44 protein-coding genes, 1 tRNA gene and 1 pseudogene (1 of these 46 only partly in view) are annotated in these 57671 nt (G+C 42.3%); 16 read left to right on the plus strand and 30 right to left on the minus strand.

Annotated features, from left to right (window positions below; genetic code table 11):
• The 13 genes from QVC79_RS10940 to QVC79_RS11000 form a co-directional block, all read left to right on the plus strand.
• On the plus strand, positions 1 to 85 hold the final stretch of the coding sequence (locus tag QVC79_RS10940; RefSeq protein ID WP_087419279.1) for a transglycosylase domain-containing protein. It extends 2249 nt beyond the left edge of the window; 85 of the gene's 2334 nt are visible here — the last part of the coding sequence; its start codon lies beyond the left edge, outside the window; it ends in the stop codon at positions 83 to 85.
• Between the two features lie 197 nt (positions 86 to 282).
• Positions 283 to 1647, plus strand: a complete 1365-nt coding sequence (gene radA, locus QVC79_RS10945) for a DNA repair protein RadA (RefSeq protein WP_270594640.1) — start codon at positions 283 to 285, stop codon at positions 1645 to 1647.
• Positions 1648 to 1737: 90 nt separating this feature from the next.
• Positions 1738 to 2868: an AAA family ATPase gene (locus tag QVC79_RS10950; RefSeq protein WP_270594639.1), complete on the plus strand. Its 1131-nt coding sequence runs from the start codon at positions 1738 to 1740 to the stop codon at positions 2866 to 2868.
• Positions 2869 to 3010: 142 nt separating this feature from the next.
• Positions 3011 to 3556 (plus strand): sigma-70 family RNA polymerase sigma factor, encoded by a 546-nt coding sequence (locus QVC79_RS10955; protein WP_270594638.1) that lies wholly within the window; start codon positions 3011 to 3013, stop codon positions 3554 to 3556.
• An 81-nt stretch (positions 3557 to 3637) separates the two neighbouring features.
• Complete coding sequence (locus tag QVC79_RS10960; protein WP_270594637.1) at positions 3638 to 4810, plus strand: FecR family protein; 1173 nt, start codon at positions 3638 to 3640, stop codon at positions 4808 to 4810.
• Between the two features lie 149 nt (positions 4811 to 4959).
• Complete coding sequence (locus QVC79_RS10965; RefSeq protein ID WP_270594636.1) at positions 4960 to 8325, plus strand: SusC/RagA family TonB-linked outer membrane protein; 3366 nt, start codon at positions 4960 to 4962, stop codon at positions 8323 to 8325.
• A 21-nt stretch (positions 8326 to 8346) separates the two neighbouring features.
• Positions 8347 to 9765 carry a RagB/SusD family nutrient uptake outer membrane protein gene (locus QVC79_RS10970; RefSeq protein WP_270594635.1) on the plus strand — a complete coding sequence of 473 codons (1419 nt, stop codon included), beginning with the start codon at positions 8347 to 8349 and terminating at the stop codon, positions 9763 to 9765.
• A 10-nt stretch (positions 9766 to 9775) separates the two neighbouring features.
• A complete protein-coding gene (locus QVC79_RS10975) occupies positions 9776 to 10489 on the plus strand; it encodes a DUF4843 domain-containing protein (protein WP_270594634.1) in 714 nt (237 codons plus the stop codon).
• Between the two features lie 14 nt (positions 10490 to 10503).
• A complete protein-coding gene (locus tag QVC79_RS10980; RefSeq protein ID WP_270594633.1) occupies positions 10504 to 11949 on the plus strand; it encodes a PKD-like family lipoprotein in 1446 nt (481 codons plus the stop codon).
• The gene (locus QVC79_RS10985; RefSeq protein ID WP_270594631.1) at positions 11933 to 13309 is read left to right on the plus strand and encodes a TlpA family protein disulfide reductase; all 1377 of its coding nucleotides are present in this window, start codon (positions 11933 to 11935) and stop codon (positions 13307 to 13309) included. Before QVC79_RS10980 ends, QVC79_RS10985 begins: the two co-directional genes overlap by 17 nt.
• Before the next feature lie 8 nt (positions 13310 to 13317).
• Positions 13318 to 14682 carry a TlpA disulfide reductase family protein gene (locus QVC79_RS10990; protein ID WP_270594629.1) on the plus strand — a complete coding sequence of 455 codons (1365 nt, stop codon included), beginning with the start codon at positions 13318 to 13320 and terminating at the stop codon, positions 14680 to 14682.
• 665 nt (positions 14683 to 15347) lie between these two features.
• A complete protein-coding gene (locus QVC79_RS10995) occupies positions 15348 to 15830 on the plus strand; it encodes a hypothetical protein (protein ID WP_270594628.1) in 483 nt (160 codons plus the stop codon).
• Between the two features lie 301 nt (positions 15831 to 16131).
• Positions 16132 to 16362, plus strand: a complete 231-nt coding sequence (locus QVC79_RS11000; RefSeq protein WP_124316683.1) for an RNA polymerase sigma factor — start codon at positions 16132 to 16134, stop codon at positions 16360 to 16362.
• A 44-nt stretch (positions 16363 to 16406) separates the two neighbouring features.
• On the opposite strand, the gene QVC79_RS11005 is transcribed toward QVC79_RS11000, so the two are convergent.
• Complete coding sequence (locus QVC79_RS11005; RefSeq protein WP_270594625.1) at positions 16407 to 19637, minus strand: glycoside hydrolase family 2 TIM barrel-domain containing protein; 3231 nt, start codon at positions 19635 to 19637, stop codon at positions 16407 to 16409.
• Positions 19638 to 19817: 180 nt separating this feature from the next.
• On the opposite strand from QVC79_RS11005, the gene QVC79_RS11010 reads away from it, so the two are divergent.
• Positions 19818 to 20756: a DMT family transporter gene (locus QVC79_RS11010; RefSeq protein ID WP_118302897.1), complete on the plus strand. Its 939-nt coding sequence runs from the start codon at positions 19818 to 19820 to the stop codon at positions 20754 to 20756.
• 50 nt (positions 20757 to 20806) lie between these two features.
• Here the strand turns inward: QVC79_RS11010 and QVC79_RS11015 are convergent, their stop codons facing one another.
• From QVC79_RS11015 to QVC79_RS11030, 4 genes are read right to left on the minus strand one after another with little or no spacing between them, the layout of a single operon-like run.
• Positions 20807 to 21646 carry a TlpA family protein disulfide reductase gene (locus tag QVC79_RS11015; protein ID WP_270594623.1) on the minus strand — a complete coding sequence of 280 codons (840 nt, stop codon included), beginning with the start codon at positions 21644 to 21646 and terminating at the stop codon, positions 20807 to 20809.
• A gap of 17 nt (positions 21647 to 21663) precedes the next feature.
• Positions 21664 to 22605 (minus strand): hypothetical protein, encoded by a 942-nt coding sequence (locus QVC79_RS11020; protein ID WP_270594620.1) that lies wholly within the window; start codon positions 22603 to 22605, stop codon positions 21664 to 21666.
• Positions 22606 to 22616: 11 nt separating this feature from the next.
• On the minus strand, positions 22617 to 24026 hold the full coding sequence (locus QVC79_RS11025; protein WP_270594619.1) for a RagB/SusD family nutrient uptake outer membrane protein: 1410 nt from the start codon (positions 24024 to 24026) through the stop codon (positions 22617 to 22619).
• Between the two features lie 7 nt (positions 24027 to 24033).
• The gene (locus QVC79_RS11030; RefSeq protein WP_287642480.1) at positions 24034 to 27111 is read right to left on the minus strand and encodes a SusC/RagA family TonB-linked outer membrane protein; all 3078 of its coding nucleotides are present in this window, start codon (positions 27109 to 27111) and stop codon (positions 24034 to 24036) included.
• A gap of 674 nt (positions 27112 to 27785) precedes the next feature.
• Between QVC79_RS11030 and QVC79_RS11035 the strand changes: the two genes are divergently transcribed.
• The gene (locus tag QVC79_RS11035; protein WP_270594617.1) at positions 27786 to 28187 is read left to right on the plus strand and encodes a helix-turn-helix domain-containing protein; all 402 of its coding nucleotides are present in this window, start codon (positions 27786 to 27788) and stop codon (positions 28185 to 28187) included.
• A 513-nt stretch (positions 28188 to 28700) separates the two neighbouring features.
• On the opposite strand, the gene QVC79_RS11040 is transcribed toward QVC79_RS11035, so the two are convergent.
• The 22 genes and pseudogenes from QVC79_RS11040 to QVC79_RS11140 all read right to left on the minus strand — a co-directional run bounded on the left by QVC79_RS11040 (position 28701) and on the right by QVC79_RS11140 (position 53065).
• The gene (locus tag QVC79_RS11040) at positions 28701 to 29003 is read right to left on the minus strand and encodes a nucleotidyltransferase family protein (RefSeq protein ID WP_270594615.1); all 303 of its coding nucleotides are present in this window, start codon (positions 29001 to 29003) and stop codon (positions 28701 to 28703) included.
• Between the two features lie 85 nt (positions 29004 to 29088).
• A tRNA-Lys gene (locus QVC79_RS11045) sits at positions 29089 to 29161 on the minus strand.
• A 73-nt stretch (positions 29162 to 29234) separates the two neighbouring features.
• A pseudogene (locus QVC79_RS17780) lies at positions 29235 to 29315 on the minus strand (YebC/PmpR family DNA-binding transcriptional regulator); the annotation flags it as partial.
• Positions 29316 to 29871: 556 nt separating this feature from the next.
• Positions 29872 to 32586 carry a leucine-rich repeat protein gene (locus QVC79_RS11050; protein ID WP_270594613.1) on the minus strand — a complete coding sequence of 905 codons (2715 nt, stop codon included), beginning with the start codon at positions 32584 to 32586 and terminating at the stop codon, positions 29872 to 29874.
• Positions 32587 to 32649: 63 nt separating this feature from the next.
• Positions 32650 to 32931 carry a hypothetical protein gene (locus QVC79_RS11055; protein ID WP_270594612.1) on the minus strand — a complete coding sequence of 94 codons (282 nt, stop codon included), beginning with the start codon at positions 32929 to 32931 and terminating at the stop codon, positions 32650 to 32652.
• Positions 32932 to 33577: 646 nt separating this feature from the next.
• The gene (locus tag QVC79_RS11060) at positions 33578 to 33997 is read right to left on the minus strand and encodes a JAB domain-containing protein (RefSeq protein ID WP_287642481.1); all 420 of its coding nucleotides are present in this window, start codon (positions 33995 to 33997) and stop codon (positions 33578 to 33580) included.
• A 507-nt stretch (positions 33998 to 34504) separates the two neighbouring features.
• The gene (locus QVC79_RS11065; RefSeq protein WP_270594610.1) at positions 34505 to 34702 is read right to left on the minus strand and encodes a hypothetical protein; all 198 of its coding nucleotides are present in this window, start codon (positions 34700 to 34702) and stop codon (positions 34505 to 34507) included.
• 306 nt (positions 34703 to 35008) lie between these two features.
• Positions 35009 to 36883: a DEAD/DEAH box helicase family protein gene (locus QVC79_RS11070; RefSeq protein WP_270594609.1), complete on the minus strand. Its 1875-nt coding sequence runs from the start codon at positions 36881 to 36883 to the stop codon at positions 35009 to 35011.
• A 567-nt stretch (positions 36884 to 37450) separates the two neighbouring features.
• The gene (locus tag QVC79_RS11075) at positions 37451 to 38725 is read right to left on the minus strand and encodes a hypothetical protein (RefSeq protein ID WP_270594608.1); all 1275 of its coding nucleotides are present in this window, start codon (positions 38723 to 38725) and stop codon (positions 37451 to 37453) included.
• A 226-nt stretch (positions 38726 to 38951) separates the two neighbouring features.
• Entirely contained in the window at positions 38952 to 39989 is a 1038-nt protein-coding gene (locus tag QVC79_RS11080; protein WP_270594607.1) for a BAR domain-containing protein, read from the minus strand.
• 81 nt (positions 39990 to 40070) lie between these two features.
• The gene (locus QVC79_RS11085; protein ID WP_270594605.1) at positions 40071 to 41276 is read right to left on the minus strand and encodes a site-specific integrase; all 1206 of its coding nucleotides are present in this window, start codon (positions 41274 to 41276) and stop codon (positions 40071 to 40073) included.
• Positions 41277 to 41524: 248 nt separating this feature from the next.
• Positions 41525 to 42241, minus strand: coding sequence for a YebC/PmpR family DNA-binding transcriptional regulator (locus QVC79_RS11090; protein WP_087419310.1), 717 nt, complete (start codon positions 42239 to 42241; stop codon positions 41525 to 41527).
• A 99-nt stretch (positions 42242 to 42340) separates the two neighbouring features.
• Positions 42341 to 43603, minus strand: coding sequence for a FimB/Mfa2 family fimbrial subunit (locus QVC79_RS11095; RefSeq protein WP_270594604.1), 1263 nt, complete (start codon positions 43601 to 43603; stop codon positions 42341 to 42343).
• A 63-nt stretch (positions 43604 to 43666) separates the two neighbouring features.
• The gene (locus QVC79_RS11100; protein ID WP_270594603.1) at positions 43667 to 44581 is read right to left on the minus strand and encodes a glutaminase; all 915 of its coding nucleotides are present in this window, start codon (positions 44579 to 44581) and stop codon (positions 43667 to 43669) included.
• A 57-nt stretch (positions 44582 to 44638) separates the two neighbouring features.
• On the minus strand, positions 44639 to 45664 hold the full coding sequence (locus QVC79_RS11105) for an AMP-binding protein (RefSeq protein WP_270594602.1): 1026 nt from the start codon (positions 45662 to 45664) through the stop codon (positions 44639 to 44641).
• A gap of 5 nt (positions 45665 to 45669) precedes the next feature.
• A complete protein-coding gene (locus QVC79_RS11110) occupies positions 45670 to 46728 on the minus strand; it encodes an o-succinylbenzoate synthase (protein ID WP_270594600.1) in 1059 nt (352 codons plus the stop codon).
• A gap of 22 nt (positions 46729 to 46750) precedes the next feature.
• On the minus strand, positions 46751 to 47572 hold the full coding sequence (gene menB / locus QVC79_RS11115) for a 1,4-dihydroxy-2-naphthoyl-CoA synthase (protein WP_087419323.1): 822 nt from the start codon (positions 47570 to 47572) through the stop codon (positions 46751 to 46753).
• Positions 47573 to 47814: 242 nt separating this feature from the next.
• Entirely contained in the window at positions 47815 to 48225 is a 411-nt protein-coding gene (locus tag QVC79_RS11120) for a DUF2752 domain-containing protein (RefSeq protein WP_270594599.1), read from the minus strand.
• Between the two features lie 11 nt (positions 48226 to 48236).
• Positions 48237 to 48728, minus strand: coding sequence for a CD225/dispanin family protein (locus QVC79_RS11125; RefSeq protein WP_124317261.1), 492 nt, complete (start codon positions 48726 to 48728; stop codon positions 48237 to 48239).
• An 11-nt stretch (positions 48729 to 48739) separates the two neighbouring features.
• Positions 48740 to 49831, minus strand: coding sequence for a WG repeat-containing protein (locus QVC79_RS11130; RefSeq protein ID WP_270594597.1), 1092 nt, complete (start codon positions 49829 to 49831; stop codon positions 48740 to 48742).
• 410 nt (positions 49832 to 50241) lie between these two features.
• Entirely contained in the window at positions 50242 to 51942 is a 1701-nt protein-coding gene (gene menD, locus QVC79_RS11135) for a 2-succinyl-5-enolpyruvyl-6-hydroxy-3-cyclohexene-1-carboxylic-acid synthase (protein ID WP_270594596.1), read from the minus strand.
• A complete protein-coding gene (locus QVC79_RS11140; RefSeq protein ID WP_270594595.1) occupies positions 51923 to 53065 on the minus strand; it encodes an isochorismate synthase in 1143 nt (380 codons plus the stop codon). The genes menD and QVC79_RS11140 overlap by 20 nt, the downstream gene beginning before the upstream one ends.
• Positions 53066 to 53207: 142 nt before the next feature.
• Between QVC79_RS11140 and QVC79_RS11145 the strand changes: the two genes are divergently transcribed.
• The gene (locus tag QVC79_RS11145; protein ID WP_270594750.1) at positions 53208 to 54572 is read left to right on the plus strand and encodes an MFS transporter; all 1365 of its coding nucleotides are present in this window, start codon (positions 53208 to 53210) and stop codon (positions 54570 to 54572) included.
• A 3-nt stretch (positions 54573 to 54575) separates the two neighbouring features.
• Here QVC79_RS11145 and QVC79_RS11150 read toward each other — a convergent pair whose 3' ends face one another.
• The 3 genes from QVC79_RS11150 to QVC79_RS11160 form a co-directional block, all read right to left on the minus strand.
• On the minus strand, positions 54576 to 55193 hold the full coding sequence (locus QVC79_RS11150; RefSeq protein WP_270594594.1) for a trimeric intracellular cation channel family protein: 618 nt from the start codon (positions 55191 to 55193) through the stop codon (positions 54576 to 54578).
• Between the two features lie 102 nt (positions 55194 to 55295).
• Positions 55296 to 56132: an ATP-binding protein gene (locus QVC79_RS11155; RefSeq protein WP_270594593.1), complete on the minus strand. Its 837-nt coding sequence runs from the start codon at positions 56130 to 56132 to the stop codon at positions 55296 to 55298.
• Between the two features lie 295 nt (positions 56133 to 56427).
• Positions 56428 to 57591: a MalY/PatB family protein gene (locus QVC79_RS11160; RefSeq protein ID WP_270594592.1), complete on the minus strand. Its 1164-nt coding sequence runs from the start codon at positions 57589 to 57591 to the stop codon at positions 56428 to 56430.
• Positions 57592 to 57671 lie beyond the last annotated feature (80 nt).

The following is a 57671-nucleotide window of genomic DNA, read 5'->3' on the forward strand; positions in this document are numbered from 1 at the left end:
TGGGGTGAACCATGTGCTTGATTGTGGGGATGCGGATCGAGAGGGAATGACGGATTACGATTCTTCAGATGAAATCTTTGATTAATTGAAAATTCATTTTGTTGATGATCTGATTTATAGAAAGTATTGTAAGAATAACGAGATTGAAAAAGTTTTATTTGAGAACTACCCCACCGATTCCCCCTTACACAGGGGGAGAGTTGATTACCAAGTGGTTTCCCCTATTGGGAGAGGAGAGGTTATTATTTAGATGGTTTATTTCAATCTTCAATTTTCAATTGTATGGCTAAGTCAAAAACAGTATTTGTTTGTCAGAATTGTGGTGCTAAGGAATCTAAATGGGTTGGGAAATGCTCTACTTGCGGGGAGTGGAATAGTTTTGTGGAAGAGGTGGAAGTTTCTACCAAAGGAAACCGGGTGGCTTCTATCGTGGGGGCGAGTTCTTCACGGCCTTTGAAGTTGTCGGAGGTGAAGGCGAATGCTGATGAGCGTATGGATACCGGAGATGGAGAACTGAACCGGGTGTTGGGAGGTGGAATCGTACCGGGTTCTATGATTCTACTGGGAGGAGAACCGGGTATCGGTAAATCGACGTTGGTACTGCAATTTGCCTTACATAATCGATGTGGGAAAGTTCTGTATGTCTCCGGGGAGGAGAGCGTGTCGCAGATCAAGATGCGGGCGCAACGATTGGGGGCGGAGAATGACGATTGCCTGTTCCTTTCGGGGAACTCGTTGGAAACGGTATTGGAACATTCCCGTGCGCTTGAACCGAAATTATTGATTATTGACTCTATACAAACGCTGGCAACAGAGAGTGTGGATGCCATTCCGGGGAGTTTATCGCAAATCCGGGAATGTACTAACGTGTTGCTGCGTTACTCGAAAGAAAATACGATTACGACTATTTTGATCGGGCATATCACGAAAGACGGTCAGTTGGCCGGTCCGAAGATTCTGGAACATATGGTGGATACTGTCCTGCAATTTGAGGGTGATCAGCAACATATGTACCGTATTTTGCGCTCTATGAAGAACCGTTTTGGTTCGACTTCCGAAATCGGAATCTACGAGATGTTACAATCCGGTTTGCGACAGGTGGCTAATCCTTCCGAGTTGTTACTATCCAATCATGACCAAGATTTGAGTGGAGTCGCTGTTTCTGCCACCATGGAAGGCGTTAGAACGATTTTATTGGAAGTGCAGGCTTTGGTTAGCACGGCAGCTTACGGGACGCCCCAGAGGTCTGCAACGGGCTTTGATACGCGACGATTGAATATGTTGCTTGCCGTGTTGGAAAAACGGGTGGGTTTCCGGTTGGCAGCGAAGGATGTGTTCTTGAATATTGCCGGAGGAATACGGGTGAGTGACCCGGCTTTGGATTTAGGGGTCGTGATGGCGGTTCTTTCTTCAAATATAGATGCTCCGATACCCACGAATACCGTATTTGCCGGAGAAGTTGGCTTGTCGGGAGAGATTCGTGCCGTGAGTCGTATAGAACAACGAATACTGGAGGCTGAAAAACTCGGATTCCAACAAATATTTGTTCCGGCGGGAAATAAGAAAGCGCTGACAAAAGTTCCCGCACATATAAAAGTGAGATTTGTTTCCCGGGTGGGAGATATTTGTCGGGAGTTATTTAGCTAAATCGTTTATCCATATTATATTTTATGAACTGACTATTTTGTAACTTACAAAATAATCAGTTATATTTGTTCTAGAATAAAACGAATAAATATGGAAACGCCTTTTGTTTTTGGGAAAATAGCTACGGATCAGAATTTCACGGATCGGCGAGTGGAAACAGAACGTTTGTTGCAGAATTTCAGAAGTCTGACAAATACGATTATTATTTCTCCTCGTCGTTGGGGAAAATCATCGCTAGTAACGCATGCTGCCAAACAACTCCTAGCGTCTGAAGGAGATGTGAAATTATGCATGATTGACCTTTTTAACGTGAGGGAAGAAGAGGAGTTTTATACGTTATTGGCGAAAAAAGTTTTAACATCTGTATCTTCCAAGTGGGAAGAAATAGCGATGAATGCCAAAAACTTCCTTGCCCGCTTGATCCCCCGGATTTCTTTTACGGCTGATGTGGAAAGTGAGCTGTCTTTTGGAATTGGGTTGGAGGAATTGAAACGTAATCCGGATGATATTCTGGACTTGGCAGAGGTTTTGGCTGTATCTAAAAATATTCGTTTAATTATTTGTATTGATGAATTTCAGAACGTGGCTAATTTCGGGGATTCTTTGGCGTTTCAAAAGAAGTTGAGGGCCCATTGGCAGCGACACACACACGTTGCTTATTGCTTGTTTGGTAGCAAGCGACACATGTTGATGGATGTTTTTGCGAATGTTTCAATGCCTTTTTATAAGTTTGGAGACTTAATGTTTCTTCAAAAAATAGAAACGGAAGAGTGGGTCCCGTTTATCCGACAAAAATTCCAAACGACTAATAAGGTTATCGAACGGGATGAAATTCAGTTATTGGTGGGATTGGTCGATAAGCACCCGTATTATGTGCAGCAATTGGCTCAACAGGTGTGGCTTAGGACAGAGAAGTTAGTCGTGCCATCTGTTGTTAAGGAAGCGTATAATGGGTTGATTGACCAGTTGAGCCTACTTTTTCTGAATAGCATGGAAACGTTTAGTAATGCCCAGCTCGGTTTTTTGAAGGCATTAATAGCGGGAGAAAGGCAATTAAGTTCAAAACAAACATTGCAGGCTTATCGGATCGGTACTTCCGGAAATGTAGTTAGAATAAAGCAAGCTCTTATGGAACGGGAAGTGATTGATGTGAGAGGAAATGAAATCACATTTCAAGATCCCTTGTTCGAGGCGTGGTTGAAACGGGATTGGTTTAAGTGAAAATGATAGAACTGATTATTTTGTAAGTTACAAAATAGTCAGCCGTTAAATATTACTCCGATTATTATTCTTGTTTTCTCTTTGTAGAAGTGATGTAAGAAATCAAAGATTTTGTGTAAGTTTACACGGTAAAACTTGACAAGTGAATTGGAATACCCAAATATTAATTGATTTTCAACAAGGAAAGTTAGATTTGTTATACCGGAATGTTTATCCGGGATTGATCTTGTATGCCATCAAGTATTTGGGGGAGGAAAGCGAATTTCTGGCAGAGGATTGTGTGCAAAATGCCATTTTTAGTGCTTGGGAAAGAAGAAATAAATTCGATTCCGTGTACACGTTCAAGGCTTTTCTTTACATGGCGATCAAAAATGACATCATTAGTATTCACCGGAAAAATTCAGCCCGGGAGCGGTATGTCCGGGAGTTGGAGGATGCATCTTGTTTTGCCAATTCGGTGATTGATCAAGAGGCTCAGACATTGCTGTATAGCGCTATCGAGGAGTTACCGGAGAAGGCGAGGATTGTTTTTGAAATGAGTTTTATAGAAGGGCTAAAGAATGTGGAGATTGCGGAAAAATTAGGTTTATCTGATAGTTCCGTAAAAAAATACAAAGCGACGGCCTTGGATTTCTTGCGTAAAAAACTAGAACCTTCTTTGTTTTTATTTTTATTTTCAGGGTTATAGAAATTATTCTGAAAAAACTTCAATTTTCTATTGCCCCTTTTAAGGGGAGTTGCGTTATAGGGGGGATTTAAAAATGACCGCATGATGACGCATGAGAATGAAAAATGGTTTCGAATAGCCGGATTACTTGTCCGACAGCGAGTAGGACAGCTTTCTGAAGAAGAACTTCGGGAGCTGGAGGGATGGAGAGAAGTTTCTCCGGAAAATAAGCTGTTGTACGATCGCTGGCAAGATGGAGTATTCCTAGAAGTTGGTTTTAAAAACTACCAAAGAATCGGTCATCGGAAGGCATTACTGGATATGGAGAAGCGAGTGCAGCTCCAACGTAAGAAAGAGGTAAGATTACGGGTTTTACGTTGGGGAGCAGTGGCGGCAGTATTTGTAGTGGCCGTGTTCAGTAGCTTATATTTGTTCGAGAGGGAAACAGAAGAACCTGTAAAGGAACAGGTGGCAATCGTTTTGATGAAACCACAACGTCCCGTGTTAAGGTTAGATGATGGGACTACAATGTTGTTGGATAGTTTGAAGGGGGATTTTGAAGAGGCTGGAATTTTAGTAAAGAAGACCGGAGAATCAACATTGTCTTACTCGGCAGAGAATTTGCCACAGCAAGCGCAATTGGCCTATAATACGATTGAAGTTCCCAAGGGGGCCGAGTTTGACTTGATTTTGTCCGATGGAACCCGAGTTTGGCTGAATGCCGATTCTAAATTGAAATATCCGGTTACTTTTGGAAATGATAAACGAGAGGTGGAATTAGAGGGAGAGGGGTATTTTAAAGTGACGAAGGATGAGAGAAAGCCTTTCCGTGTTGTCGTGAAAAAACAGACTGTGGAAGTGTTAGGAACGGAGTTTAACGTGGATGCCTATCCGGGAGAGAAGAACATTTATACCACTTTGGTCAGTGGGAAAGTGAAGGTGGATGCCGACGGTCAGACCGTGATTCTTGATCCGGGAATGCAATCCGTGGTGAATGATGAAAAGATGTACACCCGGAAGGTAAACGTGGCGGAGGTCATAAGCTGGCGAAACGGGATGTTCGTGTTGGAGAATCATACCTTGGAGGAGATTATGTCGAAACTGGCTCGTTGGTACGATTTTACGGTTTTCTATCAGAATGCGTCTTTAAAGGAGGCTACGTTTAAGGGTAAAATTCCTCGTTATGCTTCTTTCGAGTCGGTTTTGGATATATTGGAGAAAACGGGTGAAGTGAAGTTTAACGTGAAAAATCAATCTGTTACTGTTTATCAATAAATAAAAAAGGGGAATTTGGTCGATTCCCCCTTTACCAAACATCTGTTGGTCGCAGATGAATGTTTAATGTAATACTTTACAAATGTATGAAAAAAAAGAGTATGACGTGTAGTCTTCTTGGGAGAAGATTGCGAAAAATTCTGTTAGTTATGACATTGAAAGTTCTTATTTTGCTTGTCACGTTTGGTTCTGTTAGTGCCATGGGTTACTCGCAAGAACAAAAAATGGATGTGGTATTCCATGACGAGATGCTTGAAAACGTGCTGGAATATTTAAAGGCGAACACGGATTACGAGTTCGTGTATCGTAGAGAAAGTTTGGGAAATCTCAAAGTGAAGAGTGTTGAATTGAAAGATGCGACATTGAAACAGGTTTTGGATCAAGTGTTACGTCAGAATGGTTTTGATTACGAGATTGTCGATAAAATCGTGATTGTCCGTAAGCTTGCCTTGAATCAACAAAAAAAGGAAATCAAGATTACCGGTCGGGTGACGGATGAGAAAGGGGAAGCTTTACCGGGGGTAACCGTGATTGTGAAAGGAACTCAACTGGGAACGGCTACCGGCATGGATGGAAAATATTCATTGACATTACCCGAGGGAAAAGAAAATCATATTTTGGTTTTCACCATGGTCGGTATGGAGACGAAAGAGGTGGTGGTGGGCAAACAGACTGGAATTAACGTTGTAATGAAGGATGTCGTGAGTGAGTTGGATGACGTGATTGTAACGGGATATTATACTCAGGCAAAAAATAGTTTTACCGGGGCTGCCCGTACGATCACGGCGGAGGAATTGCAACAGGGTGGAAATCAGAATATCCTGAGTGCTTTGCAAAATATTGATCCATCGTTTGTGAAGTTAGCGAATAACCAGATGGGTTCGAATCCGAATGCCATTCCGGATTTCCAGATCCGGGGAGCCGGGAGTATTAGCGGGGTTCGGGACGAGTATTCCGGGAATCCCAATATGCCGGTATTTATTGTTGACGGGTTTGAAACTACCGCGGAGAAAGTGTTTGATATGGATCCTTATCGGGTGGCCACGATCACGTTATTGAAAGATGCCGCGGCCACGGCTATCTACGGTTCTCGGGCCTCGAACGGGGTGGTGGTTATCACGACGGTGGCTCCTGCCGGTGGGAAGATGTCGGTAAGTTATAATGGGGATATGACTTTTTATGCGGCTGATCTGACGGACTATAATTTGTGTAATGCCGAAGAGAAACTGAACTTGGAAGTATTGTCAGGAATGTATGATATTTCCAAACGACTTCATTATACTCAGGATAAATTCTCCGATAAGGTGTACATGGATGAGGCTTATAATCAGCGTTTAGCTAATGTCCGGGAAGGTGTAAATACCTATTGGTTGGACAAACCGTTGAATAACGTGACGCTTGCTCATAAACACTCTTTGCGATTGGATGGGGGAAACGATTATATCCGTTATGCGATGGAGGTGAATTATAATAATACTCCCGGTGTGATGAAGGAGTCCGGGCGTGAACGTATCGGGTTGGGGATGGAATTACAATATATCTATAAAGGATTGACTTTTAGGAATCAGTTGAATTATTCCCGGGTAAAGGCAAAGAACTCTCCTTATGGAAGTTTCAGTGAATACACGAAAATGAATCCTTACGTGAAATACAAGGATGAAGAGGGTAATTTGATTTACACGGTGGATCAGGATGATCGTTGGCATCCGACAGTTCGAAGTTTGTTTATTTATAACCCTTTGTATAACGCGACTTTAAACGTGACGGACGAGTCCGGGTATAATGATTTGACGAATTTGTTCGGGATCGATTGGTATATTTTGGAAGGATTACGTTTGAAGGGCAGTTTCTCTTTTACGCTTCAAAATACATTCGAGGATGTGTTTAAACCTGCCAAGCATACTGATTTTGCGGAATATACCGGGGATGATTTTGATCGTCGGGGATCCTACACGGCTTCGAGGGGAGATAATTTCAGTTATGATGCCAGTGTCGTTTTGAGCTATTTCTGGCGGCATCAGAAACATGTGATTAATTCAAATCTGGGATGGAATGTGCAGCAAAACCAGACAAAATCATTTACCGTGAGGACGGAAGGTTTTCCGAATGAGAATTTGGACTACATCAGTTTTGCCACTCAATACGAGAAATCGGGTTCTCCGGAGGGGGATGAATATACCTCTCGTTTGGTCGGTTTTCTCGGGAATTTGAATTATAGTTATGACGAGCGTTTCTTGGTGGATCTTTCTTTCCGTGAGGATGCCTCTTCCCAGTTTGGTTCGGATAACCGTTGGGCTCCTTTTTGGTCAGCAGGTTTGGGATGGAATTTGCATCATGAGAAATTTCTGAAGAATGTGAATTGGCTGCAACAATTAAAGATCAGGGGTTCGTACGGGTTGACCGGAAGTCAGAATTATGACCCGTATCAGGCGATAACAACTTACGGGTACCTGACTGGGGAACGTTATCACTACGCCGTGGGGGCGATCGTGATGGCGATGGGAAACCGGGATCTTTCATGGCAACGTACGTTACAACAGAATTATGGTGTGGATTTGACCCTGTGGGGCGATCGGATTGATTTGTCCGCAGATTATTATATCAAGACTTCCAAAGATGTGTTAACGGCCGTAACCTTGCCACCGTCTTTAGGCTTTTCTTCTTACATGGATAATTTGGGAGAAGTGGAAAACCGGGGATGGGAGTTAAACCTGAAGGTGGCTATTTTGAAAAATCAGAAAAACTCTCTTTATTGGAGCGTGAACGGGTCTGCGATTCATAACAAGAATAAATTGTTGAAGATCTCAAATGCCTTGCGGGCTTACAACGAGACACAGGATGAGTTGACAGCAACGGGAGAACAGAAGGATGGCGTGAATCGCCCGAGGGTTCGTTACATGGAAGGAGCTTCCATGAATTCTATCTGGGTGAACCAATCGTTGGGAATCGATCCGGCTACCGGTAATGAAATATTTAAAGCCCGGAATGGCGACATCGTGTCGGAATGGTCAACAGCCAATTATGTCATTGGCGGGTGTACGGATTCGGATGTGGAAGGGACTTTCGGTACAAATTTTACGTGGAAAGGCCTGTCGTTGAACATGACTTTCCGGTATCGAATTGGGGGGCAAATGTATAATCAAACGTTAGTGGATAAGGTGCAGGACGTGGATTTGCGTTATAACGTGGATCGCCGGGCTTTCGAAGAACGTTGGCAAAAACCGGGTGATAAGGTACGTTTCGCGGCATTCTCGGAGACTTATGACGGGATGAATGTCGGCTATGTCACCCGTCCTACATCCCGTTTTGTTGAGGATTATAATTATTTGGAACTGGCGACTTTGAATGTGGCATACGAATTTGGCGTGGCCCGTTTGAAACGATTGGGAATTAAGCGCTTGAAAGCGATGTTTTATATGAATGACGTGTTCCATGCTTCCTCTGTAAAACAGGAAAGGGGAATAGACTATCCTTTTGCCCGTAATTTCAGTATCGGTTTGCAAGTCAGGTTTTAACAAAATGAAAAAATGGATGTTATGAAGAAGATATTTAGATATGCTGCATTACTAGTGTTGTTATTTTGCATGGGATGTAGCGATTGGCTGGATGTACGTCCTAAATCTCAAGTGAAGGAAGATGATCTTTTCACGTCGGAGTCGGGATTCCGGGATGCGTTGATTGGTATATATGCCTTGATGGGACGTACGGATACTTATGGAGGGAACTCCACGATGGGATTCTTGGACATATTGTCACAGACCTATTCATCGGTCGTGTACGATTATAATAAAGCGCTGGTATATGATTATCAAGATGAAACTATAAAAAAAGTGGTGGACACACTTTGGAGTTCTAATTACTACGCGATTGCGAATTGTAATTATCTATTACAAAACATCTCTAAACACGGTGGTGTTTTGAGTGAAAAGGTCCGTCCCTTGGTTGAGGGAGAGGCTTTGGCATTACGGGCTTTCTTGCATTTTGACCTTTTGCGGGGATTCGCACCTTCTTATAAGATGGGAGCGAACGATCCGGGGATTCCTTACGTGAAAGAGGCGACTAATCAGGTCGTGACGCGATCAACCGTTGCTGCGACGTTGGATTTGATTCTAGGAGATTTAAAGAAAGCGCAAGAGTTATTGCGTCCGGTGGATCCGATCGGCCCGTCGTTTGGAGAGTACGAAGAGGAGGACGAGTACTCGGCGGATGATTATGTCACGGATGACGGGTTCTGGTTGTATCGTAAATCCCGTTTCAACTATTATGGGGTGACGGCTTTGATGGCCCGGGTGTACTTGTACAAGGAGGACATGACGAACGCTTTGGCGTGTGCCGAAGAGGTGATCCATTCGGGACGTTTTGCCTGTGTCACGGATAAGATTTTACAGGACGAACCCTCTAAATATACTTTTGTTGAGAGTGTAGGACGGCATGAGTATATCACCTCCCTTTACGTTTACGATTTGAAAAAAGGGCGTTCAGACTTGTATTTTAAAGATTTGGCAACTTATGCCTGTGTTGTCGGGGAAGAACGAAAATTGGGAATCTTTGGAGGAACGGGATTGGATCTTGATGTACGGAGTAAGCGATTGTTCGATATTCCTTCGGGTTCCAAAACAGAGTACGTGATCAAGTATATCACGGGTAACCGGATTCCTTTGTTGAAATTGTCGGAAATGTACTTGATCGCGGCAGAGGCTTCCGGGGATATACGTTTTCTTGAAACATTACGCGGTTTCCGGGGATATGCGGGAAATCCTTTACCGGCTGATGCCAATTTATTGGAAGAACTCCGGAAAGAATACCAGAAAGAATTTATCGCGGAGGGGCAGCTCTTTTATTTCTATAAACGGCAAAACATGACAACAATTCCTTTCACGGCACAAATGATGAACCGGGCAACATATGTATTCCCGATGCCGGATAATGAATTGGAATTTGGTAATATTCAATAAAATGGATACTATGAAAAAGATATATTATATAATTCTAGGATTATTGGTCGGGTTGGTTGCTTGTCAAGAGAATGATAAAACAGATTTCGATAGTAACGGGGCTGTTTATTTTCAGGTAAACCAAGGTTCATGGAGTGACACGAGGGATAGTATTGTGTACTCTTTTGCGGGGAAAGACGGTGATTCGCAGACGTTGAACGTACAGGTCAACCTGATGGGGGGGGCCGTGAATTACGAACGTCATGTTCGGGTGGTTGTTAATTCGGGAAAGACGACGGCTCAAGAAGGGATACATTATGCGGCGTTGGAGGAAGAGTATATTCTTCCGGCGGAGGCTTTTAGTATGAATATACCCGTCGTCTTGTATAATAAAGATCCTCGTTTGGAGGAAGAGGCTTTTCAGTTAGTTCTGGACTTGGAACCTTCGGATGATTTGGAACTGGGGCTTACAGCCCGTACAACGGTACGGGTGATTATTTCCAATATCCTGACACGTCCTTATTACTGGGAAGATATGTATATGGATTACATTTTCGGACCTTATTCTAGGGTAAAACATGAATATTGCATCCGGGAGCTGGGGATGGATTTTCCACAGACTCTTGACGAGTATGGAAATAATTACGAGGCTTGGCAGGCTTACGGAAAATATATGGATAACTTTTTCTATGAAAATTATCCGATTTTAGACGAGAATGGCCTTGCTATCGAACCTTGGTTGTAAAATTAACATGTAAAATGATGAAAAAGATTCAACTGATTATATGGAGTATTCTAGTACTTTGCGTGGGTGCTTGTACGGAAGATAAAGGGGATTATGATTATACCCCGTTGAATGATTTAGTTGTTCAAGGGATAGAGAAAGACTATACCGTGGAACAATTCTCATCCTTGAAAATCCCGGTGACAATAACCGCGAAAGATGGATTTTCGGAGGATCGTTACGAGTATTTGTGGTATATCTGGCGAGTAAATAATGCCGCGGACCCGGATACGCTTTCTTTCAAAAAGGATTTGGATATTGAAGTCGAATCTGTTACTGGGGAGTACTCGATGAGATACATTGTAACAGACAAGGAAACCGGAGTTTTCTATTCCACGCGAACGGATCTGACGATTGTCAATTCCTATTCCAAGGGATTGATGGCATTGAGCGAGGTGGAAGGTAATGCTAACGTGACATTTATCAATGTTGTGAATACGGTCACGGAAGATGCTTACGAGAAAGTGAACGGGGAAATAGCCGGAAGGTCTCCCCGGGGAATTTTTTACACGGGCGAGGGTGAATTTACCAAAGGATTGGTTGTCATATCAACAGGTGATGGATCAAAGGCGATAGAGCCTACGGATTTTTCTTACATGATGGACTTCTCCGAGATGTTTTATTTCGCCCCGGATCCATGCGTGATGGAGTGTCTGTGTAAAAATATGTATGGGTTCGACGAATATGTCATTATAAATGGAAGAGTATATAATCGTTATCTTTCTTTTGTTGAGGATATGTTTGTTAAATATGATCCGCAGGTAAAGGGAGATTATGAGGCGGCACCATTTTCCATCTACGAGTCGAATGATCCTTTTTTCTATGATCAAAAAGGTAAGCGATTTATATACAATAATTACGGGGCAATGATTTCCGTGGAACCGGCGTCAGGTGTTTTCAATCCGGCAGAGATGGAGGCCACGATGGTTTATGGGGCAGCTTTCGAGGATAACGTGCGGGCGGTGATGGAGGATGCTGACGGGCGTCGTTTCGTGATCGCGGCCCAAAAGAGAGTGGAATACGATGATGAGTCTTATGATTCTTATATTCGGGTTATTCCGATTCGGAAGGTCGATTTGAACCAGACCGGTATTGCGGAGGCTACTTGTTTTGCCGTTTCCTCTAAAGATGTTGATTTCCTTTATTATGGTTATCAGGATAAAGTGGTATGCGTGAGTACTGTAACCGGAAACGTGCTGGCTACTTACGACGGGTTTGAGGATGGATGCACGATAGATTATATCGAGTTCGACCGTTCCGAAAACCCGGATCGTTTGTACGTGGGTGTGAGTGACGGTTCCGGGAAAGCGAAATCCGGTTCTATTTATTATTTAAAGATGAATAGTAACGGGAGTTTGGAAGAGGAAAACCACTTTAGTAACGTGTGTGGTAAAGTTGTCGATTTTGAATATAAGAAATAAGATGAATCGTTTGTATATTCTAGTGATATTGATCGTTTGTATGGCTTGTCAATCAAGCTATCAAACGACGTTAAAAGGCGTGATCAAGAATTATGATGGCGCTTTGGTTAGAATCGCTGTTCAGGGAAGCTTGAAACGAGACACGCTGAAAGTGAACGAAAAAGGGGAATTTCAGTATATTCCCGTTGTTCCTCAAAAGGGGGAGGTGTACGAGTTGTTCGTGAAGGGTTATCGTCCGGGAGTTCCGTTATTTTTGTCGGGAGGTGATCAGGTGAATGTTGAGATAACTTTGTTGCCGGAACAAGTGGTGGAGTGCGTTTTTTCCGGTGACAGGGAAAGGGAGAACGAGTATTTGGCCGCTTTGTATGCGATTGAAGATTCACGGGAATGGTATTCTCCGGAGGTAACAACTCTTGCGTTCAAGGATTTCAAATTAAGAACAGACGAAAAAGAAAAGCAATTACAAGCTTTAGGGAGCCGGATTAAAGATCAGGATGTGCGGGAGCGTTTGGTTCGGCAGGCTTATCTCTGTTTTCAGGTCCGTCGGGTTTCATGGTATTGCTCCGGTTCACGGGAGAATGTGGATGATCCGGATTTTCCTACGTTCGTGGCGACAATTAATCTTAACGATTCGTTGACTTGTAGCGAGGAACTTTTAGAGTACGTGATCGGTTGGCATTTAAGTCAGGATACAAGCCGGGACTGGAGCGATTACCCGAGGAAAAGCCTAGAGCTGGTTGGGCGATTGATAACTGACCGGGCGATGAAAAATTACCACCTGACTTCCATGTTCCGAAAATACTTGAATCAATCCGTGGCGTTAAGTTTACAAGAGGCCTATGAGCTATATAATACCTTGTGTACGGACGAAAATTTGAAGAGGGGAGTTGGTGAAGAATATAAAGAATATGTCCGTGTGAATGGAAATTTGATGAAAGGGAGCGTGGCTCCGGATTTTGAAATGACGGGAGTGACCGGGGAAAAGTGCAGGTTATCAGATTTTAAGGGGAAAGTTCTTTTGGTTGACGTCTGGGCCACGTGGTGCGCTCCTTGTCGTGAAGAGTTGCCTTATATGGCGAAATTGAAGGAGTATTTTAAAAAGGACAACCGGATTGAGATTATCAGCGTGGCGGTGGATAATAACACGAATACTTGGAAAAAGTTTTTAGAGAAGGAGAAACCGACTTGGAAACAATACATCGTGGATAAAAAGACCAATGATTTTCTGGAAAAAGAGTATCGGATTGTCGGGATCCCCCATTTTATGCTGTTAGATCAGGAGGGACGTTTTATTGCTTATTCGTTTGTTCGTCCTTCTGAACCGGAGTGTGTTGAATTATTAGAAAAACATTTAAATTGAATATGATGATGAAAAATTTATTTATGATATTATGCTCCTTCTTCCTGTTCGTGGGAGTTAGCGGGGTGGCAAAAGGTATGAACGACGGTCAAATTCGGGGAAAAATCAAGGATTTTACCGGGGGTGACGTGATGGTAATTTATTACGTGGGGCAGGAAATGAAAGTGGACACGCTTCAAGTAAGCGATGCGGGAGTATTTGTCTATGACGTGAAAATTGATGAGCCGTCCCGGGCTTTTCTGGTATTTGAAAATTATGGTTGTTCGGTGGATCTTTTCCTTGAGAGCGGAATGGACGCGGACCTTGACATTTCTTTCCATACCGAAAAATATGAGGAAAGTGATATTTATGTTCCGGATGTTACCTACACGGGAGATAATGCCGATTGCTATCATTTCATGAGAGATAGTGATGGTTGGGAATATGAATCATGGCCTTTTGAACGTTTGGATACCATGAGTTTTGCCGATTATCGAGAAGGTTACCTAGAAAACGTCGATCAAGTTAAGTCCGACTTGATGAAAGTGAAAAGTCCGGCTTTTAAAAGGGTGATGGTGGACATGATTGACCAATCAATACCCGCGAATTTATTCCGTCATGCTTGGTCAAAACCCCGGGAAGACGCTGATTTTGTTCGTTGGGTAGAGGCATTCGACCGGAATGATCCGGATAATATGGAGATGGCCGAGAGATATGTTCGCTGGTATCTTCAACGTCATCCGGCAGGAAAAGAACAAAATAGAGTTGTGTATCATTTGAATGCCTTGACTCAAATATTCACGAATCAGGAAATCATTAATGACATGGCCAATAGTCTTGTTGATTATTATTTAAAACAAGCTCCAAAAGATATGACCGAGGTGTTCGAGGTTTATAAACGGGTTTCCACTGACACGGTAGATCACTCCGAGATGCAGAAAGTGTATGATCACTATATAAACATGATGCCCGGTGCGCCGGCTATTGATTTTGAGATGACAGATGTTAATGGGAAAAAATGTCATTTGTCCGATTTTAAGGGGAAAGCTGTTTATATTGACGTGTGGGCTACTTGGTGCGGACCATGTTGCATGGAAATTCCTTATATGGAGAAATTGGTGAAACATTATGCCAAGAATAAGAAGATTGAATTTCTGAGTATCTCGTTGGACGAGAATCAAAAGAAATGGAAAAAGAAACTGGCAGCAGATAAACCGGAATGGAAACAATTTATTTGCCCGGATAATTTCCAATCGACCCTATGTCAAGAGTATGATATTGATGGAATTCCCCGTTTCTTATTCTTCGATAAGAAAGGAAGAATTATTTCCTTGGAAGCTCCAAGACCCTCTTCTTCCAAGATTATAGAGTATATTAATCAGCATATTAAATAATAGGTGATGTATCCCTTATCCCCGGCAAAAGCCGGGGATATAGTGGCCCGAAATATTATTCTTGAGCATGAATAGGCTCGTTATTGGCCCGGTTGACGGGATATTCGAGTATGTTATTTTTGTTTTCTATCTGTTAAAATGGTGGCGATAATCGGGCGAGCATCTAGGTCCCAGTCGGGATTCGCCTTCGGCGAGTTACAGGTTAGCAAGTGACAGGTTTCATCAACTTTTATCTTTTAGTTTTCCTAAGGATGGAAGAGGGTACTTCCGGGATACTCTTGGATCACTTCCGGTTCATTCTCGGTCTTTGGTTGCTTGTGAGCGAGAGTGTAACGAAGGTGTACCGAGAGTGAACCGAAGGTGATCCCTATCTTCTACGGTTCTTCCCCGGTATTTCCCTAGGAATTGCATTTTGACAGATCTCGTTATTCGTGTCTGAAACATCAAGATTTCCAAGCTAAATGTATGTATTTGGACGGGGGAGGAGGCGCTACATTGAAACATTGGAGCGTGTTCTCACGGCGGTTTTCTCTCTCGTGTAATGCTATACTCGTATTATTCAGGGATATAAATCTGTTCTTATATCGAACTCACGTTAATATAAATTGATATTCAAGTAAAATATTCATACTTTTGCTTGTAGAAGTTTAAACACGAGAATAATCATGAGTACGAGAGCAAGTATTGTATTAAAGTTGAAAGACGAAGATATTGGTAAAAAGATGAAATTTGAACCTTCACGTCTACCACTTGGAATTACTTGTGATATGGCTGGGGTGGATAAAGTAGAGTGGGTTGAATTGTCTAAAAGGTACATTATGATCTATCATAATTACGATAGTTATCCATCGGGAATGGGCGTGTATTTGTATTATATCTATAATGATTACGATAAGATTATAAATCTATTATTAGGTGGTAATGTATCTTCTATTCTTGGAACGATGCTGATGCAATATATTTGTTATCCGGATGGCGTTTGGGCTGATGAAAAACCAATAGTGTATGATGAAATGCCAGAAAAGGAGGAAGATTACATTTACTTGTTTGAAAATGGAATTTGGTATCTTAAAATTAACAGGTACCCAGAATGGGTAGATTTGGAAATGGTTTTGAGAGCGGAAAGAGATAAATTGTTGAACGAGTGATTCTTTTTTCAGACTCATTTGAAAATACTTTTGAGTCAATTGATGCCTTGATTGGTTATGCAGGTCGTGTAGAAAACAAAAGAAATTGTGCTGGAAATATGTGCGGAGGTCTCTTTGTGGGTAGAGAACTTAAGGCCTTGCGCAGGAATAAATCCTGTTTAATTTTTTCAACTTGTTCCTGTTTTAGGGCTAACTTTACATTCTTTATCAGTCTATAAACTTTATCCACTATATAGGGTTTTGTTTGTTGGAAAGAATGTTTTATATTTGTCCGTGATCATTTGGACGAAAGGGTTTTAATTTGGTACGGGAAGATATTTATCAAGAGTTGTATTTAGCTATTACGGAATTACCTGAAGATTGCAGGGAGATATTTTGGTTATACTTTCAAGGTAGGAATAACAAGGAAATTGCAGAAATTCTTTCTCTTCCGGAAAAAGACGTGCGAGCTTGTAAAAGGGAGGCTATTTATAGATTAAAGAGTCGCCTAGGTGGTTTATTTTTCTGGTTGCAGATCATGAGAATCGTGTGAGATGAATGAAGTCGTACCGATGAAAGTACGACTTCATTTATTTTCTAAGGTAAGTACTGATAACTTAGTTTCTCGCTGATTTCCATATTATTTTTGATCGGTAGAATGGTGAAACTCCAGTGGTAATCTTTGTTTGTCGGGAGCTTGTATTTGGGGTAAGGTTGAGAACCCCAGCTATCGTCCCCGGCAACACCCATCATACGGTGATCCAAGCATACTTCCACGAAATTGCGGGGGAAAATGTCATTGACGTGCGTTTGTTTGGGTTTCCGGTTTTTCGCCATGAGCGGGTCATGGGATTCTCCTTGCGTGAAGTTTTGCCATTGGTACGGGCGATTGGATTCTTCCCCGTCGAAATCTTCAATCCGGTTGCGGGAAACGTTAAACTCCATGAAGTTCGAGTCGGCAATAAACAGGAGGCCCTTCCCGGTTTTATCCGTGAGTGCCAGCCAGCGGGTTTCTGTCTTGTGGCCGTTTTCTTGTGGCCGTACGTATGGAACGTATTGTTGCTCGGCCGTACTTTTGTAATGGCCGATAAGCGTTCCGTTATTCCGGTCACAATAGTTTTCCTCGGGACCCCGTCCGAGATATTCCAGTTGATTTATGTCCGTGGGGATTCTGAAACGTACTCCGATTCGGGGAAGTTCGGGGGCATCCGGTTGTGTTTCTAGATGGCAGGCCACGTGGATCATGCCTGACGGGTATAGCGTGTAAGACACGTGGTATTTGCTATTGGTTTCTTGAAGTCTGTACGTGATGGTTAGGTTCGTGTTTGTCGCGGAAGTAGAGGTTCTGATCCCGGCAATCTTAAAATTCTTGCTTGCTTGTTTCCAGCCTTGTTGACGATTCGGCATTCCATTGCCATAATCGTTGTCCGTGGGTCCCCGCCAGAAGTTGGGTTGGAACCCGAAATCTTCGGCAATGTATTGAATGCCATTGGTCCGGTAGGAAGTCACGTATCCTTTCTGTTTGTTAAACACGAAGTCGATATTCGTGCCGGATATATGGATTTCCGGTCCGTTCTCTTCCATGGCTAGTGTTTTTTCAGGGGTAGGGCGGAACACGGGCGCCGGGGTGTAATCCGGTAACCTGAATTGTTCCGAGGCCACGATGTAGCTGGCAGGAATAGAGAGATTCGCTTGTTTGGACTTCACGTAGAGGTTCAGGAAATACTCCGTTCCGGGTTTATTCTTCACGTTCCTGAGTGGAATCGTGAGCTGTTTGTTTGCCCCGGGGGCGAGATGTTGCGTGGGCAGGGTTCCGGACTGTACGGTTTCCGTGTTTGCCTGTATCGTGTACTCGATCGTGTATTGATTCAAGTTCGTGAAATCGTATCGATTTTCTACCCGGATGATTCCTTTTCTCAGATCAACGGGTTGAAACCACACGTACTGGTAGACCTTTTTTACTTCGGTTAAACCGGGGTGCGGTTCTCTATCAGGGCCAACCACTCCGTTACACAAAAAGTTCCCGTCAGACGGGGAGTTTTCTCCGAAATCTCCACCGTATGCCCAGAACGGGGTTCCTTCTTCATCTTTCACGAGGATTCCTTGGTCAATCCAATCCCAGATGAACCCGCCTTGCAAATTGGGGTAACGATAGATCACATTCCAGAGGTCCATGAGGTTCCCGGTACTGTTTCCCATGGCATGGGCATATTCCGACATGATATAAGGGCGATCCGTTTGCGTGTTGCCCCATTTCTCCAGCGTGGTTGCACCCGGGTATTGCGGGCAGTAGATGTCCGTGTTCCATTCGAGAAGGGCTCTCTCGTACTGTACGGGACGTGTCGTGTCCTTGGATTTTAGCCAATTGTAAGTCATGTAGAAGTTATACCCGTTCCCGGCTTCATTCCCCAGAGACCAGAACGTGACGCAGGGATAATTCTTCCCGGTTTCGTACATGTTCATGGTCCGATCTATATGGGCGTTCAGCCAGTTCGGGTTATTTCCTAATGTTCTTCCCTTGCGAAGGTCGTAGCCCATGCCGTGGGATTCTATATTCGCCTCGTTGCAAACGTAGAATCCGTATTCATCACAAAGTTCGTAAAAGCGCCTTTGTTGGGGGTAATGGCAGCATCGTATGGCGTTAATATTATGACGTTTCATGTTCTCGAAATCCTTGCGCATATCCGCCTCGCTGAGAACGTGACCCGTGTGCTCGTTGTGTTCATGATAATTCACGCCTTTAATCAGTACGGCACGACCGTTTACTAGGAATTGGTTCCCCCGGATTTCCAGCTTTCGGAAACCGACCCGGAAAGGAATGATTTCCGGGTTTTTCCCCGGTTGTTCGATCCGGATAAACAGCTGGTGCAGGTTTGGGGTTTCGGCTGTCCACGGGGCGACTTGAGCAATCTTCGCATCGAAATGGACTGTTGCAATGGAATCTATTTTAATGGTTTGTGTCCCTTCTGCCACTCGTGTTCCCGAGGTGCTTTCCAGTTGGTAGGACACTGTGGCTTGAGCCGTTTGCCGGGGATTGGCGTTTACCAAGAATAAATCCAGCCCGAAAAGTCCGTTCTTGTACGTGCTGTCCAGATCCTGACGGATGGAGAAATCCCGAAGATGCACGGGGGATTGTGCGAACAAGTAAACGTCCCGTTCGATCCCACTGATTCTCCAAAAGTCCTGACATTCCAGATAACTTCCCGTTGACCACCTATATACTTCAAGAGCGATAAGGTTACGCCCCGGTTTTAGGTAGCGGGTAATGTTATATTCCACGGCTGTCTTGGAATCCTCACTATACCCGACTTTTGTGCCGTTCACGTACAGGTAGCAACCCGATTTTACTGCACCGATGTGCAAGAATATCTCTTTCCCGTTCCATTGTTCGGGTATCTCGATGTATTTCCGGTAAGATCCCACTGGATTTTCCTCCGGTAGAAGAGGTGGTTGCGGGTTACGGGGACAGAATTCGTAAGGGTGATTCGTGTAAAGTGCGTTTCCGTAACCGTTTACTTCCCAGTTTGCCGGGACGTCAATCTCTCCCCATGCAGAATCGTCGAAATCTGTTTTATAGAAGTTCATTGGGCGTTTTTTGTAGGAAGGAACCCAGTTGAATTTCCATTTCCCGTTGAGCGATTTGTAATCAGGGGATGTGTTGAAATCATTACTCCGAGCTTTATCCACATTACTGTAGGTCATGAATGCCGTCCGGGGATATTCTTTCCCGACAAAGGGTATGGTCTCGTCTTGCCATTCCGGTTTCACTTGCATGAAAGCCGTGGAACAGATTAAACAACAGATAATCGTGGAGAATAGTTTTTTCATCTTGTATGTAGTTTGAGATTTTAGAGTCTAAAGATAGTGTTTTTTTGTTAAAAGTGGTAATCTGTTTCTTCAAACCTTCAATATAGCGTGTGTCAAGAAAATAATTTGAACAGAATGATCATTCATGATGACAAACAAAACTATATCTTTGTTGCCAATTTAATGTAATCATTTACAGTTATGAATGTAAAAGCTAAAGGATACGTGTTAGGGGTCATTGCGGCAGCAACTTACGGGATGAATCCCTTGTTTGCCCTTCCCCTGTACGAGGCGGGGATGAACCCGGATTCAGTTCTTTTTTTCAGGTACTTGTTTGCTATCCCGGTGTTGGGTGCGATGATTAAGTTGCGGGGAAGAGATTTCAAATTGAAGCGAAAAGAAATACTTCCGTTAATTATCATGGGATTGCTGGTGGCACTCTCGTCACTTACCTTGTTTCAGAGTTATAATTACATGGCAGCCGGTATTGCATCGACCTTGTTGTTCGTTTACCCGATCATGGTAGCCTTAATCATGGCCTTTCTCTTTAAAGAGAAACTGACGTTACAAACAATTTTGTGTATCATGCTGGCGTTGGGTGGTATTGCCTTGCTTTACAAGGGGGAGGATGGTTCGGTGTTGAGTCTGACGGGAGTGATTCTCGTTATCGCCTCGGCCTTGTCATATGCCATTTACATTGTCGCTGTGAATAGACCCTTGTTGCGAGAGATTGCGACACTAAAGTTGACATTCTATGTTTTAGTTTTCGGGTTGTCCTTGTTCTTGGTTCGTGTTGATTTCGGGGCCAGTCTGCGTGTGGTAGACACGTGGTATTTGTGGGGTAATCTGGTTGCCTTGGCCGTGTTCCCGACTGCTATATCGTTTCTTTGTACCACTCAGGCCATCCAGTATATCGGTTCGACCCCAACCGCTATCTTAGGGGCTTTGGAGCCTTTGACAGCGGTATTTTTCGGGGTGACGGTTTTCGGGGAACCTTTAACCGTGAGAGTGGGATGTGGTATTATGATGATTGTTTTTGCCGTGACCATTATCGTTGCGGGAAGTAATGTTACGACTTATTTAGTACGTTTTAGGAAACTTTTCCCGAAACTCCCGATAAAGAGAAAGCCGACTTGTTAACTGACAAATAAGAGAGAGGACCGTAATGATATGGTCCTCTCTTTTCATAATTAGTCTTTGTGGGAATTAAGATATTTATTGATTTGATATTCCAAGCTACCTAGTTGATGAAAGCCACTAGCGACGATAATCCCGTGCTGGTCCACCAGTACCTTGTGCGGTATTCCCCGGATTGCATACCAAAGGGCGACAGGATCTTTCCATCCTAACAGGTTGCTCCCGTCTATCCAAGGAATATTTTCTTCTTTATAAGCTTTTTCCCACGCCTCTTTATTGTCATCTAGCGATACGCTGACTACTTCGACGCCTTTTTCATGATAGACTTCATACATCTTTTTAATAGAGGGTATGGTTGCCCGACACGCGCCACACCAAGATGCCCAGAAATCGACAAGAACAAGTTTATGTTTTTTATACACGTCCGAGAATTTTATGGTTTTCCCATCATGCCCTTTCATCTCGAAATCAATACATGGTTTGCCGGGGACATTGATCCTTGAATACTTGATAAACTCGAAGTAACGTTGACAGGTTTCTGTTTTCTGTACCTTGGTTGAAAAACTTTTCAGTTCGGTTTCAAATTCATCTAAGGATAAGAAATTACGTACATAAATATTCAACACTTTCAAGAATCGTTCGTCATCTCTATTCTCTCGAATGGCGTTTTTGGCAAACTCGACCTTTTCTTTTACCAGTACTTGATGTTTTTTATAAATGCTGTCTTTGTAGCCTTGGGAAAAATCGTTTTCACCCCAAATTACTTTTCGATATTCATTCTCTTGTTTCTCGATGAGGGACATCTCCTTTCTGAACACCTCGTACTTGCCCTGTGCGAGTAGATTGGCGAGAGGATAGAACGTTAAAATAATGATTATAAATATGTTATTCATGATGTTTCGGGATTAAATCATTCTTGTTTTTTAGCCACCGCTTGAAATTTACACTGGATCGTCGGGTAGATGGAAGATGATATTTTCACGTTCATAATTCCCCGTCGTCCGTCTTGGTTCTCGAAACCGATGACACTTCCGGTTGTCACTTCGACTTTATCCACGGCTTTCGAGAAGTCCATCCGTTCCAGTTCAGCGTCCCCAGCAAGGTCAAAATTGACAGCATCCAATGGGATGAACTTTGTCGTTCGCATGGTTGATGCATCATAATCCATTCCGTCTGCCACGAACAGGTTTTGCGTTTCCTTGTTGGCCGGGTTCAGGAAATAGTGTTTCCCGTCGCTTGCCGTGTAGGCCGCCACGTCGATCTCGTCCTTGTGTGTCCCGAAACTGCTATTCGAATAGGCCTTGTATTTTGCCGGATTAAAAAACATACTTCCTTGGGTTTTGCCGGCAAGTTTATACAACCATAACCAACTCGTGTTTCGAACATAGTTCACGATCTTGAACGAGGATTTTATACTTCCGGATTTTCCCTTGTCATTATACGCTTTGAAGGTCATGCTAAGCACTTCGCCCACGATGGCTTTGTCATTGGGTACGATAACGGGGTAAATCATCATCACGGTGGAAACGGGACGGGATAAATATCCCTCTTCGTCTACCGTCAGTTCCAGTGTTTCATCCACTAGAGCAAACCGGATAGAATCCTTCAATTCATTGAAATCATGGCTCTTTTCCACGATTTCAATGCGACGTAAAGTAGTCCCGTTGGTCGACGCTATGAACTTGAAACTTATCGTGTCTCCCGGCAGGGCTACCACCGTGTCAACCGTTTCCATTAACGCCATGCTTACTCCATCGGAGGGTTCCAACACGTCACCGAGTGAGCAGGCAACCATCAATGACATAATAATTAATGCTTGGAATCCGTTTTTTAATATATTCATTTTCATCATGTTGTCTGGTATTATAAAGGTTTTTGCTCTACTACGAAATTGTGTTCCAATTCGGCTTTCGGAATAGGGAAACATAATTGATCGTCATGCTCGAAGTTCGGGTTCATGTCTTTCAACTTCCGACGACCGCTTTCGGTATATCTTACGGCGAGATAGAATATAGCCCCGTTTTCCATCCCGATTTCCCGTACATTCTCCCGGAACACCTCTTCCAGCACGTCTGACAGGGAACTGTAATCGGCCGCCTCAAAAGTCGTGTTACCGGAACGAAGACGCAGGACATTCAGCACGTCCAGACAATCCTTTATGGAGGCATTCGTGCGAGCCATGGCCTCGGCCTTGATCAGGTACATCTGGGCTACCCGCATGTAGTACATCGGGCAATCGCCGGACGTGACGTAATGTTTCTTCCACACCTGCGTCTTTCGTGCAGCCGTCCCGTTGCCAAGCATCACGGAGTCGAAAGTCGCCTCATAACGCTTATCGTCTTGGGTCAGAATCTCGAAATACATCTCTGTCGGTTTATAGGTTGCACCACCGAACATTTTGAACAGGCTGCCCACGTTATCATCCATGCTAGGTGGAGTCTTGATATGTCTCGTGAACATCAACTCTTTTGAAGAATACCCGTTGGCAAAAATATCTCCGTATTTGTCTTCCAATCCGAACTCATCACTGGCAATCACTTCATTTGCCAATCGAATCGCTTCCGCATAGTCACCCTCTTCTCCGCGATTCATTAGAATATCCGCTTTAAAAGCTTTGGCCGTTGTCGCGCAGGAGCGGTATTTGGAATAAAACCGGGGACCGTGCAGTATCGCGTAGTCGAGGTCCTCGAATATTTTTTCATAACTCTCTTTCACGGAACTGCGTCCCATGCTATTATTCGAGATGGATGAAGGTTCCAGACGGATGATCGGCCCGAGAGGGCTGTTTATATCCCAGAAATACCCGTATCTTCTTAGCAGGAATGCGTGGCCGAATGCACGGGCAAATTTGGCCTCTGCCAGCATTTCCGTTTTCCGGTTCTCGCCAAATAGGTTCTCGGATAATTTTTCCACGTAATAGATGAAATTATTTGCTGCGTTTACCATCTTGTAAGCTAATTCCCAAGGATCGGCAACGTACGAGTATTCTTCAGTCAATTTGAAACCTAGCAGGCCGTCCGTCTCGAATGTTCCCCGGTAGGTCCCAGTTAATAATCCCGTGCGGTACTCGTTGTCGCAAATGTAATTTGCACTCATCGTCCCGTAACCCTGTAAATTCGAGAAGATGCCGTTTAACGCTGTTTCCGCGGAAGTCTCGTTCGTGATTGCGTTTTCCCCGACTAATTCATGCGGGGGAAGTTCATCATCAAACATACTGTCACATCCCGTTATTGTAAAGAGAAACAATAAACTATATAAAAATATCTTGTTCATAATCAAATCATTTAATGGTTACTTTCACTCCGAAATTGAACGTTCTGGTTTTTGGGTAAGCCTCCGTGTCGACCGAGGCTCCTTGGATTGCATCACTGCTCCACGATTCGGGAGAGGGGCCGGGATAGGACGTGAAGGTATACACGTTATTTGCGGAGGCGAAAACACTGATGTTCCCGAATATCTTTGTCTTGTCCACGATATACTTGGGGAACCTGTATTCCAAGTTGACGTTTTGTATTTTAAGATACGAGGCGTTATAGACGGAGAAGTCTGTAAAATCATTGTTGTAGAAATCCAGCCGCACGCACGGGTAATTGCTATCCGGGTTTTCCGGGGTCCAGCGTTTCAGCGCAACGTCCAGCACGTTCGCTGTCCCCGTGGAGGCAAAACAGAATTGATTGGCCTCTGCCGTCCATGCCTTTTGTGCCCCGTAACTGAATGTTCCCTGCACGCTAAGGGTGAGGCCTTTCCAGCTTAAACGGGTGTTGAACCCTCCTTCGAAATCCGGGCGGGAACATCCTAATACGATTTTGTCCTCGTGGTTCCCGTATACTTTATTTACTCGGCCGTCACCGTCCTGATCGACAAATTTCAAATCTCCGGGAATGGTTTTCCGGTAAGAATATTGCTCTTGGTATTGATAGTCCGGGTTCAGTGATTCGTAGTAGTCAATTTCAGCTTGAGAACGGAATACCCCGTCAGTTTCAAATCCATAGATTAATCCCAGTGATTCTCCTTCCCGGATGACCGTGTTACTTAGGTAGGTCTGCCCGGGGGCAGAGATGTATTCTGCATCAAGTCCGGTAATTTTGTTTTTGTTCTTCCCGATATTGAAACCGAAAGACCAATTCCAATCCTTGTTTTGGATGATCGTGGCCGAGATGTCAAATTCCACTCCCTTGTTCTCGATGTTGGCAAAATTCACGCTGGTTGATTCCATCCCGGTACTCAATGCCATGGTGAAAGGGTATAATAGGCCTTTCGTGGTCTTCTTGTAGAAACCTAAGGAACCTCTTATTCTCTGGTTCTTCAAAAAGCCGAAGTCTAACCCTAAATCATATTGTTTGGTCGACTCCCATTTCAATTCGTTATTCCCGATCTGGCTCGGTATCGTTGCCGGCATATTCTGATAATCGGTAGAGGAATACAAGGTTCTCCATCCGTATTCTCCGACCCAACCATTACCCGTTTTTCCCCATCCGGCACGGATTTTCAAAAAAGATAGTCCTTGGGAATCTTTCAAGAAGTTCTCCTCGGAAACGATCCACGCCGCCGCAAATGACGGGAAGGTTCCCCATCTGTATTTCGGGGAGAACTTGGATGAACCGTCCGAACGTATTGTCCCGGTCACGAGGTAACGATCCATGAATTTATACTCGATTCTTCCCACGAAAGATAATAGCACGGATCCGCTGGCACTACCGTTTACCGCCCCGTATTTATAGGGATTAGCTCCTTGCCATATTGCGTTCTGTACGTAGTCATCCGGGAAATCAGTCATGGATAGCGTGTAATACTCCTGTTCCTCGTCGTTATAATTACTTGCCAGCATGGCGGTTAATTTGTGATTCTCTCCAAAATCCTTCATGTAGGACAAGCGTATTTCGAGTTCTTTACTATCGGTTTTGCTATGTGTTTTTCTTCCGAAACCTTTTTGGTCTCCCCAGTAGCCGCTACCTGCCTGTGTGCGGCTGGACTGGTAAGCGTAACGTTCCCCCTTCCGGGTTTGGTACGTGTATTGGGTGATCAGGTTCAGTTCGGGTAAAATTCGAAATTCCAGATTTCCCGTGAGCCGTACGTTGTGATCTTCGCTCTCCGTGGTGTTTTCTTCCATTTCGATAATCGGGTTCACGACATAATAGGTGCGCCCTGAATAGAGATATGAATGTAAATACAAGGAACCGTCGTCATTGTAAGCCTTTATATCGGGACGGGCTTTCGCCGCGGTGGATAGGCCTGCATTATTGCTTAACCTGTCGGATAGAGTTCCGGAGACTTTCACGGTGGCCCGAATCCATTTATTAATATCGGCGTTGAAACCGATGTCATACGTGTATCTCTCGTAATTCGTTCCTTTCACTTGTCCCAGCTCATCCGTGTAGCCCAAAGAGGCGTTATACCCGAAGGAACTGCCGCCTCCCCGGATGGAAACTTTATGCTGCTGTTTGGAACCGTCCCGCATGATGTATTTCATCCACGGGGTATTGGCTTCCCCGAAGAAATCCGATGCGGCAAACGTTGCGTATTTGGAGTATTTGGTAATATCGTCATATCCTTCCGCTTTTGCTCCATTGCGGACGGCCTCCATGACCAGCATTTTGAACTCGTCCGTGGTCAATGTGTTCACGTCGGAAACGAGGCTCGTTATGCTGTAATCATAGCTGTAATTAATTACCGGTTTTTGGTCTCGTCTACCGCCTTTTGTCATGATCATGATGACTCCGGCCGCAGCTCTTGAACCATAAATGGCGGCAGAAGAGGCTCCTTTCAGTATGTCGATACTCTGAATATCATCCGGGTTCAACTCGTTGATGTCAAAATCACTTGTCATCGGGACGTTATCCACCACGATTAAAGGAGAGGTTGCCCCGCTTAGTGACGGGACGCCCCGGATCTCTAACCGGGCAGGGCTACCGGGCGCCCCGTCTCCTGACAGAATGCTCAGACCGGGAATCTGGCCTTGCATCATGTGGGCCACGCTTGTCGCTGTCGATTCTTCGATAATCCGGGAGTCAAAGCTTGCCACTGATCCGGTCAAATCTTTTTTGGTTGTTGTTCCGTAACCGATAACGACAACCTCTTCTACTTCGCTTACATCTTCTTCTAGCACGACATTCAACGTTTGTTGGCCGGTCCACTTTACCTCTTTCGTCTTCATCCCCACGAACGAGAATGATAGGACTAGAGAATCTCGTTTTTCCACGTTCATCACGTATTCACCTTTCACATCCGTGGACACACCGACGGTTGAACCCTTTATCAAGATCGTCACTCCCGGTAGAGGGGTTCCCTCTTTGTCTTTCACGATTCCCCGGATGACGATGGTCTCTTTTTTCGTGTCATTTGTTGGACTTTCTGACATGGAAAGCTTGTTCATTCCCGGGTGATGCCTTGTGTAATTTGCGTTCGACAATAAGGGTAAACAGCATAAAAATGGTAATACGATAAGTCCCCATCCCTTTCGTCTTCGGGGAAATTTTGTTTTCACGAGTGCGAGTACTCTTTTTTGCCTCGCTTTTGTTTGTGGATTTTTTTTCATAATTTTGATTGTTAATTAATAGAAATGTGAATTAATTGACATCAGGGAGTGTATTCTTAGTGTCTGAAGCCAGAATACACTTCCGCTTTTATTTTTCCTTGTTATTAATAATCAGGAATTTTGAGTTCGATTATATGGGTAGCTTCACATTATAAGGCTATTTAGGTGTTCTATTGGGGTATCAACTATAATCTGATGAGGCCTTATCAAGGGTAATATTTTCTGTTTCATAATTGTTTCGTTAAAATGGTTAAAGAATATATGTTTTATTCCTCTATTATTCACAATATTGACAATACAGATGCCTTTTTAAAAGGCATAACTTCCCTTCTGGCATTTCTGCCTCTCCATGAAATTTTCGTTTGTTTTTACATATGCAAACGTGATTAACCGGACGATTTCTTTACGCAATTCAATAGTACAAATATATTGTATGGATATGTCATTACAAAATAATTCATCGAAAAACTTTCCTTTAACATTAAAATAATTTTGAAATGGTAGCAATACAGGATGTGATAGAGGACGTAAAGAAAACGGAAATTGAACTTTTCGTTATCAATAAGGTCAAGGAATTTAGGAAAGCGGCAAAAATGAGTCAAAGGAAACTCTCGATGGAATTGAGACTAGGTAGTTCGTATGTTAATAGAGCTGAAAATCATAAGCTTAGAGAGAAATATAATTTGAATCATTTGAATGAATTATCGAAAATTTTCAAATGTTCTATTGCGGATTTTCTGCCATCGCCTAATGTGGAAGTTGATACAATTGATCAATATTTGGAATTGCACCCGAAATTAAAAGCTAGAAATGAGAAAATGATTCGGGATGCAGAGGAAAAAGGACGGAAAAAGAGGGAGGAAAAGGAAAAGAAAGGCAAAGCGGGGAGGAAAAAGTAGTAATCTATTGAACTGTTCGTGTTATTACCTAATCCAACCCAAATAAAGTAGTAATTTAACCCAAATAATCTCACTCCCTCAGAGATCATTCGATGCTTATTCAGAACTTAGTCATTCCGTAATGTTTAAGTCACGAGTAAGCATCGAATGAACTTCGAATAAGGGGGATTATTTCCCTAGGTTCTCCGTGGGATTTCCCTTGCTTTTGGTTTGATGGTGATCATGCCGTTTTTGTGATTCGAGATTTAGGATCGTGATTTACTCTCTTGCTGTTACTTTTTTTCGCCCTACCAAAGCTTACATCCTGTTATTATGTCTCCCTTGTCTTTTCGTTATTTCTTCGTTCCTATAGAGCTATGCTTTAACGATAGGATAACGAATAAATAACGGAGATATACAAGAGAAAGTATTGTGTATTAGAGTATTTGTTGAGATACGTCTATTCTTGATCTGTAATTTTGTGATGAGGGGTTGGGGTGACTGAAATAAAGAGATGATTAGGAATAAACTTTTTTAGGATAAGATATTTCTTTCATAGATTAATATTTTATCTTGTTCTGCCGAATCTTTCGCAAAATCTTTTAGTTGTCCCTCTTCCACGAGATCAATTTTCTTGCGGAGAAGGGATTGTAGGGCGTTCACGATGCTAATATATTTGAAAAGAGTAACATTCGCACTCTTGTCAAAACGGACAAGTATATCAATATCACTTTCTTTTGATTCTTCCCCACGAGAGTAAGAGCCAAAAATCCATACCTTTTCCACGGGTTGTAGTGTGAAAAATTCTCTTAGTTTATTGATAATAGTCTGTTTCATACTATTGTTCTCTTTCTGCAAATATAGGCATTGTTGAGGACAAAACAAAAAGAAAACCACCTATGAAAATAGGTGGTTTCTTCGGTGACCTCGGTGGGACTCGAACCCACGGCCCATTGATTAAGAGTCAATTGCTCTACCAGCTGAGCTACGAAGTCTTCCTTGTTGCAAGGGCTTTTAACCGTTTTGCGGGTGCAAATATGCAACAATATTTTTTAATCTGCAAGAAAATTATTCTTTAATGTTGTGATAAACGTTAGTTACGTCATCATCTTCTTCTAATTTTTCCAGCAATTTGTCCACGGTTTCTCTTTATCAGAGCTTTAGATTAGAATTAATTTTTAGTGATTTTTACCCTTAAAATTGGTGGTATTTTATCTCTGGTTTAACTCATGGTTTAACTCAGAGAATGGTTTTAGTTAAACTAGGAATTATCCAAGAATGTGAATAAATTTTTAACTATTTATATATGAATATATTATTGCTGTGGGAGACATTGACTTTTGCCTCTGCTATTTTTGAATCTGTTCGTAATGAATTGGACCGATTCTATTGTATTTATTTAGCTTGTATTCATAAGGATAAGTTTTTATTTGATGAATGTTTTTTACTTAGTTGTAAGGAAAATTTCTAAGTAAATTCATGAGATAATGAGTAAAAATGATGTTCTACTGACTATCCCATCCTCTACACTTCAATGGTATTTATATCTTATATATTACAGATTGAAGTGTTGGTGGTTGGTATTTAACTAGTGTTGCTCATAGATTATTATTTTTAAAGTTATTGATTGGTTTTGATTGTTGTGAAGGGGAATAGGGATTTAAAGGAAAACTCCCAATAGTGTGAGTATTGGGAGTAGGTGTTTTTATTCTTCGGTGATCTTGTCAAAATAACTCCAATCGTAGGAACTTTTGTAAGTATCTAAATAACCAACAGGCACTTTTACGGTGCAATTAGAATATATATTTGAATCAAATGACTTATAAGAACAATCAGGCGGTGTTGTTAATCCTATTTTGAAAATCGTAATTCCACACATATAAAATGCCTCGTTTGCGATCATTGTCAATTTAGAGTCTGATGGGATATTTACTATTTTAAGATTTGTACAACCTTTGAATGTATAAGCTTCTATTTTCTGAACTTTACTAGGAATATCTATGTTTGTGATCGTTTTACATCCATAAAAGGCATATGTCCCAATAGATTCAATGGTGTTGGGGAAAATAATATTTGTCAAGTTTGTACAGTTGTAAAATGCGTATTCTTCTATTGTTGTTGTGTTTTGGGGGATATAAATATTGGTTAATGAGGAACAACCTTGAAATGCTCCTGCATTGGTTAATCCCCCGATGGATTCTAGTTTTGAGTTGGTGGGAATATTTACTGAGGTTAATTTTGAGCAATTTTTGAAAGCTCCTGATTTGATTGTTATAATATTTGCGGGAATATCAATATTAGTAAGTGAGGAACACCTTTCAAAAGCATTTTCTTTTATTGTGGTAACACCCCTAGGTATAATAATGGATTCGAGAGACGTACAATTTTGAAAAACTTGTTCACTAATTTCACTTAAATTGTCTGGAAGGATTATTGATTTTACATTTGTCGCACTCATAAAAGCCATAATAGGTAATTTCGTGAGATTGACTTCTGACAAATCAAGTTTTGTCAACGAGGAAATAGATTTTGTGATTGTTTCAAAATCTGTAGCATTAAGTGTTCCTTTTATTTTTAATTCTCTTACATTTTTCAGATCACCCTCTGTCATTTGTTCTTTTAACGTACCCGCTGTTGTCACATTGATATTTAGAGCGTAAACGGCTTGTTTAAAAACTATCGTTTCGATTGTTTTACCAGAATTGTCTCGTAGTTCAATGGTTGCGCTTCTTTCTCCTCCCGTGTTAGGGGCGATCACGAATGTAAGTGTTTCATTTCTTAGAGTCCTACCAAGACTTTGTTGTTGTGTTATCCATGTCTTTGCCTCCGTAGGAATGTAAACAGAATAGTTAATATTAGTGCTTAATGGAATTTCTTTTGTTTCGCCAGTGGCAGGAATGTCATAATAATTGTTTGTGATGTTAATAACTCCTTGAACACAATATATATAGTTCATTATCGTGGTGTTTTCTCCATCATAGACAAGTACAAGAATTTCATCATCGGTCATCGGATCGGGAGCTGTAATCGTGATAACTCCTGATGTAGTATTTGTTGCTTTAACCTTGGCCGTCCATCCTCCTTGGCCAAGTGCTTTAACAATTGTTTTTGATGTAGCACCTGTGAGCGTGTAATTAATCGTTTGTGAACTGCCGGGCATAACAACGATTTCACCTGTTTTATTGAAACTTATTGCTAGTTCCTTGTACTTAGGGATATAAATAGTAGTGCCATTGGCTAAAATTAAAGTTACTTTTTCATCATCTTGTGTCACGTTTTGAAAGAATGAATCTCCGTCTTTGCCGTCTTCTCCATCATTTCCTGTCGCTTGCCCTATGTCAATCCATGACCTACCTTCATCGGTTGAAAGTAACCAACGTCCATTTTCAATTTTTAGTTTTGGTGCAATTGCGTCTTTCCCATTTTCTCCATCAATTCCATTTGCTTTTATTTTCTTACCCTGTTGATCAGTGAGCCATTGTCCATCTTTAGTCCAATAATATATCCCATCGGAATCTTGTTTTATAGCGATTTCGGGTGTTTGCCCATCTACTCCATCCACTCCATCTTTTCCGTCCTGTCCATTTTCTCCATCTTTTCCTATTGCACTAACAGGAGAATTGTTTGAATCTAAGATGCGATTATAAATTTTTCCATTGTCATAGCTAATAGTCCAATAACCTTCGGTATCAATTTTCAATAATGGTGTTATTCCATCTTTCCCGTTAAGTCCATCTTTCCCGTCTTCCCCGTTTGTGCCATTCTCTCCTTTTGCTTTTATTGATGATTTAATTCCATTAATAACCCAATATCCATCGGGACTAATTGATATGCTTGGGGTTATCCCGTCCATCCCATCTTCGCCAGAGGCTTTTACATTTGTTTTAACCCCATCAATGTACCAGTAATTGTCACTACCAATTTCTATGATTGGAGTGTGTCCGTTCTCCCCATCTTTTCCTGTAACTCGGAGTTTTTTCCCGTTATCTAGTAACCAAGTAGTGTTTCCATTTGTGGTAATAGTCCAGTAATAAATGTTATCCGTGTCTTTGGCTACACCAATTATAGGTGCATTTTGTCCATCAACTCCATCAATTCCATTCTCTCCATTTTTCCCATCTTTTCCGTCATGTATTGTAGCGATAGTATTGTCTGTGAAATAAATTTTGTAACCATTCTCTATTGTTTCAACCTTCGACACGTAAACATTTTTCTCTAAATTGGAAATAATTGTCTGAATTGATGAGATTTCAGAATTCATCTCCTTTACTTGTGTTTCTAATGCTGCAATTCGATTTTCTAAAGACGAGTACTTTGAATTTAGATCGTTAATATCATCTTTTAAATTTCCATCATCGTAACAACTATTCACAAGTGGAATAATTGTTAGCATTACTAGGTAAATGATTGATTTTCTCATAATGTAAATTTTGAATATTATTGTTTCTAGGCGTACTTTTCCTCTGTATTATAATTTTTCCCCTCATTGAATATAGGCACTTAAAAAGAACAATATTTCTTTTGCGTGTCGTATTTCTTTTAATCTAGATGTAGCCACTTCTTTTATCGCATCTTCAGAAGCGTTAAGGCATGAATTGTTTTTTAATTCATTGACTAGTTGTTCTAAGGTAACATCTTCATTAGCTTTATAGGCTTCATACGAGATTTTATAAAGTCTTTTGTAATCCATAGCACTTGTAGCTTTAAGATTAGGAAGCATTGAGCAATAATCTTTAATTGCAGATTCTAGTTTTGTTACGCACATGATGGCAGTTTTTTATTACCCCAATCCCCCAAGAGTAATTAATATAAAAAGAAGCGTGGAGATTGCTAGTTTATTAATCTTGAGGTACGACCAAGCACCCGACTAAAAATAAACAGCCACCCCACGCTAAACCATTATATATTCATGAAATGTATATATGGCAAGCATGAGCGTTTGTACCGTCTATCCCTTTAGTCTTTTAAATTGGTCGTTTTCAAGATTAGGATAAAACTAAACGCTTCTTATTAATATGTCTGCCCCCTAGATCACTCCAAAGGACACCACAAATGTAAATAATAATTAGCATTCTACAAACGCTCAACAGGGGTGGCTGTATGGCAAAAGTATTAAATTTCAGTGTGAATAGCTTGTAATCACTCTTAATATATAACCATTCTACAATTCACCCCTCTGGCTGCCTATTCAATATAAACAACCAAAGAGGTGAAAATCCTTACCCTCTCTTGGATAGTAACAGGATTATAAAAAAGATAAAAACAGCACAAGATTCCACTATTGCTGATCTGGGATAGATGGTGAACAAGGCAATGATGTAACCGATGAAAGTGATCAAAAACATCACCATGTACCATTTTAAATTCCTTTCAAATTTTTTATCTATCTATTTTGACTATAATTATTCCCTCTAGTAACCTTCCTCTGAATAGCTGGAATAACTATCTTCCCCCACGATAATATGATCCAGACAATTCATGTTTAACAGCTTGCAAGCCTCCATCATGTTCTTGGTTATTTTTATATCCTCTGGACTAAAGGTCAAACTCTGGCTTGGGTGATTATGGAATATAATTAGATTGACTGCATTAGTCTTTATCATCAATTGCAAGGTGGTTCTGGGATCTATAATAGTATGCTCTTGATTCCCGACACTCAATCTTGCGACACCTAACACCTTGCAGCTTGTATTTAATAGCATCACCCATGCCTCTTCATGGTGATATAAACAACCCTCAAAAAAGGGTCTGATGAGTTTATATGCCTCCATCGCCATCGTGACCCTTGGTCTATCCTTGGGTTTAACCTCTGGCTTGTATTTAATCTCCACCTCTGATAATAGTGTTAAATCATTACAACCTTCTCCTGTTCTAGTTTCACTGATAATTGGTGATGATAGATTCTTTTCATTCATGATTATAAATTTAATTGATAAGACACTGGTTTTAAATAGAATTGGGTAACATGAATGAAATATCATAACAAGTTACCCTCTTCCATTTTGTTTTTATTCAAGGTCATACTGGGGGATGTGAGGTTGAATAGTCTAATCACTCGCCTAGCTTGATAAATTTTCAACTTGTACCATCTTTATAAAAATAACAAGCTAATCAATCATCCTCTCCCAACACTTCAATGGTATATATTATAGTATATATATCAATCAAAGTGTAGGAGGGGGAATGAATGTTTCCTTTTTAATCTTTATCATCATCATTCTAGAAGGAAAAGGATGGGAGAGATGGATGCCTGAGGGGGAAAAAGGATAAGGCTTATTTATCAAAAGTGTAGTATGGGTATAAAAAAAGCAACCACTTTGCAGTGATTGCTTGATGAATTAAATATCAACTAGAATTGTTTTTAGTTTCCCACTCCTTGCCAATTCTTGTAAATGCTGCCATAACTTCGCAGAACCTTCTCGAAGTAGATCATGATTGAGGTATTCAATATCAGTTGAATAATTGTAATGTTCCGTTATTTTAAATGGAACAAGACTTGGAGATTGCTCCTTCTCTTTTTTTTCTTTTTTCTTCATGTTGTTTTGTTTTAAGTTTGTAGTAAATGATAATTCTCTCCCAACATTTCAAACTGTTATTTTTAAAGTAATAATCATGTAGAAGTGTAGGGAGAGGGAAAGAGTGAAGAGCTACTAGTTATTAAATATAGCTGTAACCTTCACTTCTTTTATATAGTAAATGCTTATCTAGGAGGTCTATTTTATATTGAATAGATTTATCTATTAGAATCTCTATATTATTCCAGAACTGGGGTAAAGAAATTCACCTGTTCCAGTGGCTTTTTCATCTGGATGGTTTACAAGATTTTCATTGATTGGAAGTAGTTAGAAGGTTTCAATAATCTCGTAACTTCTTCCATGATTGTTATACTCTTTAGTGTGAAACAACAATCTAAAATACTGGACAGCATTATTATGTAACATCTTTTCCATCCTGTTTTTAACAAGTAACTTGTTCATCCTTTCAGTGATCTCATCACCGGTTAACCTTTCACCCACTTTAAACTCTGAGAGTAGGAGGGTTCTGAAGGTGATCAAGGTGGGATCAGTGCTATGCCTGATCTTCTTGCAAGCGATCACTTGATTCATCTTTTTAGTGTTGTGCAGGTGTTGTTCCTGCAATTCTCTAATCTCTTCATCCTGCAAACCTAGGGTAAGTAGTTCTTTATAAGTTCTTTCCACGGTATATTGCAGGGAATCCTTGTCGATCTTCACCCCCAAGACTGGATGAGAGTACTCTTTGCCCATGAAGGTAGTTGTCTCGTGTTGTTTTGACTTGTAAAACAAATCAATAGCTTTCAATGTTTCTTGTTTTTTCATGTCATGATCAATTTTGTTATTATCATTATTATTTTCCTTGTTCTCTTCATTACCACAATCTAGTACTAGTTTGGATTCAAGTCCAGAATTGCATAGGGTGATATTGTAATATTGCAGGACTTTATTCATCCTGTGTAATTGTTCATAAATAGTATAGTTAATCTTCTTGAAAGCGCTAAAAGCTATCCCTTGGTGATCAATCTCTCTGGTCACATTTATGTACTGGTCAAATTCATTAGCTTGTAATTTTAGCTGCCTTTTTAATTTCCTAGTGCTTTTAGTTATTTTCACCAGTTCATCCATCCTTTTTTTGGCACCAGTTGTTAGCTGGTCTTTTAGAAAATCAAAAATAGAAGGGAAATTGTATATCCCACTATCCTCTTCTTTTACCCATGTGGCATTGGTGAGGATGAGAGATGTAACACTAGTATCCTCTCTAAACCTGTTCATCATTTGCACAATGTCAACATAGGTATGTCTATTCTTCCCCGGTGCGATAACAAGGAAATAATTCTTTCCCAGTAATGAATATCCTTGAGTGTAAGTGGTGAAGATCACCTCTGCATCAATCCTGCATTCATTAACTAGCTGGGAGAGGTAATCGGTTTTATCCCCTTCACTTTCAGCTCCCATGTCCTTGACAATTAATTTATCCTCTTCCTCTACCTTTTGCCCTTCTTTCTTGATAACCTTTGTTTCTGAATTAATAGCGGCAATTCTTTTAATCCCCCTCTTCTTCAATTCTCCTATAACTTCGGGGAGTAGGGTGGATTTATCAAGTAAAGAAATAACAGGGATCTTGTTGTTCCTCCTTGCAAACAAGCATAATTCAATAATCCCACCTGCTAAATCTTTATAGGGGACAAACCCTAGCTCTCTTTTGTCTGGAATCTCTTTCCTTGCTTTTAGCACCTGCATCCCTTTAAATATATTATCATTACTGGTGACAGGTGTGCCAGAGAGGAATATGATCCTCTTGTAAAATTCTAGAGAAGTCATCACTTCTTCGATAGTACTCCCTTTCCAGCCAATTTGTGTGACTAGAGTGTGAGCCTCATCAATAATCACGGTCTCCCTGCTTTCAAATTTAGGGATATGGTGCTGGATGGTGATGATTAAACTTGAATTGAAATCTTCTCTATGATCTGCTGTGTAATATGGTATCTGGTACTGTGCTGATAGTTGTTTTGCCAAGTTAATGGTATCAACAACAAAAACAGCTTTTATCTCCCTCTCTTTTAGATAATTGAGAATGTAATAGGATTTCCCACCACTTGTTGGGCAATCCACGTAGATTTTAAACTCTTCATTAAAATCCAAGTCATCAAGAAATCTTGTTTCTGATAACTTTTCCTTGAATGTAAACTTTTTACATTCCATAAACTTTTAAGATTTAATTAATTATTAATCCTCCTTCAACACTTCGATTGTTATTTTTACTATATAAAACAGGTTGAAGTGTTGAAGGTAAACATCACTTCTAGTGAGTTATTTTTAACACATTATAAACCTGTATGTAAAGGTTTATCTATTTTGATATAATCTATCTGGATGGTGTTATTTACAGGTAGAAATGGAAATTTGCCCTGTAAAATGGTATCTAGGAAGGATGTAGAATATCCTTTAATTATGTTACAAAGATATATAACCTTCACAACATTTCCAAGTGAAGTGCAGGGAAAATTTTACATTTGTTAAGAAATGGGGAGGGGATAGGTTTTATTGTTTTTTGGATGGTGTGATTATAGAGGTTTGATGATTTAACAGGCTAAAGGATGATTCCCCTTGTTTGCCTTGTTGACAGATAGGGGTTAAGCACAAGATAATGCCTTAAATTGTAGCACTAATCTCCCACCTTGTTTTGGAGTGGCAAAACAAGGGTTCTCATAATGCTTGGAGATAAGAAGACTGGTTTAAATTTCCAGTCCTCTTTCTCCATTTGTCTTGTCACTGTTTAGCAATAGAGCGTTCGAATTTGTTACTTAAAAAAGTGAGAATATCAAAAACTTTATCTCCATCTAAACCTTGAATATATTCAACCTCTTCTTCAGTAAGAGTATCTAGCATTGATAAAGCATTATTAACACCTATACTCTCTTTTGTTGTGGGAGATTTGACCGTGGTAAGTTTTACAAACGCATCAATAAAATAACGTTTACCGATCTCTTTTTCAAGTCCCAATTCTTGGAGTTTAGAGATGATATGCTCTCCAATTTGTAAATTGTACTGAATTGCTTTCGGTAGTATTCCGCTTGTACTTCTACTCCATTGTACAGGAGTAAAAATCTTTCCTAGAGTGTAGTATTTCATTGTAGTACTTACAGGGATCTTCAAATCTATACTAACTTGTTGCACTTTTTGCAACAATTCATGTTGTGTCGCAAAAGAGGCAATAACAGCCTTTTCACAGCCTTTTAGGGTTTTGTCCAAGGCAGTGTTTGTACCCATGTACTGGGCACATTTTTGTATTGTCTCAAATTCTTTTATCTGAATATTAGATATGATTGTTAACGGTTTATCTTCAACTAGAGCTTCTTCATTCTCCCAGTAGATGGCCTGCATCATTCTCTGTTCTTTGTGATTTCCGATCATGATGTACGCATCATTTAATAGTTCCTTCTCAACAGGAACACCATTGAGAGAAGTTAATGTGATATTCTCTTTAGAAAACAGGTCTGCTTTTGTCAAATATTTGGGGAAGTCCCGTTCAAATAATTTGTCATTTATTGTTTCCATCGTGAACTTGTCTTTTGTTGCCAAGTTGATGAATGCAGGAGCTGCGACAATATAAATTGTTTTGAAAAATCTTTTTATGAGGTAATCTCCATCCTCAGTTTCTGCAGGCATCCATTCTTCCACTGGTAAGGGAAGAGGGTGTTTTTTCAATTCTTCTTTTAGAGCCTTTTTGGCTCGCGCAACTTTTCTCAGTGCGCCTTTTTTCCTCTCCTCTTTGGCTTGCTCTAATTTTTCTTTTGCTTTTTTGAGTTCTTCATGTAGACTCTTGATTGTATCTGATAAGTTAAACATATCAATCAATTTTTCCAATGAAATTTTCATGGTGTTACTTTTTAAATTATTTATTTCCATGTTATTACCCTCCAATTCTTTTTTGTGTGTATCCTTGTCTTCCATTTTTTCTGGATTTAAAGTGTTACTTACTAATTTTGCCTCACTCTCTGTTTGTTGGTTATTACCAACGATTTTATTATTATTTTCTAACATAGTATTGAAAATTAATTGTTTAACAATAATCCCCATTCAGAATAACGGATCCTTTTTATCCCGTTTGAGGGCAAGCTGTCATGTCTTTTGTCAGTGATTAGCTTGTTACCCTCCATGCAGCAAATGCCAAACCCTTTTTTTCGAAAAAATAAATTAAACGGTCAGATAAATAGGGGATAATCCCGGTATTTATCTGACTTTTGTAAAAGTGTAGTAAAGTGATTGATTACCAGTATTTTGTTTCTTTGTTAGAGAGATTTGCAAGGATGTTGAAGTTCCAGTCGACGAGACTGTCATCTGTCACTGTCATATTGTCACGAATGCGTTCCCTGACAAGTTTAATCCATTCAGACTGCATTTTTGTCATGTCAAGGTAGTTCGAATAGTATTCTTTCTCTTCTCCCTCACTTTCTCTTTTGAGTTGTCGAAGTTCTTCTATCTCTTTTTCAGTGTGGCAATGTATCTTGTGGATTATGTGAAGGAACATGATAATGAGAAGGCAAACTCCTTTCGATATTTTGTTATCATCTTTTGCAGTGCTACGATCTTTGAAGAACCGGTAAAGTTGAATAATGATGGTGTTCGTAACCTTGTCTTGTGGCGCACCTCTACGTGGAGAATTATCATCCACTAGTTCCGGTTCACAATATTCTTGAATGTACTCTTTTAAATGCTGCCAGAACCAATTATTCTTGTTAGATAGATGTATGTCCCCGTAGGCTGTTTTTATTTGTATCGGTTGGGAATTTTTATTTTTATATGTAAGCCATTGTTGATTCTCTTGGATGAACCGGAGAAGGTTATTCATATCAGGGTTCACGTTTAATAGAAATTCTTCCAACTTCTCATTTTTCATGGAACGTTCAATTGTTTCTTGTGCCGGGTTACGGGTGATGAAATAAGCCAATAGCCAGTATATCCAAAGTAATGTTTGGTTACATTCAAAATATTCATGATTTGCTTGAAGGATAGTGTTATAATTTTCTGGGATCGTGGGATTATGAAACACTAGCGGGAATATGTTATTTTCCTCGATGTAATATTGCCAGTATTCATCAAATGATTTTGCGGTGTAGATAGTTTCATTTGCGGAGGGATTAAGTTTTTGTGTCTCGTAATAAAAGAAGGTGGGAAAGAATATTTCTTTTTCTAGCCTGAAATATTTATTCAAGAGTGGGTACAGGGCCCCTACAATATTCCCGTTTATCCAAACAACATATCCCCAGAAAGGGTCTTTTTCAGCGATTCCTTTTACTTTACACATGGCCTAAGATTTTTCCAAATATAAATTTTTTTGTTGGTAAAAAAAATAACCTCAAATCCGAAGATAAGAGGTTATTTGTGTTCATAATAAATTTTGCATTGCATTGCTCATTTGGGTATTTTCAAAGCTATCCAGATAAATTTGGGTTACCTTTTCAGAGCTATGTCCCAATGCTTCACTGATGATAGATGTGCTTACACCAGCTCTTTTTAATGTGGTTGCATGAGAGTGTCTAGCAACATAGGTTGTCAATTTCTTATCTATCCCAAGTTCTTTACCAATGTTTTTTAATCGCCGATTTACTTTAACAATTGTTTTATGAATTCTATTCCTTTGTTGAATTTCTGTTTGATGGAATGTTGATAAAATGGGGAAGAGAAAAGGACTACCTTCAGTTTTGTATTTGTCGATAATTTCAGAGGCTTTGGGGAGTAAAGGAAGTTTGATGAGTTTCCTTGTTTTCTTTCTTCTGTAAATTAATCGAGAATCTATTATGTTTTCATGGGTAAGGTAAGCCATATCAATGAAATTGATGCCTCCCATGAAATAAGAGAATGAAAATAGATCAATGGCTAAATGAATATATAAGTCTTTGCCGGTATAATTATAGTTGATAATTTGCATCACTTCTTCTTTTACAATTGCTCTTTTAGCTGTAACTTCATGTAGTCTTGAAATTTTGAATTTACGGAATGGGTAGTATTCCTCTTTAACAAGGTTTTCTTCAATTGCATGATTATAGACAACTCTTAATGTTCTGAATCTTATTCCAATAGAGTTCTCTGCATCTCCATTCGCTCTTTGCCATTCCTCATATTTTTTTAGCCAAGGAATATCAATATCAGAGAAATAAATATCAAGATGGCCATTAAATTTCATCAAGGAATTGTAAACATGGTAATGGGATTTTGCATATCCTGTTCTTTTGGCTATTTTGAGTTGTTCTATTTGTTCCAGAAAGAATTCTCCAACAGTCTTTTTCTTTGTTGGTTTGGAAACCTTTTCAATGAGAGTTCTTGCTGTAAATTCTTTGTCCTCAGATTTGAATTCAATAACCTTTTCATTAAATTCTTTGGTTTTATTTGCTATGAGGGTTTCTATGTACTCTTTATTGGGACAATTGAGTTTTGGTTTGTTTTTTGTGAAATCCCAATATTGTTCTGCAATTGATAGACCTAAACTGATGTATTTCTTTTTACCATCTTTACATACTCTAAGCATTAAAGGGTGTTCCCCATTTGCAAGTGTTTTTGATTTGTAACACAAGATGTTAATTCCTGTACTCATGATAGATTTCGGTTTAACTCTTGGTTTAACTCATGGTTTAACTGGGGGGTGAAAATCTGCCTAAAAATGGATAAAAAAAGAAGCACCTACTTTTGTAAGTGCTTGATTTTTAGTGTTTTCTTTATCATAAAAGCTGATTAAGAGTCAATTGCTCTACCAGCTGAGCTACGAAGTCTTCCTTGTTGCAAGGGCTTTTAACCGTTTTGCGGGTGCAAATATGCAACAATATTTTTTAATCTGCAAGAAAATTATTCTTTAATGTTGTGATAAACGTTAGTTACGTCATCATCTTCTTCTAATTTTTCCAGCAATTTGTCCACGGTTTCTCTTTGTTCGTCGGTTAATTCTTTTGTATCAAGAGGGATACGCTCGAATTCTCCGCTGACCATTTCATAGTGGTTATCTTCCAAATATTTTTGAATAGCTCCGAATGCTTCGAAAGAACCGTAGATGATCACGTGATTTTCTTCGTCCTCGAAGATTTCGTCGGCACCGTAGTCAATCATTTCCAATTCGAATTCTTCTAGGTCGAAGTTCTCCGGGCGGGTGATCTTGAACACACATTTCCGGTCGAACAAGAAATCTAGGCTACCGGTTGTTCCTAAAGAACCGCCGTATTTATTGAAGCAATGGCGTACGTTGGCAACAGTACGGGTGTTATTGTCGGTTGCGGTTTCTACCACGATGGCGATACCGAAAGGACCGTATCCCTCGTAAACGATCTCCTTGTAATCAGAAGTATCTTTTGAAACGGCGCGTTTGATAGCTCTTTCGACGTTCTCCTTCGGCATATTTTCAGCCTTGGCATTTTGGATAAGTATACGTAAACGCGTGTTATTCGCTGGGTCCGGACCACCGGCTTTTACGGCAATATCAATCTCTTTTCCTATTCTGGTAAACGTACGGGCCATATTGCCCCATCTCTTTAGCTTCCGTGCTTTACGGTATTCGAACGCTCTTCCCATATGATGTGAATCTTATTTATATTACAATTTGAAACGCGAATTTAGTTTTTCTACTTAAAACAAAAAAGGAATTCAGCGATTTTGTGTTGAGAATGAGTTTCATTCCACGAGTTCTACACTGAAATCATCAATATATATTCCTTCTTCGGGTGTGATCTCTTTGCCATAGGTACGGATTTCTACCCGTAAAAGTTTGGCTCCTTCCGGGGCGGTGAATGATTTGCCGTTGAACACGTTGATCCAGCCGTTCGTTTGTTTCAGGTAACTTTGGGCTTGTATGGGTTTGTTGTGTTCTGCCGGGAGTGCCGTGCTTTTGGTTTTACGCCAGTAACAATAATATTTCCACGGAAAAGAGGGAGAAGGGGCATTCACGTGCATTTTTATCTCGTAGCGTTTGCCGGTTTCAATTTCTACATCTTGGTACAGGTAAGTTTTACCTTGTAGGTATGCAGCTTGTCCTGAACGGGCTTGGGAGCTCGTGATCTTGAGGGCGACACTGTCTTTCCCGTCTTTATAAAAATGCCAATGGTCGGGTTCTTTTTCCGGGTTACTCCATTCCTCGAAATCCCCGTTTCGTAATAAGCTTTCCCCATTCCCCTGTATCCCGCCTTCGGTTAATTCCGGGAAATTACATTCCACGTGAATGGTTTGATTCGTGTCGATAGCTACCGAGAAGGGGATAATTTTTCGCTTTGGCGTGTTGTCTTCATCGTAGGTAACAGAAAGTGTGGTTTCCCCCTTTTTGGCGGGGAAGGTCCGAATCATTACTTTTCCTTGATGATCCACGGGTTTCGTGATCGTGCCGAAGGTGTTCGTGGTTGATCCGGAAAAACTGACCGAGGACGGGATGAAAGACAATTCAAGGTTTAGGTTGGATATTTCCTTTGGAATTGCATGGAGAGAGACCTGTAATGTTCCTGTTCTCCGGAAGAGCCGGATCGGGGGAAGGGCATTTTTATTTTCTGTGATACTGACACTTTGTAGAGCCGTGGAGATGTCACAGGCCTCTTGGTAAGTGTTTTCTTCATGTGGTAGGCAAAGGAACAAGTTTTCAAGTGTTTCTCCGATTTCCGGAATAACCATGTTTCCCTTGGGAGCGTTGGCCACGAGGGCTAATCTGTATCTGCCCAGAGGGAGAGTAGCGTGAAGTGTGTTTTCATGAATGTCCGATGATGTAAACGTTTCATGACGGGCGATACGATTATCTCGGTCAATGGCAAACAGGTGCAAGTGGTGTATGGAAAATTCCATGGAAGTGTTACATTCAAGCGGGATTCGTATCTCCTGCCCTTCCATGACTTTGCTTTTCTGACATGAAAAAAGTACAAACTGCGTTACCAGTAAAAATATTATTTTTCTCATTGTGTTTTTGAATTTGTAACTGGTAAACCTGCAACTTGTAACTTTTAGCAAGGTGAAGTCTTGTTAAAAAATAGAAATCCCGATGTTCGTGGTAAAACGTTCGAGTGTTTCGATTCCCATGTACGAGTTCCCGTGTTCATTCAGTTCGGGACTCCACACGGCGATACTGAGTTTGCCCGGGATGATGGCTACCACGCCTCCTCCGACACCGCTTTTGCCCGGCATTCCTACACGGAAAGCGAACTCCCCGGATTCGTCGTAGAAACCGCAGGTCAGCATGAGTGCGCTAAGGCGTTTCGAGCGGCTCACGGTGAGGATATTCTCGTTGTTGTGCGGGTTGGTCCCGTGGTTGGCTAGGAACAGGAATGATTTTGCAAGATCCTCGCACGTCATGGCAATACTGCATTGATTGCAGTACACGTCGATCAGCGAGTCCACGTCGTTATCGATGTTACCGAAACTTTTCATGAAGTGTCCTAGGGCTTGATTCCGGCTAGCGTGTTCAAATTCGGACTGGGCCACCGTTTTATCATAGTAAATGTCGTCGTTTCCGGCCACGCTTCTCACGAATTGCAGGATGGCTTCTTTCGGTCGGTGGTAAAGATTCATCACTTTATCCGTAACCACGAGAGCCCCGGCGTTGATAAACGGATTACGCGGGATTCCCTGTTCGTGTTCCAACTGAACCAGCGAGTTAAACGGGGTTCCGGAAGGTTCCCGTCCCACGTATTTCCACAGGTCTCCCCCCATGTGGCGAACGACCATGGAGAGAGTAAAGACTTTCGAAATACTTTGGATGGAAAATTTGGTTTGGTAGTCTCCCGTGCCGACGATCTGGCCATCGAGAGTGGCTATGGCAATCCCGTATTGACGCGGGTTGATATTTGCCAAGGCAGGGATGTAATCAGCTACTTTACCTTGTCCGAAGAGGGGTTTTACCTCGTTATATATGTTGTCAATAACTTCCTTGTAATCCATTGCAAACGTTTTAAACGGGGGCAAAGATAAGAAAGTAAATGATTCATCGGTACGTGTTTATTTTATTTTTCGTACAATTTTGCCGGAATAGGTTTCCGTGAGATGTTCTTGAAAATATATGTTTTTGGGGACTTCGTAAGGAGATAAACAGGATTTGAGTCGGGATAGTAATTGCTGACATTCAGCCCCGTCCCAAGGGAGCGATTCTATGACAAGCACGGCTTTTTGTCCTAGCCGACAGTCGTCTTCAGCCGTGATAAAGAAACGTTGGCTTAGAAAAGAGGCGATACGGGCTTCTATGCTTTCCGGAAATAGTTTTACTCCCCCGGAATTGATCACGTTATCATGGCGTCCCAACCATTCGAAATGAGTGGTGTCAACAAGCCGGACAATATCGTTCGTGATGAATCTCTGTTGTTGGAGATGCGGGGTGTTGATGATTAGGCAACCTCTTTCGTCCGTGGAGAAGGACACTTTTCCCAAGGCGAAATAGGCGGAGGATTTTCTTTCGCCATTGATTTCCCGTAGGGCAATATGCGAAACGGTTTCAGTCATGCCGTACGTGCCGTAACACCTTGTTGGTAGCTCTTGAAGGTGTTGTTCTAACGTGGGGGAGACGGCAGCCCCGCCAATGATCACTTGCTTGATGCGAGCGAATCGGGAACGAGTTTCCGGGTTGGCCAAGGTGGTTTCAACCTGCATGGGAACCATGGCGGCGAAGTCAATGTCGTCCTCGAGGTTTTGCAGGGGAGAAGAAGTCGGTTTTATCGTGATCAGGTCGGCTCCCGAGAGGATGGTGCGGACGATCATCATTTTCCCTGCGATATAAGTCGGGGAGAGGCAAAGTAACAAGCGGGATTGAGGACCGATGTGGAAATATTCGTTTGTTAAGCTGGCGGATGCGATCATGTCTTTTTTCAATAACCGAATCTCCTTCGGTTTCCCCGTGGAACCGGAAGTATGCCCGATAACTTCTTCTTTTTCGTTATACCATTCCTGCAAAAAGGCGATGACTTCCGGGTCAATATTGCCCGGAAGCATGTTTAAATCCGTGTACCGTTTACCGTTTAGTCTGATGTTCATGGCCTTTAAAAAGAGAGTGGGGATAAATTCCAGCTTGCCTGTGGGTTGTACCGGATGGTCGAGCCGGTTTGTTCCAAGGATGAAGGGATATTATTCGTGTAGAGTTGCCCCGTTCCCAAGCCTTGAGGCATGCCCGTGGGGTGACACTCCAAAATATAAGCTGTCCATTGTGCGATGGCATTCAACCCGATATTGGATTCCAGTGCGGAAGTAATCCACCAGCCGATGTTACGTTCTCGGGAACGGGCAATCCATTCCCATGAGCCTGAGAAACTGCCTAAAAGAGATGGTTTTATTACGACGTATTGGGGGCGAATAGTATCAAGTAGCTTGTCTTTGTTGAATCCTTCGATTCCGATCAATTCTTCATCTAGGGCAATCGGAATAGGGGTATTTCGGCATAGACGAGACATTTCTTCCCATTGTCCTTGACGGATGGGCTGTTCGATAGAGTGAATATCATATTGAGCCAATTGTTCCAGTTTCCGAGGTGCATCTTCCGGGGAGAAAGCTCCGTTGGCATCAACCCGGAGTTCTATTAGCTCTTTGCTGAATTGTGACCGAATCATGCGTAACAGGTCTAACTCTGCATCGAAATCGATAGCTCCGATCTTCAATTTAATGCAATGGAACCCGGCCTCCAACTTTTTGATAATCTGTTGGCGCATGGAATCTTTGGAACCCATCCAGATTAAACCGTTGATTTCGACATCTGTTTGTCCTTCGGTGAAAGGGGTGGGGTAAATGATGCGTTTACCTCCATTATTTAAATCCGCTATGGCGGTATCCAAGCCGAATTGGATAGAACTCCAATCTCGCAAGTAGCGGATGTCACGTAGGCTGCCGAAACCTTCGCAGGTTTCTTTTAATATTTTCTCGAATTCCGGGCGGTCGTCTGCACTTAATCCCCGAAACAAAGCACACTCTCCCAATCCGTATATTTCGGGTTGTTCTGACTCCCAGACTTTGACAAACCAAGTTTCTTTTTCCGTGAGCACTCCCCGGGAAGTTCCTGCCGGTTGTTTGAAGTGCAGGTTATATTTTGAATAGGTTGCTTGTAACATGATGGATTGTGAAATTTGTAGGTCATGGGAATTTGGGGAATTTCTTGAAGTCCGGGTCTCGTTTCTCCAGAAAGGCGTTTTTACCCTCTTGTGCCTCTTCCATGAGATAGTACATCAGGGTGGCATCCCCGGCAAATTCCATTAATCCGTGTTGGCCGTCCAATTCGGCATTCAATGCCCGTTTGATCATGCGGATGGCCATCGGGCTGCGTTGCATGATGGTCTTGCACCAGTCCACGGTTTCATCTTCCAGTTGATCGAAGGGAACCACCTTGTTCACCATCCCCATCTCTTCGGCTTCTTTGGCGGTGTACTGGCGGCAAAGGAACCAGATTTCACGAGCTTTCTTCTGGCCCACGTGGCGGGCGAGATACGAGGAACCGAATCCCCCGTCGAAACTACCGACTTTAGGTCCTGTTTGTCCGAAACGGGCATTCTCGGAAGCGATCGTGAGGTCACACACGACATGAAGCACGTGGCCTCCACCTATGGCGTATCCGTTTACCATGGCGATGACGGGTTTCGGAAGAGAACGGATGGCTTTGTGCAGGTCGAGTACGTTGAGGCGGGGAACCCCGTTTTCATCAATGTAGCCTCCTATTCCTTTCACTTTCTGGTCTCCTCCGGAACAAAACGCTTTGTCCCCGGCCCCCGTGAGTACAACAACACCAATGTCACTCCGTTCCCGACAGATATTTATGGCATCCAGCATTTCGAAATTGGTTTGCGGGCGGAAAGCGTTATAAACCTCTTGGCGGTCAATGGTTATTTTAGCTATTCCTTCGAAGAATTCAAATCGAATGTCTTCATATTCTTTGATTGTAGTCCATTCTCTTTTTGACATATCCGGTATGTTATTTTTAGTTTTTACAAAGTGTAACGACAAATGTACATGATAATTTTTATTTTAACGTGGTTCGATATAAAGAATTCGCGTGATGGTACAGGGAAGAAAGTCATGGCTTTGTTCGTGGAAGGTCTATGTCTTCTTCGACGTTGGGCGGGATCATGAACATAGCATGAACATAGCATCTTCATAGCACGAACACTCGCCAGTGTTTTTGATGTGAAACTGATGTCAACGTGTTATATGGTTGGTGGTAAGGAACCCCGGAGGAAAGGTAGGATATTCCGGGCAATCCACCATACTATGATTAATATTAAGTACGTGTTGACGGCTATCGGGTGATGGCATATCCTTTTCAGCCGGGCCAATCTATTTCGGGGATCAAACCATTGCGTGATTACGAGAGCCATTAGATAAGGAAGAGAAAGAATAAGGAACGGGTTATACCCGAAAGCTCCTTTGATATTCAGGTGTAATAATTGATGAATTGCCCTTTGGCTACCACATGCCGGACAATCAAGTCCCGTGAACCAACGGAAGGGACATTTGGGTATAAATACCGAATACTCGGGATCAATGAAGAACAGGATGATCCCGAGTAGTATAATTGATATGAGGCCTATTTTCTTAAAATGTCCGAACGAATACATTCATTCGAATATTAATAATAACCTCCTCCCATCAGTACACTTGCTAATCCGCTGATGAACCCGATGATCACGGCGAGTACACCTCCACCTAATGCAAGGAAGAAAAATAATCTTGCCATGTTAGAAGCTTTTATCGCTTCCTCTTGCTGACCGGAATTCCAGAGGTTGTCCACTTTTGTGGCGTAGATGATAGATACAATCCCTAACGGTAAGCAGCATAATACGGTCGATAGGATTGCCCAAATTAGCCAATTGTCCGGTTTGGAATTGTTGTTTACCGATGGTTGGGGCGGTGTGGGAGGAAATGGTGGGGGTGTGGAAGGCGTGGAGGTTGTGTTCGTGAACCATTTCGCGAGTTCGGGTACTTCTCCTGCCGGGAGCCATTGGGCCATACCATTTTTCCACACGAGGGTGTTTCTCGTTACCCCGTTGCTAATTAATTCTTCGGGAGAAACCGGACCTTTTTGTTCATTCTTTTCGTTCAGGTAAAAATAGTTTTCCATAGTTTAATAATTTACCATTTATATTCGCTTCGTAAATAATTTCCGTTAAAGTCGTAAATATCTTTGATATATCCCCCGTCGGCTTCGATGCGTTCAGAACCGGCGTAGGGTATGATGTCATTGTATTTGCAGGGAATAATGATTTTTCCTTTTTTATTGATTGCTCCCCAGACTCCATTTTGGACTTTACCGTCTTTCGAAAATCCGCCGCGGTTGATCAGTGATATACCGTTTAATTCTTTACAGATGATAAATTGACAGGGTAAAATCTCTTCTCCCTCTAGAGTATAGAGGCCTTCTTGGTCATCCATTTTCACGTGGAGGAGCGAGGTTTCCCGCCAGCGGGAAATTTTCGTGTACTCGCAAGGAACGATTACTTTTCCTCTTGGGGTATATAGTCCTTTTAGTTTCCCTGATTTAACCATGAAATTGTCGGTTGTGAGCCAAGTGTCAACATCATCGTATATACATGGGATAATTTCAGTTCCATCGAGGGCGAGTATCCCTTTTTGGTTGTTATACGTGGCCCGGTAGTAAGCGGGTGACCAGTAACTATTGGGTGCGATATTATCGTATATGTAGGGAACGATTTCCAAGCCGAATTTATCCATGACTCCGACTCCGGATCTTTTCTCTATGATGCAGCGATCGTACCGGAAACAATAGGCATGATTTAGTATTCCATAATAGAAAATGGAAAATAAGGAAGATAGTAAGAAGGGTAGAACTATCAGTGTTGTATTCAGTAGGTATTTTCTTTTTTTGTAAAACAGGGAAAAGATGATACCCAGTACCCCGATGATGAGGATGATAATACCCGGAACGTATGGGTAAATGTCAAACCACGAGGCGACAAACGCCGAAACAAATCTGCCAGCGAGTAAGAAGAGAATAGTGCCTAAGGTCGCGTATAAAATCAGGACAATCTGTACCACGCTGATTTGTGGTTTAGGAGGTGTGATACATTCATGTAATTCGGGAATATCTTTTGCCTGTACCCAGTTTGGCATACCTTCATGCCACACGGGTGTTTCTCGCATGATTCCTTGTTGTTTAAGTTCATCTAACGAAAGCGGTCCGACCTGTTTGTGGGTCTTGTCCATGAAATAATAACTTATCCCCATAAATTAAGATAAAAAGAATAAACAAACGCTATCCCAAAAGTAGTAAATAAATGGATAAGTGTGCTGTTGGGGGAAGAAAAAATGAGGTGGGGCTTTGGGCGGAGCTGTCCAAAAAGTTATTTTTCAAATTCCCTCCCCCCTTCGGGGTACTCCCCTTACTAATTTTAGATTTAATGATTTTAGATTTTAGATTTTAGATTTCCGCCACACAAAGCCGACGCTTCTAAATTTTCTACTTTCAACTTTTAGTTTTTATCTTTTAATCTTTATCTTTCTCTTGCAGAGGTAGAGTTGAAATACTCTCTGTCTTCGGAATGAATCACCAACCCCTCTTCTGTTTATAGAGAGAGTTAAAAATAGCTCTTCTGAGAAATTCTAGTTTCCCTTAGTTAATCCCTCAACGCTTGAAAATATCTTTTTAATATTTCTCCGTTTATTTTTCCGGGTGTGTGAACAACGAGAATGGCCGGTTGTTGTCCCGGTTGGTAGAATTCGGATAGTGCTGATTCTAACGAGGGAGCATCTGTTGCTTGGTACACCTTGAAACGATGAACTTCGGCAAGCCGTTCTATATCCACGTCGTGAGGGGTTTCAAAGAATTCTTCAACTTCTTCCAGACCGGAAGGACCTGCCAAAAAGCGGAATATGCCTCCTCCCCCGTTTTGGATAACGATGATTCGTAATGATGGGGGACAGTTTTTGATCCATAAAGCATTGGAGTCGTATAAAAAGCTGTTGTCCCCCACGATCAGCGTGGTGATCCCGTCGAATGTTGAGGCGGCACCCATGGCTGTCGAGGTACAACCATCAATACCACTTGTTCCCCGGTTGGCATCGGTACGGTCCACCTGCGTGTACCGGAAGAGTTGGGCGTAACGTATCGGGGTGCTGTTGCCTAGTTGTAAACGGCTCCCGGCAGGAAGTGCGGGAATGAGCATGGAGAAGGCTTTCAGATCACACCACGGGATACGTTTCAGGTAGTTATCGTGTATTTGTGTTGCTTTTTCTTCCCGTTGATGCCATTGGTGGGCATAACTGGACGGCAAACTGTTGGCTTTTATTTCCGCGGGTTGGAGTTGATCAAAGAATGTTCGGGTGTCCATGGGGACGTGGAGGGTCATGGACTTGTACGTGTCAGGCGGTGTCGACCGTTCATCAATATGCCAATGAGAATGTGGGGTATGTTCTCGGATGAAAGCCTTTATCATGCGGGAAACGATCGCTCCCCCGAACGTGATGAGTAGTTCAGGGGCGTAAGTTTCTGTCTCTTCCGGTTGTATCGTGGAGATTACCCTGTCTATCGTGGAGATCACGAGGGGAATGGATAGATTTGTTACGCTTTCCGTTAAAACCACCACGTTGGGAAGGCTTGCCAGTAACTTGATATGTTGTTGTAAAACCGGGTCGGGTTCATGGAATCCGGCGATGATCATGACCTTGGGACAAAGAAAAAATTCCTCCCGCAGGTTTTGAGAGATTTCTGCGGTTAAGGAAGGGGTTTCTTTCAGCGTCTTGATCACCCGTTCTGAAGTTATGGATTCATGTTGAAAGCCGTACAGGGGTTCTCTCAAGGGAACATTGATATGCACGGGGCCTTTCCGGCCATGTTGGGATAGATTGATAGCCTCGTTTACCAGACGATTGGTATGCCAACGATCCTCGTTGCACGTGATGGCTGTCGGGAGTTGGAAGTTCTTTTTCACAAAGTTACATAATGCCCCTTGTTGTTGTATCGTTTGGCTATCGTCTTGATCTATCCATTCGGAGGGACGGTCTGCCGAGATCACGAGAAGGGGAATTCCTTGGTAATAGGCTTCCGCCACGGCAGGGGAGTAATTCAATAAGGCGGTTCCCGACGTGCAGATAAGGGCAACCGTTTGTCCGGTCTGTTGTGCTATTCCCAGTGCGAAGAAGGCGGCCGAACGTTCATCCACGATGATGTGATGTTTCAATCTTTTTTCCCGGGCAACAGACACGAGTAAAGGTGCATTCCGGGAACCGGGTGACAGAACGACTTCTTTGATCCCTTTTTGGACGAGTAAACTGATAAGAATTCGAACACTTTCAATATCAGAACGTGATTTTTCCATAATTCATTTGACGTATGAGGTTTAGTAAAGTATCGGCTTTCTGGCAAGTTTCCTGCCATTCGGTTTCCGGGTCGGAAAGAGGGGTAATGCCGCCTCCGACATACAACCGCAGGGCGTCATCGAATACTTCCATGGTACGCAGGTTGACAAACAGGTCAAATGCCCCGGAGGCTTGCAATGGTCCTAGGAATCCGGCATAATATCCCCGATCCCGTTTCTCGATCTCCGTGATGATTTGCATGGCTCTTTTTTTGGGTAAGCCGCAGACGGCCGGAGTCGGGTGAAGTTGTCCTACCAGTTCGTCAATCTGGTCGGCAGGGAGTTGTTCGTCACTTCTGAAAAAGGTGCAGAGGTGAAAGACATTCCCGGCTTGTAACGTGATAGGTCCCTCGATTTCGAGATGGCGGGTAAAGAAATGTCTTAGCGTGTCTTGGATGTAGTCGGTCACGATTTGCTGTTCCTCGATGTCCTTGTCTCCCCATTCAGGTGGATTTTTTGCTGTTGCCACGGGTTGAGTTCCTGCCAGTGACATGGTGAAGAATCCGTTTCTGTCGTATTTGAGGAAAGTTTCCGGTGAGGCACCCATCCAAGCGCATTTACCCGGAATGGCGGCAAAGAACAGGAAGGCGTGGTGGTATTGTTTCATTTGCTCGAAGATCGCTGGCGATAGTCGGAGTGAATCGCAGGGTATTGTGATGGTTCTTGATAGAACGGCTTTTTTCATCCCTTCCTGTTTCAACGTGTCGATCATCGTACGCAGTTCATCCAAGTACTCGAAATGCTCGCAGTCCTGCTTGGTGAAAATACGCTCCGGGGTATTGAAAACCGTGTTTTGTAAATTCCGAATCGCTTCGCCGTCAGTCAGGTAGTCCGTGAATGAAAGATCGGCCTTGATGAAGAAGGGGAAACTCCAAGAGGAGTGATTGAAGGGCGTGATAACAAACCCTTTCTCTCCCCGATGTTTTTCGAATCCCTTGAATATTCGGGTATCGTTGGAGAGTTGAGCCCCGAAAATAACTTCACGAGAACCGGGTAAACGGTACGTGTAAAACGGGATGTTATTTCGCAGGCAGATGTTCTGCGCTTCTGCAACCGAGAGTCTGTTTTCTGTTTGTTCTATCATGGCATAACCTATTCTTACCGCAAAAATAGGCAAAATTATTCGCTGGTGATTCAATTGATACAAAATGTAAGTATTTTTGTGGGGGAAGTGGCTGCGCCACGTTGCAGGTTGCAAGTTAATAAAGTTATTTTGTTTGAATGAAATGAATAAAGATAGGAGCGGGTATAAGTTTTTGGGTGGTTGGCGAGGGCTTCGGGAGTTATTGCCGAATAATTTAGGGGCCTTCACGCAGGTATTCGTTTCCTTGAAAAGTTATAATTTCCGTCTTTATTTCGGGGGACAATGTATCTCGTTGATCGGGACGTGGATGCAACAGATTGCCATGAGTTGGCTGGTGTTCCGGTTGACCGGGTCAGTACTTTTACTGGCGACGGTTACTTTTATGGCGCAAATCCCGATTCTCGTGGCAACTCCTTACATGAGCGTTTTTGTTGACTGGTTTGATCGACGTAAGTTACTGGTGCTGACGCAATCGCTGTCTATGGTACAGGCGTTGTTGATGGCCTTGCTCACGTTGACCGGGTTGATACAGGTGTGGCATATCATGATTCTGAGTTTGTTGATCGGTTTGATCAATGCTTTGGATAATCCTACTAGACAATCTTTTTACCCGAGTTTGGTCCCGAAGGATAAGTTGAGTAACGCTATTGCGCTGAATTCTGCCGTGATTAATGGTTCTCGTTTGATCGGGCCTGCGGTGGGTGGAGTGTTGATCGGTTTGTTGGGAGAGGGCATTTGTTTCCTGTTGAATGGTATCAGCTATATTGCCGTGATTATTGCCTTGTTGATGATGCGGGCAGCGCCCAAGCAGGAGAGAACCGTGAAACAAAAGGTGTGGGAAGATATGCGGGATGGTTTCCGGTACGTGGCGGGTAATATACCGATCCGTACGCTATTGCTTTTGATGAGCGCGATCAGTTTCTTCGGGTTACCCTTGATGACGTTTATCCCGGCTTACGTGAAAACGATCCTGCACGGGGAGAGCGAGATGCTGGGGCTACTACTTTCATGTATCGGTGTCGGTTCCTTCATTGCGGCCTTGTATCTGGCAGCCCGGAAGAGTGTGCTGGGACTGGGAAAAGTGGTGATGCTTTCCGGGGCATTGCTGGGGATCGGTTTGTCGGTGATGTCGTTTGTTACGATTCCTTGGGTGGCTGCCGTGTTATGCTTGCCGGTGGGCTTCACGATTATTGCAGCCGTGGCTTCTATCAACACGCTGTTGCAGACCCTTTCCGGCGAGGATAAACGAGGCCGGGTGATGGGATATATGGCAATGTCTTTCACGGGTATGGCTCCCGTGGGCAGTATGGTGCTGGGGGCAATTGAAAAATGGATCGGTTTGCAAATGATTATCCTACTATCCGGGATTTGTTGTTTTGTCGCTGCTTTGGTTTTCGAGTATTATCGCCCCTTGGTGCGTAGATATGCCCGCCCCGTTTATATTGAAAAGGGGATTATCAAGGAGATTGCTATTGGGATAGATTCTACGGAGGAACAACGGTTCTGATTCCTATTCGTCACTTCCTTTCAATACCGGAAGACTGATGTGGTATTTTACGGCAACGACTCGGGCTAAAATGACACTTCCGGCCGTGATGATCTGGGTCGTGATATGTCCCACGGCAAAGAAGTCACTGGCGAAGTAAATTAATCCCCCTAGAATACAGGCGATAGCGTATATGTCCTTACGGAAGATAAGAGGTACTTCGTTGATAAATATATCTCGAATGACTCCCCCGACAGCCCCGGTTGTCATACCCATGATAATGGCAACCCACATTGGGAATCCTGCAACCAAACTCTTCTCGATGCCTACCACGGTAAATAGTCCCAATCCAATGGCATCAAAGATGAAAAACGTGTTATTCAATCGGATGACATATTTCCCGAACATAATCACGAATAATAAGGCCAGCCCTGTAACAATCAGATAGGAAGGTTGGTGCATCCAAAAAGGAGTTAACCCCAGCATCAAATCTCGTGTTGTTCCGCCCCCGATGGCTGTTGCAGCTCCGACCACGTATGCCCCGAACCAGTCGAATCGCTTGGCTGATGCCAAACGTATTCCACTGATAGCGAATGCGAATGTACCGATGTAATCAATGATTGTAGTAAAATCAATATTCATATTCCTGTTATTTTTTGAGCCTGCAAAGCTAATAATAAAGGAATATCATTCGCCACGTATTTTGATGTTTTACAGCATGATAATAGGGTTTATAAACCTATTTTATACCCACTCTTCGCTTTTCACTTCCCCTTCCACGGAAAGTACGATCTTTTTGATCGGGATGTTACGGGAGGCCATTTCTCTCGCTTTTAAAGCCATTTGCAGGAGGCCACCGCAACAAGGAACTTCCATGATGAGAACCGTGAGCGTGTCGATCCGGGCATCGTCAATCATGCTACGAAGTTTGTCCACGTAAGAATCGGTATTATGATCCAGTTTCGGGCAGGCAATTGCCAAAATCTTACCTTTCAGGAAGCGTTCATGAAAATTCCCGGAGGCAAAGGCTGAACAGTCGGAGGCCAGTAGCACGTTTGCCCTTTGGAAATACCCGGCTTGCGGGTTTAATAGGTGTAACTGCACAGGCCATTGTCGGAGTTCGGAGCCACCGGAACATGGGGTTACAGCGAGTTTCATGACAGGTTTTAATTCTCTTGCCATGGAACCGGGACATCCACATCCCAGTTTCGGTGTGGGGTGTAATTCTTGCAGGTTTATGGGGATGTTATGGCGTTTCAGATAGTCCAGTCCCTGTTTTACCAGCTCTTTTTCACCGTGTTCTTTCAGGTGACGTAAATGAGCTAGAATCACGTGTTCTCCTTTGGACACTATACGCTCCATAACAGCTTCTTCACTATATGGTTCCGCTTCCCGCTCTTCTAATTCGATGGCACCGACGGGACATTCTCCGATACAAGCACCCAGTCCGTCGCAGTACAAATCACTTATCATGACGGCTTTCCCGTCGATTAATTGTAAAGCCCCTTCGTGGCAACCTTTCACGCATAGCCCGCAGCCGTTACATTTTTCCTCGTCTATTTTTATAATTGTCCGTTTCATAATCAGTCGTTTTTGGTTCTAGGGCAAAGATACACGTGAAAACAGTGGAGTTTTGTAATGAATATTACAATCGGAACTCAAAAAACAAGAATAATTGTTTATGAATTTTAACTTGGGAATATGGTGTGTAATACTAGGGCAATGTAACTTTTTTTCTAAGGTTAAACTATCTCTCAACCGTTTCAATGGACTTACCGTTCCGTTTCGCCCTCGCCATGTGATAGCGGGATAACGGTTTTGAAAGTGATTTAAAACGCCCGAGAGATAGTTTAATCTTGGTATCAAGGCTATATAACTATTTGAATGCTTTTTTCAAGCGTTCCAGTCCTTCTTTTACCGTTTCGAGCGGGCAACCGATGTTCATGCGGAAAAAGCCTTCTCCCTCGGGTCCGAAATCCGTGCCGCTATTTAAGCCGAGTTTTGCCTCGTGGAGTAGTTTTTCTTGAATTTGCTCGTGGGATAGCCCTGTCGCCCGTAAATCAAGCCAGAGTAAGAAAGAGCCTTCCGGGAGTATCATTTTTACCGAGGGTAACTCTTCCCGGAGAAATTGGTCGGCAAACAGGATGTTCTTTTCGAGGTAACGAACCATTTCGTCCAACCAGGCATCCCCGTGCTTGTAGGCAGCCTCTAGAGTGACGTGTCCGAAGATATTACCCAAATCCAAGTGCAGACATAAAAGTTCTTTCTCGAAGGGGCGACGTAATTCCGGGTCCGAGATCACGACAACGGAATTCATCATCCCGGCGATATTGAATGTTTTACTCGGAGCCATCATGGTCACGGTGATCGCGGCAATCTCCGGTGACAGGGAGGCCATTACCACGTGCTTGTGTCCGAAGAGGGCAAGGTCGGAATGGATTTCGTCAGAGAGGATTGTAACCCCGTATTGCAGGCATAACGCTCCGATTCGAGTAAGTTCTTCCTTGGTCCATACTCTTCCCACTGGGTTGTGAGAATTGCTTATTATCAGTAATTTTACTCCGTTTTTCAGTTTCTTTTCAACATCTTCCCAGTTAATCTGGTAATGTCCGTTTTCTACATTCAAGGTACTGCATACGAGTTCCCGGTTGTTATCTTTCACCACGGCGTAGAATGGAGGATAGACAGGAGTAAAAATCATGACCTTATCATGTTCTTCCGTGTAAACTCGAACCCCTAATGCTAGGGCCGTGACGATACCGGGACTACTTAACAGCCAGCGGGTATCTACTTGCCAACCGTGGCGACGTGCCACCCAGTCAGCGAATGCTTGTTTGGCTTTATCACTTCGGAACGTGTACCCGAAAACTCCTTTTTCACAACATTCACGAGCGGCATCGAGAATTTCGGGGGCAACCTGAAAATCCATATCTGCTACCCACATGGGCAGAATATCCGTGCTACCAAACACATTTACAAGATTGTCGTACTTCACGCAACTGGTGTTCCGACGGTCTATTATCTGATCAAAATTGTACATACTTTTTTTATTTAATCGAGTAGCAAGTTATAAAACTCTTTTAAATATTTATACGGGAAATGTCGAAACATTTATTTCAT

Origin of the sequence: Butyricimonas sp. (assembly GCF_019423355.1) — a bacterium.
Lineage (GTDB): Bacteria > Bacteroidota > Bacteroidia > Bacteroidales > Marinifilaceae > Butyricimonas > Butyricimonas faecihominis.

Coding starts and splice junctions, on each gene's coding strand:
- radA (WP_270594640.1), top strand. CDS start 283: ATGGCTAAGTCAAAAACAGTATTTGTTTGTCAGAATTGTGGTGCTAAG.
- QVC79_RS10950 (WP_270594639.1), top strand. CDS start 1,738: ATGGAAACGCCTTTTGTTTTTGGGAAAATAGCTACGGATCAGAATTTC.
- QVC79_RS10960 (WP_270594637.1), top strand. CDS start 3,638: ATGATGACGCATGAGAATGAAAAATGGTTTCGAATAGCCGGATTACTT.
- QVC79_RS10965 (WP_270594636.1), top strand. CDS start 4,960: ATGACATTGAAAGTTCTTATTTTGCTTGTCACGTTTGGTTCTGTTAGT.
- QVC79_RS10970 (WP_270594635.1), top strand. CDS start 8,347: ATGAAGAAGATATTTAGATATGCTGCATTACTAGTGTTGTTATTTTGC.
- QVC79_RS10975 (WP_270594634.1), top strand. CDS start 9,776: ATGAAAAAGATATATTATATAATTCTAGGATTATTGGTCGGGTTGGTT.
- QVC79_RS10980 (WP_270594633.1), top strand. CDS start 10,504: ATGATGAAAAAGATTCAACTGATTATATGGAGTATTCTAGTACTTTGC.
- QVC79_RS10990 (WP_270594629.1), top strand. CDS start 13,318: ATGAAAAATTTATTTATGATATTATGCTCCTTCTTCCTGTTCGTGGGA.
- QVC79_RS10995 (WP_270594628.1), top strand. CDS start 15,348: ATGAGTACGAGAGCAAGTATTGTATTAAAGTTGAAAGACGAAGATATT.
- QVC79_RS11005 (WP_270594625.1), bottom strand. CDS start 19,637: ATGAAAAAACTATTCTCCACGATTATCTGTTGTTTAATCTGTTCCACG.
- QVC79_RS11010 (WP_118302897.1), top strand. CDS start 19,818: ATGAATGTAAAAGCTAAAGGATACGTGTTAGGGGTCATTGCGGCAGCA.
- QVC79_RS11015 (WP_270594623.1), bottom strand. CDS start 21,646: ATGAATAACATATTTATAATCATTATTTTAACGTTCTATCCTCTCGCC.
- QVC79_RS11020 (WP_270594620.1), bottom strand. CDS start 22,605: ATGATGAAAATGAATATATTAAAAAACGGATTCCAAGCATTAATTATT.
- QVC79_RS11025 (WP_270594619.1), bottom strand. CDS start 24,026: ATGAACAAGATATTTTTATATAGTTTATTGTTTCTCTTTACAATAACG.
- QVC79_RS11030 (WP_287642480.1), bottom strand. CDS start 27,111: ATGTCAGAAAGTCCAACAAATGACACGAAAAAAGAGACCATCGTCATC.
- QVC79_RS11035 (WP_270594617.1), top strand. CDS start 27,786: ATGGTAGCAATACAGGATGTGATAGAGGACGTAAAGAAAACGGAAATT.
- QVC79_RS11040 (WP_270594615.1), bottom strand. CDS start 29,003: ATGAAACAGACTATTATCAATAAACTAAGAGAATTTTTCACACTACAA.
- QVC79_RS11050 (WP_270594613.1), bottom strand. CDS start 32,586: ATGAGAAAATCAATCATTTACCTAGTAATGCTAACAATTATTCCACTT.
- QVC79_RS11055 (WP_270594612.1), bottom strand. CDS start 32,931: ATGTGCGTAACAAAACTAGAATCTGCAATTAAAGATTATTGCTCAATG.
- QVC79_RS11065 (WP_270594610.1), bottom strand. CDS start 34,702: ATGAAGAAAAAAGAAAAAAAAGAGAAGGAGCAATCTCCAAGTCTTGTT.
- QVC79_RS11070 (WP_270594609.1), bottom strand. CDS start 36,883: ATGGAATGTAAAAAGTTTACATTCAAGGAAAAGTTATCAGAAACAAGA.
- QVC79_RS11075 (WP_270594608.1), bottom strand. CDS start 38,725: ATGTTAGAAAATAATAATAAAATCGTTGGTAATAACCAACAAACAGAG.
- QVC79_RS11080 (WP_270594607.1), bottom strand. CDS start 39,989: ATGTGTAAAGTAAAAGGAATCGCTGAAAAAGACCCTTTCTGGGGATAT.
- QVC79_RS11085 (WP_270594605.1), bottom strand. CDS start 41,276: ATGAGTACAGGAATTAACATCTTGTGTTACAAATCAAAAACACTTGCA.
- QVC79_RS11090 (WP_087419310.1), bottom strand. CDS start 42,241: ATGGGAAGAGCGTTCGAATACCGTAAAGCACGGAAGCTAAAGAGATGG.
- QVC79_RS11095 (WP_270594604.1), bottom strand. CDS start 43,603: ATGAGAAAAATAATATTTTTACTGGTAACGCAGTTTGTACTTTTTTCA.
- QVC79_RS11100 (WP_270594603.1), bottom strand. CDS start 44,581: ATGGATTACAAGGAAGTTATTGACAACATATATAACGAGGTAAAACCC.
- QVC79_RS11105 (WP_270594602.1), bottom strand. CDS start 45,664: ATGAACATCAGACTAAACGGTAAACGGTACACGGATTTAAACATGCTT.
- QVC79_RS11110 (WP_270594600.1), bottom strand. CDS start 46,728: ATGTTACAAGCAACCTATTCAAAATATAACCTGCACTTCAAACAACCG.
- menB (WP_087419323.1), bottom strand. CDS start 47,572: ATGTCAAAAAGAGAATGGACTACAATCAAAGAATATGAAGACATTCGA.
- QVC79_RS11120 (WP_270594599.1), bottom strand. CDS start 48,225: ATGTATTCGTTCGGACATTTTAAGAAAATAGGCCTCATATCAATTATA.
- QVC79_RS11125 (WP_124317261.1), bottom strand. CDS start 48,728: ATGGAAAACTATTTTTACCTGAACGAAAAGAATGAACAAAAAGGTCCG.
- QVC79_RS11130 (WP_270594597.1), bottom strand. CDS start 49,831: ATGGACAAGACCCACAAACAGGTCGGACCGCTTTCGTTAGATGAACTT.
- menD (WP_270594596.1), bottom strand. CDS start 51,942: ATGGAAAAATCACGTTCTGATATTGAAAGTGTTCGAATTCTTATCAGT.
- QVC79_RS11140 (WP_270594595.1), bottom strand. CDS start 53,065: ATGATAGAACAAACAGAAAACAGACTCTCGGTTGCAGAAGCGCAGAAC.
- QVC79_RS11145 (WP_270594750.1), top strand. CDS start 53,208: ATGAATAAAGATAGGAGCGGGTATAAGTTTTTGGGTGGTTGGCGAGGG.
- QVC79_RS11150 (WP_270594594.1), bottom strand. CDS start 55,193: ATGAATATTGATTTTACTACAATCATTGATTACATCGGTACATTCGCA.
- QVC79_RS11155 (WP_270594593.1), bottom strand. CDS start 56,132: ATGAAACGGACAATTATAAAAATAGACGAGGAAAAATGTAACGGCTGC.
- QVC79_RS11160 (WP_270594592.1), bottom strand. CDS start 57,591: ATGTACAATTTTGATCAGATAATAGACCGTCGGAACACCAGTTGCGTG.